This window comes from Amycolatopsis sacchari (genome assembly GCF_900114035.1).
Classification (GTDB): Bacteria; Actinomycetota; Actinomycetes; order Mycobacteriales; family Pseudonocardiaceae; genus Amycolatopsis_E; species Amycolatopsis_E sacchari.
In genome coordinates, this window is record NZ_FORP01000012.1 from 169,334 (window position 1) to 217,314 (window position 47,981).

Consider the following 47,981-nt stretch of genomic DNA (forward strand, 5'->3'; position numbering starts at 1 on the left):
CTCGCCGAGCTGGGCTTCCACGTCGTCCTCACGGCACGCGACCGGGCTGCGGCGGAGCCGCTGGCCGCCCGGTTGCGCCAGGACGGGTACGCGGCCACGGCCCTGCGCCTGGACCTGTCCGACCGGGCCGGCATGGACGAGGCCGCCGGCTACCTCACCCGGACCTTCGGCCACCTCGACGTCCTGATCAACAACGCCGCGGCCATGCCCGACTTCCAAACCCTGACCGTGCTGGATGCCGACATGGACGCGGTGCGTTCCGCCATGGAGGTCTCCCTGATCGGGCCGTGGGCACTGACCCAGGCGCTGTTCCCGCTGCTGACCGCCGCACCCGCGGCCCGGATCGTGAACGTCTCCAGCCTGGCCGCCCTCCAGATCGCCACCGGACTGGACCTCGGCGCGCCGCTGCGCTCCCCGGCGTATTCGATGGCCAAGTTCATGCTCAACACCCTGACCGCCGTGTTCGCCCGCGCCCTGGCCGGCACCCCGATCCTGGTCAACGCCGTCGAGCCCGGCAACACCGCCACCCACCCCGAACGCGGCGACGACGACAACGACCGGCCCGCTGCGGAAAGCGCGCGAGGCGTGGTCTGGGCCGCCACCCTGGGCCCCGACGGGCCCAGCGGCGGGCTCTTCCGCGACGGGAAGCCGTTGTCTTGACCCGGCCCGCACACCGCTGGTGGATCCTGGCCGTCATCTGCCTGGCCCAGCTGATGGACGTGCTCGATGTCACGATCGTGAACATCGCCCTGCCGCACGCCCAGCAGGACCTCGGCTTCTCGGTCGGCGACCGGCAGTGGATCGTGACCGCCTACTCGCTGACCTTCGGCAGCCTGCTGCTGTTGTCCGGCCGCGTCTGCGACCTGGTCGGACGGCGGGTGATGTTCCTGACCGGCCTGATCGCTTTCGCCGCCGCCTCGGCACTGGGCGGCGCCGCACCCGACTTCGAGGTCCTCGTCACCGCCCGCGCGCTGCAGGGCGCGGCAGGCGCGATGCTCGCCCCCGCCGCGCTCTCCCTGCTCTCGACGACCTTCACGCAGGCCGGGGAACGCGCCACCGCGTTCGCCGTTTTCGGCGGCGTCTCCGGCTCGGGCGCCGCGGTCGGCATGCTGCTCGGCGGCATCCTCACCGAATTCCTCGACTGGCGCTTCACGCTGTACGCCAACGTCGCCATCAGCCTCGTCGCCCTGATCGGTGCCGCCACCCTCATCCCGCGCCAGACCAGGACCGGGAACCGGCCGCGGCTGGACGTCCCCGGCACGCTCATCGCGTGCGCGGCGATGTTCGGCATCGTCTACGGCTTCGCGAGCGTCGAATCACACTCCTGGACCACCCCGGACACCTGGGGCTTCCTCGCCGGAGGCGTGGTCCTGCTCGCCGTGTTCGCCTGGTGGCAGACCCGCGCCGCGCACCCGCTGCTGCCACCGCGCGTCCTCCTCGACCGCACGCGCGGCGGCGCCAACCTGGCGATCTTCATCGGCGGCATCGGCCTGTTCGGCGCGTTCCTGTTCCTGAACTACTACCTGCAGCAGGTCCTGCGTTATTCGCCGGTGGTGACCGGCCTCGCGTTCCTGCCCATGGTCGCCACCCTCGTGCTCGCCGGAGGAGTGTGCACCACCCAGCTCTACCCCCGCCTTGGCGCGAAACTCCCGGTCACGGCCGGCATGCTCATCGCGGCGGGGGCGCTCGCCTGGCTGACCGGCATCGGCCCCGCCAGCTCCTACGCCACGAGCGTCCTGGGTCCGCTGATGCTCTTCGGCGTCGGAGTCGGTGCCACCATCGCCCCGGCCATGAACGCCGGCACCACCGGCGTCCAGCCGCAGGACGCCGGCATCGCCTCGGCCACGGTCAACGTCGCCCAGCAGATCGGCGGCTCCATCGGCACCGCGCTGCTCAACTCGCTCGCCGCCGCCGCGCTGGCCGGGTACCTGGCCGGCAAGGACGGCACCAGCCAGGCCGTCCAGGTGGACGCGGCGATCCACGGTTACACGGTGGCCTTCTGGTGTTCGAGCGCGATCTTCGCCGGTGGTGCCGTGGCCTGCGGCCTGATCCTGCGAGCCGGCAAGCCCGAACCCGCTGGGCGGACCGAATACCAGGTCAGCGCAGGGAGAGCAGGCTGACCAGGTCGTAGGCGACGTGGGACGCCGCCACCGCGGTGATCTCGGCGTGGTCGTAGGCGGGCGCCAGCTCGACCACGTCCGCGCCGACGAGCCGGCACGTCCGCAGCCCACGCAGGATCTCCAGTAGTTCCCGGCTGGTCAGGCCGCCCGCCTCGGGCGTGCCGGTGCCGGGCGCGTGCGCGGGGTCGAGCACGTCGATGTCCACGGAGACGTACAGCGGGCGGTCGCCGATCCGCTGGCGCAGCGCGTCTACGGTCTCGTCGACGCCGCGCCGCAGGACGTCGGCGGCGGTGACGATGCCGAAGCCGAGCTTCTGGTCGTCGTCGAGGTCCGCCTTGCCGTACAGCGGGCCGCGCGTGCCGATGTGGCACACCGCGCTCGTGTCGAGGACGCCCTCCTCGACGGCGCGGCGGAACGGGGTGCCGTGCGTGTACGGCTCGCCGAAGTAGGTGTCCCACGTGTCGAGGTGCGCGTCGAAGTGCAGCAGCGCCACCGGGCCGTGCTTCTTGGCCGCGGCGCGCAGCAGCGGCAGCGCGATGGTGTGGTCGCCGCCGACGGTGACCAGCTTGGTGCCGCCCGCGGAAAGCGCTTCCACTTCGTGCTGCAGGGTTTCGATCGCCTCGCCGATGTTGAACGGGTTCACCGCGATGTCCCCGGCGTCGGCGACCTGCGCGGCTTCGAACGGCGCCACGTCCAGACCGGGGTGGTACGGGCGCAGCAGGCGGCTCGCCTCACGCAGCGCGGCGGGGCCGAAGCGGGCGCCCGGCCGGTACGACACGCCGCTGTCGAACGGGACCCCGACCACGGCGACGTCGGCGTGCTCGACCTGGTCCAGCCGCGGCAGCCGGGCGAACGTGGCGAACCCGGCGAAGCGGGGGACGCGGGACGAATCGACGGGACCGACAGTCATGATGCGGCAACTCCTTCACGCTCCGGCTGAGCCGCTTTCCCGCTCAGCCGTTCTGTCCAGCGCGCCAGCACGTCCGCGGGGGTTCGCGGCGTCGCGAAGCTGACGGCGAGGTAGGCGACCAGGCTCGCGCCGAGGCCGTAGTAGATGGGCTCGTTCGCCTCGAGCCCGTCCGTGACCATGAAGACGATCACCACGATCGACCCGGTCACCATCGACGCGAGCGCGCCCGCGCGGGTGCCGCGCCTGACGAACAACGCGCCGAGGATCGCCACCAGCAGCCCGCCGACCAGCAGGTTGTAGGCCACGGTCAGCGCCGCCACCACGTCGGTCACGACCATCGCGATGCCGATGGCCACCAGCCCGAGCACGAGCGTCACCACGCGGTTCGCGTTCACCCCCAGCGGGCGGGCGCGGAAGCGCGCGAGCAGGTCGTTGGTGCTGACCGTCGAGCACGCGATGAGCGCGCCGCTCGCGGTCGACATGAGCGCCGACAGCGCCGCCGCCAGCACGAGCCCGCGCACGCCCGTGGGCAGCAGGCGCTCGGCGATGGTGGCGAACGCGTCCTGCGCGCTGGCCAGGTCCGGGTACAGCGCCTTGGCCGCGGTGCCGATGAGGGCGCCCGCGAGGCCGTAGAGCAGGCAGTAGACGCCGGAGATGATCCCGCCCGTCGTGGCGACCCGCGGGGTGCGGGCGGTGAACACGCGCTGCCAGATGTCCTGGCCGATGAGCAGGCCGAAACCGTAGATGAGCACGTAGGTGAAGATCGTGCCGCCGCCGATGCTGGTGAACGAGAAGTAGCTGCCGTCCAGCCGCTCGCGCAGCCCGTCGAACCCGCCGGCCGACGTCAGCGCGATCGGCAGCAGCAACGCGAAGATGCCGATCGTCTTCACCACGAACTGCGCGATGTCGGTGAGCGTGATCGACCACATCCCGCCGAGCACCGAGTACAGCACGACGATCGCGCCGCCGATGGCGATGCCCGCGGCGTCCGGGATGTCCAGCAGGACCTTGAAGATCGTGGCGAACGCGAGCGTCGAGGTGACGGTGAGCATGAGGGCGTAGGCCCACATCACGACGCCGGAGATGGTGCTCGTGCTGCCGCCGTAGCGCAGGTCGAGCATCTCGCCGACGGTGTAGACGCGGAGTTTGACCAGCCGCCGCGCGAACACCGCGTGCAGCACGAGGATGCCGAGCCCGATCGTGATCACGAGCCAGGCACCGGAGATGCCGTAGGTGTAGCCGAGCTTGACGCCGCCGATCGTGGACGCGCCGCCGAGCACGACGGCCGACATCGTGCCGGAGTACATGAACCAGCCGAGCCGCCTGCCCGCGACGAGGTAGTCGCTCTTGGTGCGGGCGAGGCGCAGGCCGTACCAGCCGATCCCGATCATCGCCACTATGTAGAGCCCGATCACCGCGTAGTCGCCGCCCACGCCGGCCTCCTTCCCTCGTGCCGTTCCGGTCACCGTAGGACTCCGGGCCCGGCGTGCAGGAGAGGACGAACCATCCCAATCCGGGTTAGTCTCTGGCTGAAATGGCCAAGACACCGCCGCGGATGGAACCGGATGTCACCGTCCCGTTAAGAGCCGTGGTCGACGACCCCGCTCTCGCGCTGGAGCCGGTGCGGGAGACCTTGCGTCCCGGCACGCTCGACCTGCCCGTCCGCTGGGCGCACGTGAGCGAACTGCGTGAGCCGGGGCCGTACCTGCTGGGCGAGGAACTGCTGCTGACCGCGGGCGTGAACCTGCCGGACGAGCAGCGCGAGGTCGAGCGCTACGTGCGCGGGCTGCGGGACGCCGGGATCACGGCGCTCGGTTTCGGCGTCACACCGCCGCTGCACGAGGAGCTGCCGCGGACGCTGCGCCGGGCGTGCGCCCGGTACGGCCTGCCGTTGCTCGTCGTCCCGGTGACCACGCCGTTCCTGGCGATCAGCCGGGCGGTGGCGGTCGCGCTCGCGGAGGCGAGCCAGCGGGACCAGCGGCGGATCGCGGAAGCCAGGGAAGCGCTTACCCGCGCCGCGTCCGCCGGGCCCGAGGAGGTCGCGCGCGGGCTCGCACACCGCGTGCCGGGTTGGGTCGCGCTGGTGAACGCCGACGGCACCGCGGCCGTGGAGGTGCGCGCACCCCTGCCGTTCCCGCCTGAGCTGACCGCATTGCTGGCCCGGCTGCGCGACGGCACCGGAATCCGCAGCGCGACAACGGAACTGGCTGACGGCAAGTTCGTGCTCGCGCAACCGGTGTACCCGCAGGCAACGGCGTCGCGCCTGCTCGTCGTGGGACGGCGGCAGCGGTTCGAGGCGACGGACCGGGCGGTGGTCGGCATCGGTGCGGCGTTGCTGGGGCTGGCCGACCAGCCGGGAGCGGCGGCGCTGGGCGGGACGCTGACCGCGCTGTTGCTGGGCCGTGCGGACGCGGACGGGGTGCTGGGGGAGTTGCTGCCGTCAGGGGAGTACCGGGTGGTGGCAGGCGTGCCGGAAGGGAGTGCACCCGGCATCGGCTGGCTGCGTGACCGGCTCGGCACCCCGCTCGTGGAGACCAGCGAAGGTTTCACCGCCATCGTGAGCACGGCGCCGGACCTCGGCGAACTGCGGGCACACGGCTGGCTCGCCGTCACGACCCGGCCCGTAGAACCCGGCGAACTTCCCGTCGCCGCAAGGGAAATCCCCGCACTGCTGCAACGCGCGCGGTCGACGGGCAAGCCGATCACCGCGGGAGAGGGCTTCGACGCGATCGTCCCACCAGAGGTCGCCAGGAGCTACGCCGTCCGCACGCTCGCGCCGATCGCGGACCGCCCGGAGCTGCTCGACACCCTTCGCGCGTGGCTCGCGCACCACGGCGGCTGGGACCGCACCGCGGCGGCGCTGGGCGTGCACCGCAACAGCGTCAGACACCGGATCGGACAGGCCGGACGCCTGCTGGGCGCCGACCTGTCCGATCCCGAGGTGCGTATGCGGTTGTGGTTCGCCCTCAGCAGGGCCTGATCTCACTCGACGACGGCGATGTCCCCGTCGTCGAAGTGGATCGTCTGCCGCAGCCTGCCGCCGAGCGCGCTCGCGTACTGGGAAAGCGCTTCCCGCTCCGCGATCGAACCGCGCTCGATCTCGTACACGTGGCTCTGGGTCACTCCCATCTTCTCGGCGAGGTGGTGCTGCGTCAGGCCGCGGCTGCGGCGGATCTCGGCGAGCCGGTGCCCTCGCACGGCGTTCAGCAGCTCCTCGCTCGCGGTTTCGGCCATGTCACACCCCTTGCCCCACGGTCAGCCACTCCTCTTCGGAGAAGACCGCTTCGCCGAGGTCGACGCCCTCGGGCTCCGGTGCGGGGGTGTACTCCGGCACCGGCAGGCGCCGTTCGAGTTCGGCGGTCCACTGCAGCATCGCGCGGGGCCGGTCCCAGCTCGCCGCGCCGACCAGCTGCCCGTTGCGGACGAAGCCGGTCACGCCGTCGGCCAGCTGCACGGTGTCCTCGCCGAGCGCGGGCATGCCGGCCATCTGCAGCCGGTGCTCGTAGATGCTCGACCAGGCGCGTGGCAGCGGCGTGAACGGCTTCGCGAGCCGCCTGCCCACCATGAGGTTCTCCGCCGCGGCCCGTGCGGACTCCACCGCGTTGATCCAGTGCTCGACGCGCCGGGGCGTTTCGTCGAAGCGCAGGTTGGGCCAGCGCGCGACGTCCCCGGCCACGACGACGTCCTCGGCGCCCTCGGCGAACAGGGTCGCGTCGCACAGCACGCCGTCGGTGATGTCCAGGCCCGAACCCCGCAGCCAGTCGACCGCGGGCACGCTGCCGATCGCCAGCACCACGCAGCTCGCCACGACGAGCTGGTTGTTGGTCAGGTGCAGGCCGAACGCGTCCTTCGTGCTGATCCAGTGCCGCACCTCGGAGTTCATCGCCAGCCCCGCGCGGTGCTTCTCGTGCGTCTCCGTCACCGCCTGCGCGACGCGCGGGCCGAACCGGTACAGCGGCGCCTTGGCGTGCCCGACGAGCGTGACGTCCCGGCCGAGCGTGCGCATGCTCGCGGCGAACTCGCAGCCGATGAGCCCGCTGCCGATCACGACCGCGGGCTTGTTGCTGGCGGTCAGCGCGCGGCGCAGCGACACCGCGTCCTCGACCGTCCGCAGCACCCGCACGCGCGGGTCGTGCCGGGGCGCGCCCGGCAGGTGCCGCGGCACGACACCGGTCGCGATGATCAGCCCGTCGTACCAGAGCTCCTCCTTGCCGGGCAGGTGCACGACGCGCTGGTTGGTGTCCAGGTGCGTGGCGCGGGTGCCCAGCCGCCAGTGCGCGTCCAGCTCGACGTAGGGCTTCAGGCCGGCGTCGATCGGCCGGATCTGGCCGGTCACCAGCTGCTTCGACACCATCGGCCGGTGGTAGGGCTTCCGCCGCTCGTCCCCGACGATGATGATCTCGCCGTCGAAGTTCAGCTCGCGCAGCCGTTCGGCCGCGCGCAGGCCGGCGACCCCGCCGCCGACGATGACGATCCTGTCTCCATCACTCATCAGACATCCCTCTCAGGACGATGGCCTGCATCGGGCAGCAGCGGGCCGCCGCGGCGGCCTGCTCGAAGTCCTCCTCCTGGAGCTGGCGCCGGTAGCGGAGCCTGCCGTCGCGGTCGAGCTGGAACAGGCCGGGCGCCTCCCACACGCAGATCCCGAAGACCTCGCAGCGGTCGTTGTCCACGCTGATCCGCGGGCCGCGGAAGCGGTTGAGCGTCTTCATACGAGCTCCTCCACCAGTCCGATGCGCTCGAGCGCGCGTGAGGGCAGGAACCGCAGCACCGACAGCGTGAACGTCGGCACCAGCAGCGTGATCCCGGCGAGCCACAGCACCGACAGGTGCCCGTTGGCGATCGCCCCGAAGAACGAGTGGATCGCCAGCAGCGGGATCGCCAGGTAGGCCAGCCGGTGCAGCCACAGCCAGCGGCGGTAGGCGATGAACCGGTGCGTGCTCGCGGTCAGCGCGATCGCGAGCATCAGTTCCAGCCCGATGATGCCGAACGCGTGCCTGGCGAGTCCGCCGGGCAGGAACGGCACGCTCAGCTGCACCACCGAGAACGCGCCGAGGGACAGGAAGTGGAACGCCGCCGCGTGCACGATGCCGAACGCGAGCGTGAGCGTCGCCAGCACCATGTGGCTGCCGCGCAACGCCTTGCGGCCGGTGATGTTGCGGACCCAGCCGGTGGCGGTCAGCACGCCCCAGCACAGCGTGAGGCACATGAACACGTAGGCGAGGCGTGCCGACATCTGCGCGACGCTGCGCAGCCCGGCGTCCGTCGTCGACTGAGCAAGAACGGACGTCGTCATCTGGACCGCCTTTCACCCCGCGGGCTGTTTTTCCCGCTCAGCAGTGCGGTTGGCTGCATAGTCGTCTCCTGGTCGATGTCTTCTTCTCGCGGAACTGCGGATGAGCCACAGCAGGAGCAGCGTCGCTCCGCACACCAGCAGGCCGAGCACCACGCTGGTGAGGATGTCCATGGACCCGAGGTTGAGCGCCGAGGCGGCCGAGGCCGACGCGGTCGTCCCGACGGGCGGCTGCGGCAGGGCGTCGAAATCGATGAGCCCGGTGCTCTCCAGCAGCGTGATGTGCCGCAGCACCACCTGGTTCGCGGTGTTGGCGAACGCGCGGATCTCGTCGTTGCGCGTGCCGGCGCGCACGTTGCCGATGATCGGGAAAGATCACGCCGTGCGCGGCACGCAGCCGGTTGGCGAAGACCCGCTCGAACTGCGCCGACGAAGGGGCGGTGCGCATCTCGGTGAGCCAGCTCTGCTGGTCCGGCGTCGGCTGGTCGGGCAGCACCACGCGGTACTTCGCCGCGAGGTCGCGCACGGCCACGTCGAGCCTGCCGTGGTCGACCATCAGCGTCTGCCCGACGTTGCGCACCTGCGGGGTCTGCGCCCGCACCCTGGCCATGTCGCCGGCGGGCATCTCCCACAGCCCCGCCTGCCGGACGCGGTTGAGCAGGTCCCGGTCCGAGTCGGTGAGCGTCGCGGTCTGTGCCGAGGCGATCGCGGGTACGGCCAATTGGGCCAACACCAGTACGACCACCAGTACCAGCAGTTTCCGGAGCCGGTCAGAGTCCGAACGCATCGGACCGCCCGGGGTCGGTGGCCTTGAGTACCTTCTCGCCGCGCGGCGTGATGGGGAACCACGCGCCGGCCATGCCCTGCCCCGCGGTCTCACCCGGCATCTCGTCCTTGGTGTAGCGGTAGAGCGGCCAGCCGCCGAGCGTGGCCTGGTCGGTGCCGTCGTCCCTGGTCAGCGTGCCGACGAGGGATTGGTCCAGTCCGGTCAGGTGCTCGGTGGCGACGGCGGGCACGGGTTTCCACTGCTGCGCGCACGCGCCCGTGCACGTGGATTTCGGCGGGTTGGCGCTGTCGCGGTCGTAGCGGTAGATGGTGAACCCTCCACCGTCCACGACGATCTGGCCGAGGTCGAACGCGCGCACGGCGGTCAGCGCGGGGCCGATGTCGCTCGTGCCCATGGTCGCCATGCCGCTGGGACCTGCGGCGGAGGAGTACGGGCTGGAGACGTCACAGCCCGTGGTGACCGCGAACACGGCGAGTCCCGCCACGGCGATCGGGATCGCCGATCTCGGTTTTCGTTGCATCACAAAGAGACTTCCTTCCCTGTCGGGGGCCAGGGCGGTCACGTCCACCCGCAAAAGACCTGCGTGCGGACGTGGTGAATCCACTGTGGACGGGGGAGTCCACAGTGGAGTGAAAGCGCTGTCGGGGGTCAGCGCCGTTGGGGCCTTCGCCGGGGGATACGGCGGGTGCCCGAATCCGGTTCAAAGAATGTGAAGGAATTTTTTGGTACTGGACTACTGCCCGGTTCACCGTAAAGATGTCGCCCGTGGGACGCCACAGCCGATCTTCACGAACCGTCGTCGAGCCGGAGGCCGACGCCGGTCCCGACGACCTCGCCGCCGCTCTGTACCAGGAGTTCGGGCGGCCACTGCTGTCGTTCGTGCTGACCTTGACGGCGGGCGACCGGCAGTGGGCCGAGGACGTCGTGCAGGAGACGCTGATCCGCGCGTGGCGCAACGCCGACAAGCTCGACCGCGAGCCGGAGATGCTGCGCGCGTGGCTCTACACCGTGGCCCGCCGCATCGTCATCGACGGCTGGCGCAGCAGGCAGGCCCGTCCGCAGGAGGTGGAGGAGGCCGAGCCCGACTCCGTCGGCGTGCCCGACGAGTCGGACCGCACCCTCGCCGCGATGGTCGTCTACGAGGCGCTGCGCAACCTATCGCCGGAACAGCGGGAAGCCGTGCTGCAGACCTACATCCGGGACCGGACGGTGAACGAGGTCGCGGCCTCGCTCGGCATCCCCCCGGGTACGGTCAAGTCGCGCATCTACCACGCGGTACGCGCGCTACGGCGGGCCTTACGAGATCGGGGGTGACGTGAGGTGGGAGGGGTAGCGCACACCGACATCGCCGCCTACGTCCTCGGCGTTCTCGACGAAGCCGAGAGCGCGGTCTTCGAGGCCCACCTGCTCGACTGCCCGCACTGCCAGCTCGACCTGCTCGAGTTCTACGACCTGCCGGAGATCCTCGCCGAGGTCGGCAAGTACTGGCCGGACCCGCCGATCCCGCAGCCCCGCCCGCTGGGCGGCATGTTCGACGAGCTGGCCAGGCTGCGCCGCCGGAGCCGCATCATCACGCGCATCGCCACGGTGGCCGCGGTGCTGCTCATCATCGCGGGACCGCTGCTCACCCTCGCGCTGCTGCCGTCGGACTCCCGCGGCGAGGCGGCGCCCCCGCCCGCGCCGGTCGCCGCGAGCACCCAGGCGCCGCCGGGCACGGCGAGCATGTTCGTGGGCAGTGAGACCGGGAAGTCGTTGCAGGCGCAGGTGATCGTGCAACCGACGCCGTGGGGTTCGAACGTCGACCTCGAACTCGGCGGTGCCTCCGGGCCCAAGACCTGCCAGCTGGTCGCCGTGCCGTGGGCCGGCACCGAACAGGTCGTCGCCACCTGGACCGTGCCCGCGACCGGCAGCGCTGATCCGCTGCGGATCTCCGGCGGCACCGGCATGTCGCCCGCCGAGATCGCCCGGTTCGAGATCCGCACCACTGAGGGCGAGCTGCTCGCGACCATCCCGCGCTGACCAGGGAAGATAACGGCCAGGTCGCGTTTGAACTACTTGAGCCCCCCATCCGTATCTCCCAGTGACGGGCCTCGGGGGCCTTCTCCGTCACCACTTCATTTCCCGCTGTTGCCCTGGGTGCTGCCCACGCACGCGCGCCCCGGGGTCCCGACCCGAACGAGGAGTAGTTCATGGCCCGCACTGAAGGCCGACATCGCGTCAGTCGCAGAACCAAGATCGCGACCGGGCTGCTCGGCGCCGCGCTCGCGGTCAGCGGCATCGTCGTCGCGACCACCGCAGGTGACGCCGGTTCCGCGAACGCGGACGCGGTGGACAAGGCGTTCTTCGTGGACATCACCACCGTGGCGCCCAACGTGAAGACGCCGAGACCGCAGCGCGGCGCGTCCACCGGGACGTTCACGGTGGACTGCGGCAAGAACGAGAACCAGCACTTCAACCCGGACAACTTCATCGCCCAGCCCGGCGTCCGCAACGGCGCCCAACACCTGCACGACTACGTCGGCAACCTGACCACCAACGCGGACTCCAACAACAAGAGCCTCCTGGCGGGCGGCACCACCTGCAAGAACGGCGACAAGTCCGCCTACTTCTGGCCGGTCGTGCGCATCGACACCGAGGACGAGGAGACCAACGCGCCCGAGTCGGCCGAGGAAGCCGACGTGCAGGCCGAGCGCGACCAGGCCGCCCAGGACGCGGTGACCCCGCGCGTGGACTGCCCCGACGTCGCGAGCCAGCTGGACAACGTGCCGGACCAGGCGATGGCCACGGTCGACAGCGAGCTGGGCAACCTCGACCAGCAGGCCGCGGCCGCCGACCAGCAGCTGGCGGACAAGCAGGACGCGCAGGCGCAGGCGCAGGTGCTCGAACCGCTGAAGGCCCAGCGCAAGGCCAGCATCGACAAGATCAGCCAGGCCACCGGGCAGCAGGTGGACGCGGGTGCGGACCTCGCCACGTGCGGGGTCAAGGACGCCACCAGCAACGGCATCGACAACGGCGACCAGAACAGCGACGGCGCCGGCACGCTCGCCGCGGCGGACAACCAGCGCAAGCGGGGCCGCGGCGGCAACGGCGGCAACGGCGGCAATGGCGGCGGCACGACGGCGCCGTCGTCGAGCGCGGCCGCTTCCACGAGCGCGAGCCAGCTGCCCGGCCCGGACGAGAACAACGAACTGTCCGGCAACGACGGGGAGATCCAGCGCCCCGCCACCGTTTCGCTCACGTTCCGCGGCAGCCCGGTGACCCGGGTGCGGGCGATGCCGAAGTTCCTGCGCGTGCTCACCGGTGACGCCAAGCAGAGCACCAACGGCACCGCCAACGCGCGTGCGGCGTGGACCTGCACCGGCATGGAGGACCGGATCCTCGACAAGTACCCGATCTGCCCCGAGGGCAGCAAGGTCGAGCGGATCCACGACTTCCCCAGCTGCTGGGACGGCAAGAACATCGACAGCGCCAACCACCGCACGCACATCGTGTTCCCCGACGCGAACGGGCGCTGCAAGCGCGGGTTCGTCGCGGTGCCGCAGCTGCGGGTCACGCTGACCTACGACATCCCGCGGGCGGTCCAGCTGGCCGGTCAGTACAAAGTGGACTCCTTCCCCGAGGAGCACCACAACCCGCTGTCCGACCACGACGACTTCGCCAACGTGATGTCGCAGCGCATCATGTGGCGCCTGGTCAACTGCATCAACACCGGCCGTACCTGCAAGGAGTGACGGGTTTCCCGGTGCGGTCCGGAAAGCGCTTCCAACGCTGAACCGGACCGCACCGGGAGCCGTGTGCTGGGTGCCGGTTCCTCCCGGAACCCCGCCCCAGCGAAGGAGAAGCAGACATGACCGCGCGCCCTGTCCTCTCGATCGTGGCCGTCGCCGGCCTCGGCCTGCTCGGCGCCTGCAGCGCCACCACCGGTTCCGGCGCGGCGCCCGCGGGCCCCGCCCCGACCTCCGTCGTCGTGCAGCGCCAGGCGGTCGCCCAGAACACGACCAAGCTGGTCGCCGCCGAGGTGGCCGGGCTCGGCCAGGTGCTCACCGACGAGAACGGCAGGACCCTCTACCGGTTCGACAAGGACACCGCGAACCCGCCGGCGTCCACTTGCGACGGTGACTGCGCCACGGCGTGGCCGCCGGTGATGGCCACCGGCTCGGTCGACGTGCAGGGCGTGGACCCCGCGCTCGTCGGCACGGTGACCCGCAGCGACGGCAGCAAGCAGGTCACCGTCAAGGGCTGGCCGGTCTACCGCTACGCCAAGGACTCCGCGGCGGGCCAGGCCAAAGGCCAGGACGTCGGCGGCCTGTGGCACGCGCTCACCCCGGGCGGCGGCAAGGCCGCGAGCGCCGAACGGCAGACCGCGATCAACACCACGAACATCCCCGGGCTGGACACGGTGCTCACCGACCAGAACGGCATGACGCTCTACCTCTACACGAAGGACACCAAGAAGCCGTCGAAGTCCAACTGCGACGGCGCGTGCGCGACCGCGTGGCCCCCGCTGCTGGCGAACGGCGAGGTCGCCGTCAACGGCGTCGACCCGAAGCTCGTCGGCAAGGTCACCCGCAGCGACGGCAGCGTGCAGGTGACCGTGGGCGGCTGGCCCGTCTACCGGTACGCCAAGGACACCGCACCGGGACAGGCCAACGGCCACGGCGTCAACGGCGTCTGGTTCGAGGTCGAACCGGCCGGCTGCAAGGTCGCCGAAGGCAAGAAACCACTGACCAGCTCCTCCTCGGGTGCCGCGGGCGCGGATCCGGGGAGCGCGAGCTACTGAGAGAACGAGGAGTGACCGGATGCCGGCTCTCTGGGCCCGCAAACGAGCGGCGGTCGCCGACGAGGCACTGATCCGATCGCTCTACGAGGAGCACGGGCGGGCGCTGCTCGCCTACGCGACCCGGCTGACGAACGACAGGGCCGCCGCCGAGGACGTCGTCCAGGAGACACTGGTGCGTGCCTGGCGGCACCCCGACTCGCTCGTCAACGGCAAGGGGTCGGTGCGCGGCTGGCTGTTGACGGTGACGCGCAACATCGTCACCGACCGCTACCGCGCGAAGGCCGCCCGCCTGGCGGAGGTCGCCGAGACCCCGGTGACCACGGCGGTGCAGGCCGACCACGCCGATTCGGTGGTGAACTCGATGCTCGTGCTGGACGCACTCGAACGGCTGTCGCCGGAGCACCGGGACGTGCTGACCGAGATCTACTTCCGCGGCCGCAGCGTCGCGGAGGCGGCGGAGACCCTCGGCGTGCCACCCGGCACGGTCAAGTCGCGGTCGTACTACGCCCTCAGAGCGATGCGGCAGACTTTCGGCGGGAGCAGGCAAGTGGCTTTTTCGGAGGTGACTGTGTGATTCCCGAGCACGAATCCCGCGCATTGGGTGCTTACGTGCTCGGCGCACTGGACCTGCAGGAGATGCGTGCGATGGAGCAGCACCTGGCTTCGTGCCGGCGCTGCCAGGCGGAACTGGCGGAGTTGCGGATGGCCCACGCCGCGTTGGCGGACCTGCCGCCGGAGGCGTTGCTCGACGGCCCGCCCGAGGGCGGGGACCTGGTGCTGCAGCGGACGCTGCGGCGCGTCCGGGAGGAGAGCGGCGCCCAGCTGCGCAAGCGGCGCACGGTCGTCGGCGTCGCCGCGGTCGCGGTCGCCGTGGCGCTCGCCGGAGGTGGGGTGGCGCTCGGCCGGACCACCGCGCCCAATGGTGCCGCGCAGGCCGCCGCGCCCGCGGGCACGAAGACCGCGTCGGCCACCGACGCCGCGACGGGGGCGAAGATGAGCGTGTCCGTCCAGCCCGCCGCGGGCTGGGTCCGGCTCGACGCGTCGGTAGCCGGGATCCCGCGTGGCCAGAAGTGCCGCCTGTTCGTCGTGTCCCGTGACGGCACGCGCGAAGAGGCGGGCAGCTGGCTGGTGTCGGAGGCCGGTGAGCACGACGGCACGAAGCTGTCGGGCGCCGCGCTCGTCGCGCCCGCCGACGTGACCGCAGTCGAAGTGGAGAACTTCGCGGGCCAGCGCTACGTCACAGTGGGCCTGTGAACCGCCCACAGACATCTCTCAGGAATCTGTGGCACGGTGGTTGACGTGCGAGTTCTGGTAGTCGAGGACGAAGAGCCGCTCGCGGACGCCATCGCCCGCGGGCTCCGCCGCGAAGGCATGGCGGTGGACGTCGCGCTCAACGGCGACGACGGGCACGAGAAGGCCACCGTCACGCGTTACGACGTGGTGCTGCTGGACCGCGACCTGCCCGGCATGTCCGGGGACGACCTGTGCAAGGAGATCGTCGCCTCGGGAGAGCTGACCCGCGTCCTGATGCTGACCGCCAGCGGCACGGTGTCCGACCGCGTCGAGGGGCTGTCCCTCGGTGCCGACGACTACCTGGCCAAGCCGTTCGCCTTCCCCGAGCTGGTCGCCCGCGTGCGGGCGCTCGGCAGGCGGGCCACCCCGGCCGCGCCGCCGCTGCTCACCGCGGGGGACGTGGAGCTGGACCCGGCCCGCCGCACCGTGCGCCGCGCCAGCGGGCCCGTCGAGCTGACGCGCAAGGAGTTCGGCGTGCTCGAGGTCCTGATGGCGGCCAAGGGCGCGGTCGTCAGCAGCGAGGAGCTGCTGGAGCGGGTGTGGGACGAGAACGCCGACCCGTTCACCACCACCGTGCGCGTGACGGTGATGACCCTGCGCAAGAAGCTGGGGGAGCCTGGCATCATCGAGACCGTGGTGGGGTCGGGATACCGGGTGCCGGACGCCGGTTCGACGAAGGGGTGAGCCCGCGCGGCGGGCTGCTGCCGGTGAACAGCCTGCGGGCGCGGATCACGCTGCTCGCGACCGGGCTGGCCGCCGGCGTGAGCCTCGTGCTGCTCTGGCTCGCCTGGACGCTGGTCGGGGACGCCGTCGCGGCGGTCCCGCAGCTGCCGCCGGGCACGGCCGTGCGCGTGGACGGCGTGGACGTGGACGCCACCGCGCTGGCCGCGCACATGCGGGACCACGCGCGGGACAAGGTGCTGCTGTTCGGCTCGATCGCGTTCTTCTGCGTCGTCGCGGCCACCGCGATCCTCGCGTGGACCTTCACCTCGCGGGTGCTGCGCCCGCTGCGGGAGATCACCGGCACCGCGCGGCGGCTGTCCGTCGAGTCGCTCGGCGAACGCATCGGCGACGTGGACTCCAAGGGTGAGCTGGCGGAGCTGGCGCACACCTTCGACGCGATGCTCGACCGGCTGCAGGCCGCGTTCGAGGCCCAGCGCCACTTCGTCGCGAACGCCAGCCACGAGCTGCGCACGCCGCTGTCGGTCATCCGCACCGAACTGGACGTCACGCTGTCCGATCCGGACGCCGATCCCGCCGAGCTGCGCCGGATGGCGGGCGTCGTCCGCGACGCGACCGAACGCGCCGGGCAGCTGGTGAACTCGCTCCTGCTGCTCGCTCGCACCGACGGCGCCGGGCTGGCGGTGAACGAACCCACGGACCTGGTGACGCTCGTGTCGAGCGCCTGGCGCGCGGTGCGCGGGGAGGCCGACCAGCGCGGGATTTCCGCCCGCTTCGCGACGGAACCCGCGCCGGTGCACGGTGATCCGGCGCTCCTGGAACGGATCGCGGGCAACCTGCTGGAGAACGCCGTGCGGCACAACGTCGAACACGGCTGGATCGAGGTCACCACCGGTACCGGGCCGCGCTGGTCCACCCTGCGGGTGCGGTCCTCCGGCGGGCTCGTCGACCCCGCGACGGTCGCCGAGTTGTTCGAGCCGTTCCGGCGGGCGGGCGTCGCCCGCACCGCGCGGTCGGGTGCCGGGCTCGGCTTGTCGATCGTGCGCGCGGCCGTCGAGGCCCACGGCGGCCACGTTTCGGCGGAACCCGTTGTGGGAGGCGGGTTGTCGGTGACTGTCTTGCTGCCGGCAGGGACTTAGGTCACCGATTTCCCGGTATCGCCCTTTCGGAGGTGTGCCCGCCCCGCGCGTGGGAGCAGCGTGGCCCGCACCCGGACTGGAGGAGGCGAGATGCGACGCCACACGCAGAAGACCTACTACATCGTCAACGAGGGCGAGTTCGGTCTCGACCGCAACGGCGAGCCGCACCACTGGTGGCCCGCACCGGAAGCCGAACCGCGGCGGTTCCGGTTCTCCCGCATCGATCCCACCCGCAAGGGGCCGCGGCTGGACTCCGCGTTGCTGCAGGAGCTGGCGAAGGCGATGACGGCCCGCAGCGACTCCCCGGACGGGGACATCCCCGCCGGGTTCACCTACCTCGGCCAGTTCGTCGACCACGACCTCACCATGGACCGCACCGCCGCCTCGCTCGGCGAGGACGTCACCGTGGACGAGCTCGTGCAGGGCCGCACCCCGGCGTTCGACCTCGACTCGCTCTACGGCCGCGGCCCGCGGCACCCCGAGGACAAGCGGTTCTACCAGCCCGACGGCATCAAGCTGCGCATCGGCACCACCGCGCTCGTGCCGGGCGACGACGCCGGGGTGAACGTCAACCGCACCGGGTTCGACCTGCCGCGCGCCGGCAGCGGCCCGACCAAGCGGGACGAGCGCGCGGCGCTGATCCCCGACGCCCGCAACGACGAGAACCTCGCGGTCGCCCAGACCCACGTGGCGTTCATCAACTTCCACAACCGCGTGGTGGACCGGCTGGCGGCGCAGAGCGTGCCGAGTGCGCTGCTGTTCGACCGGGCGCGTGAGGAGGTCGTGCGGCACTACCAGTGGGTGCTGCGCCACGACTACCTGCCCAAGATCGTCAAGCCCGTTGTGGTGGAGGACGTGTACGCGCACGGCAGGAAGTTCTTCGAGCCGACGACCGCCGGCGGGCCCGCGACCATGCCGGTGGAGTTCTCGGTCGCCGCGTTCCGCCTGGGGCACAGCATGATCCGCGACGCCTACCTGTGGAACCGCGTGTTCGACTCGCCGCCGAACCTGCAGGGCACGTTGTTCCTGCTGTTCGTGTTCAGCGGCACGTCCGGCACGCTCAGCTTCACGAACGACCCGGCCGACCTCGACGAGCCGAACTTCGGGGACAACCTGCGCCTGCCGACGAACTGGATCGTGGACTGGCGGCGGTTGTTCGACTTCTCGGAGTTCGACGAGCCCTTCCACGGGCCGGGCGTGAACATGGCGCGCCGCATCGACACGCTGCTGGCCAACCCGCTCCACGCGCTGCCGGCGGGGTCCTTCGCGGGGATCGAGCAGGGGCTCGCGCAGGACGACGTGCAGCGCAACCTCGCGTACCGGAACCTGTTGCGCGCCAACATGGTCGAGCTCGCGACCGGGCAGCAGATGGCCGAGCTGATGGGGGAGCAGCCGCTGACCGCCGACCAGGTCCGCACCGGCAAGGGCGGCGCGGACCTCGGGCAGCTGCCCCGGGAGCTGATGAACCAGCTCGTCGAGAACACCCCGCTGTGGTTCTACGTGCTGCGGGAGGCGGAGGTGAACGACGGGCACCTCAACGGCGTCGGCGGGCGCATCGTCGCCGAGGTGTTCCACCGCTGCATGGAGGCCAGCCGGTATTCGATCGTGCGTGACCCGGAGTGGCGGCCGTGGCTGGGCCGCGGGGAGAAGTTCACGATGGCGGACCTGCTGCTCGTGGCGGCCGACGGGAAGCTGGAGAACCTGAACCCCCTCGGCGACAAGCCCTGATCGTCCAGGGGAGTTATCGTGCAGTAATGGTTCCTGCGAAGCGGTTGAACAACGACGTCGAGATGCCCAGCCTCGGTTTCGGGGTGTACAAGATCCCGGACGACGAGGTCGAACAGGCGGTGCACACCGCGATCGAGGCCGGGTACCGCAGCATCGACACCGCGACGCTGTACCACAACGAGCGCGGCGTCGGCGCTGCCGTGAAGTCCAGCGGGCTGCCGCGCGAGGAGCTGTTCGTCACCACGAAGCTGTGGAACACCGAGCACGGCTACGAGCGGGCGCTGAAGGCGTTCGACGGGAGCCTGCGGCAGCTGGGCCTGGACTACGTGGACCTGTACCTGATCCACTGGCCGGTGCCCAGCCAGGACCTCTACGTCGAGACGTGGCGTGCGCTGGAGAAGATCCTCGCCGACGGCCGGGCGCGGGCGATCGGCGTGTCGAACTTCGCGATCCCGCACCTGCGGCGGCTGCTCGACGAGGCGGAGGTCGTGCCCGCGGTCAACCAGGTCGAGCTGCACCCGCACCTGCAGCAGGCGCAGCTGCGCGGGTTCCACGCCGAGCACGGCATCGTGACCGAGTCGTGGAGCCCGCTGGCGCGGGGCCGGATGCTGGAGCACGACATCCTCACCACGATCGCCCGCAAGCACGGCCGGACGCCGGCGCAGGTCGTGCTGCGGTGGCACATCGAGATGGACCTCGTGGCGATCCCGAAGTCCGTGAACCCCCAGCGCATCCGCGAGAACATCGACATCTTCGACTTCGAGCTGGACGCGCAGGACATCGCCGCGATCGCCACCCTGGAGTCCGGCGGCCGCACGGGCGCCGACCCGGAGGACACGTAGGGCGTATTACTATACCGGCGAGGTGCTAGGCTGGCGGTATAACTATACCGACCATCCTGCGACGCGAGGTATTCGTGATTGAACTGAAGACGCCCGCCGAGATCGAGCGCATGCACGTGACGGGGCGTTTCGTCGCCGAGGTGCTCACCGAGGTCGGCAGGCTCGCCGACGTGGGCGTCAACCTGCTGGACCTGGAGCACCACGTGCGCGGCATGATCAAGCGGCGCGGGGCCGAGTCGTGCTACTGGGACTACGCGCCCTCGTTCGGCAAGGGCCCGTTCCGCAACGTCATCTGCCTTTCGGTCAACGACGCGGTGCTGCACGGCCTGCCCCACGACTACACGCTGCGCGACGGCGACGTGCTCACCGCGGACCTCGCGGTCACGATCGACGGCTGGGCCGCGGACTCGGCCCGGACGGTCATCGTCGGCACCCCCGCGGAGGAGGACCTGCGGCTCATCCGCGCGACCGAGGAGGCACTGGAGGCCGGCATCGAGGCGGCGCGGCCGGGCAACCGCATCGGGGACATCTCGGCGGCGATCTGGACGGTCGCCCACGACTACGGCTACCCGGTCAACACGGAGTTCGGCGGGCACGGCATCGGCCGCACCATGCACGAGGACCTGCACGTGTCGAACAAGGGGCAGCCGGGCCGCGGGATGAAGCTCCGCCCGGGGCTGACGCTCGCGCTGGAACCGTGGTTCGCCCGCACGACGGACCGCATCGTCTACGACCCGGACGGCTGGACGATCCGCTCGGCGGACGGCTCGCGCACGGCCCACTCGGAGCACACGGTCGCCATCACCGAGGACGGTCCGCTGGTGCTCACCCGCCGGTCCACAGAGGACAGTTGATCCGGTGCGGCGGAGGGCCTGGGGTGGCCCTCCGCCGCCAGGAACCTACGCCGGCACCGAGGCGACGCCGGGCGCCAGGAACGGCTTGCCGTTGACCTTCGTCGAGATGCCCGTCCGGTCCAGGTACGGCGTGATGCCGCCGAGCCAGAACGGCCAGCCCGCCCCGAGGATCAGGCACAGGTCGATGTCCTGCGCCTCCGCGACCACGCCCTCGTCGAGCATGATGCGGATCTCCTCGGCGATCGCCGACAGCGCGCGCTCGCGCACCTCCTCGGCGGTCGACGGCTTGTCGCCTTGCTGCCACAGCGCGGCGACCTCCGGGTCGACGGTCTGCTTGCCCGACGAATCCCACTGCCACACCGCGGTCTTGCCGGAGTCGACGAACCGCTTGAGGTTCTCGCTGACGCCGAACCGGTCGGGGAACGCCGCGTGCAGCGTCTCGCCCACGTGCAGCGCGATCGCCGGGCCGACGAGCTGCGTGAGCACCAGCGGCGACATCGGCAGGCCCAGCGGGTCGAGCGCGTGGTCGGCCACGTCGAACGGCGTGCCCTCGTCGATCGCCGTCAGCACCTCGCCGAGGAAGCGCAGCAGCAGCCGGTTCACCACGAACGCCGGCGCGTCCTTGACCAGCACGCTGGACTTCTTCAGCTGCTTGCCCAGCGCGAACGCCGTCGCGAGCGACGCGTCGTCGGTCTTCTCGCCACGCACGATCTCCAGCAGCGGCAGCACCGCGACCGGGTTGAAGAAGTGGAAGCCGACGACCCGCTCGGGGTGCTGCAGCTTCGACGCCATCTCGCTCACCGACAGCGACGAGGTGTTGGTCGCGAGGATGGCCTCCGGCGAGACGTAGGACTCCAGCTCGCCGAACACCTGCTGCTTGACGCCCATCTCCTCGAACACGGCCTCGATCACGAAGTCCGCGTCGGCGAAGGCCGCCTTGTCCAGCGAGCCGGACACCAGAGCCTTCAGCCGGTTCGCCTCGTCCGGCGAAATACGAAGCTTGGCTTGAAGCTTATCCACCTCACCGTGCACATAGGACACACCCTTGTCGATGCGCGCCTGGTCCACGTCGGTGAGCACGACCGGCACCTTCAGCCGTCGCACGAACAGCAGCGCCAGCTGCGAGGCCATCAGACCGGCACCGACGACGCCGACCTTGCCCACCTTGCGCGCCAGCGACTTGTCCGGCGCCCCGGCCGGCCGCTTCGCGCGCTTGTTGACCAGGTTGAACGAGTACAGCCCCGCCCGCAGCGTGTCGTCGAGCAGCAGCTCGGCGAGCGCGTCGGTCTCGGCGGCGTAGCCCGCGTCGAGGTCGTTGTTCCGCGCCAGCTCCAGCAGCTCCACGGCCTTCGCCGCACCCGGCGACGCGCCGTGCGTCTTGCCGTCCACAATGGACCGTGCGCGGGCGATCGCGTTGTCCCAGGCCTCGCCGCGGTCGATCTCGCGGCGCTGCACGGTGACCTCGCCGTTGACGACCTCGGCCAGCCACGCCAGCGACTGCTCGAGGAAGTCCGCCGAGCCCAGCACCTCGTCCACAATGCCCAGCTCCGCGGCCTTGGCCACGTTGAGCATCTTGTTCTGGTTCAGGGCGTTCTCGATGATCACCGTGACCGCGGCGTCGGGTCCGACGAGGTTCGGCAGCAGCTGCGTGCCGCCCCAGCCCGGGAACAGGCCGAGGAACACCTCGGGGAACGAGATGGCCGCGGTGTTCTCCGACAGCGTGCGGTAGTGGCAGGACAGCGCCAGCTCCAGGCCACCGCCCATGACCGCGCCGTTGACGAAGGCGAACGTCGGGATCTTCGAGTCCGTCAGGCGGCGGAACACGGTGTGCCCGGTCTCGGCGATCTCCCGCGCCAGCGCCGGGTCGGAAACCGCTTCCACGCCGGACAGGTCCGCGCCGACGGCGAAGATGAACGGCTTGCCGGTGACCGCGATCGCGGCGGGCTCGGCGGCGAACGCCTCGTCCAGCGCGGCGTTCAGGCTCGCCAGGCCCTGCGGCCCGAAGGTGGACGGCCGCGTGTGGTCGTGGCCGTTGTCGAGGGTGATCAGCGCGACGGGCTTGTCCAACCCCGGTACGCGCACCAGCCGCGTGACGGCCTTCGTCACGACCTCGTCGGGGAACGCGGCTTTCGCTTGTTCTGCCGTGAAAGTCACTTGTCGCTCCCGTCGTAGTTCGGGTTCTCCCAGAGCACGGAACCGCCCATGCCGATACCGATGCACATCGTGGTCAGGCCGTAGCGGACCTCGGGGTGCTCGGCGAACTGGCGCGAGAGCTGCGTCATCAGCCGGACGCCGGAGGACGCGAGCGGGTGGCCGCACGCGATGGCGCCGCCCCACGGGTTGACGCGGGTGTCGGTCTGGTCGATGCCGAAGTGGTCGAGGAAGGCGAGCACCTGCACGGCGAAGGCCTCGTTGATCTCGAACAGGCCGATGTCTGAAATGGACAGACCAGTGCGGGCGAGCAGCTTCTCGGTGGCGGGCACCGGGCCGATGCCCATCACCTCGGGCTCGACCCCGGCGAAGGAGTAGCCGACCAGCCGCATGCCGACGGGCAGGCCCAGCTCGCGGGCGGTGTCCTCGTCGGCGAGGATGGCACCGGTCGCGCCGTCGTTGAGGCCCGCGGCGTTGCCCGCGGTGACGCGGCCGTGCGGGCGGAACGGGGTCTTGAGCTTCGCCAGCTGTTCCACGGTGGTGCCGGGGCGGGGCGGCTCGTCCTCGGTGGCCAGGCCCCAGCCGAGCTCCGGGTTGCGGATCGCGACCGGCACCAGCTCGGGGCCGATCTTGCCGGTCTTGACGGCTTCGGCGTAGCGCTCCTGGCTCTGCGCGGCGTACTCGTCGGCGCGCTGCTTGGTGATCGCCGGGAAGCGGTCGTGCACGTTCTCGGCGGTCTGGCCCATCACGAGTGCGGTGGGGTCGACCAGCTTGTCGGCGATGATGCGCGGGTTGGGGTCCACGCCCTCGCCCATCGGGTGGCGGCCCATGTGCTCGACGCCGCCCGCGATGGCGATGTCGTAGGCGCCGAAGCCGATGCCGCCCGCGACGGAGGTGACCGCGGTCATCGCGCCGGCGCACATGCGGTCGATCGCGAAGCCGGGGACGGACTTGGGCAGGCCGGCCAGCAGCGCGGCGGTGCGGCCGATCGTCAGGCCCTGGTCACCGGTCTGGGTGGTGGCGGCGATGGCGACGTCGTCGACGCGTTCGGGCGGCAGCTCGGGGTGCCGGCGCAGCAGCTCGCGGATGACCTTGACCACGAGGTCATCGGCCCGGGTGTTGGCGTAGATGCCCTTTTCGCCCGCCTTGCCGAACGGGGTGCGGACCCCGTCGACGAAGGCCACGGTGCGCACCGCCCGCGCGGTCGGCGCCAGGGGTGTTGCGGCCACGGTTGCTCCTCACGGAAAGAGGTGAAGGATGTACATCCGCACCATAGCCCTTGTTACCCACGGGTAACCAGGGGCGTGGTCCGGTCGAGTGGGACACACCACTCCCGGGGACGCGGCGGCTGGCGGCGGGGCGCTGGCGGGAGGGTGGCTGGCGGCGAGGGCGCTGGGGGCGGGGGCGCTGGCGGGAGGGCAGCTGCGATGGGCGGGGCGGCTGGCGGCGGGGCGCTGACGGCGGGGCGGCTCCGATGGGCAGGGCGGCGGCGATGGGCGGGAGGGCAGCGGGTGACAGGGGCGGCGGGACGGCTGCGATAGGCGGGGCGGCTGCGCACGGCTCCGGGAGCCACTCGCGGCCTCGCGAATGCCACCTCTCGCGCCCGCGCGAGGCACGGCGCCTGGCCATGGAGCGCCGCCAACGGCGGCGGTCACCTGAGCGGCGCCCCGTGCTGGGCCTTCGCCACGCCCCTCGGGAACGCGGCCTCTCGCCGCGCGGTCCACCGCTTCGCATGTGCCGGTTGTGGCGTCGGCATGGCGCCACCGCCCTCGCGAATCTGGCCTCTCGCCGGGTCGCGCTCGGCGCTGGAATGGCTCACTGCTTGGCGCATGCCGGGTGGCCGCAGCTTCCCAGCGGCGCCTCGCGCTGCCACGGCACGCGCCTCGCGCGTGCCGTGGCAGCGGCCGCGCGAAATCGGGATCCGGAAGGCCCACCGCCCCCCGGCGACCCCCAACGGCCCCGAAAGCCGCCCAGCGACCCCCGCTACTTCGCCTTCACCTGGAGGGCTTGCGAGAGTTCCCCGGCGGTCAGCTCGACCTGCCACGGGCGGGCACCTCCGGCCCGCAGCGCCTCGGCCACGCCCTCGGGCGAGCGGTCCTCCGGCGGCCGCCAGCAGGTGCGGCGCAGCAGGTCGGGCAGCAGGAGGTTCTCGACGGGCAGCTGATGGTGCTCCGCGATGCGGTTCAGCGCCGTCCGCGCCGCGGCGAGGCGGGCGGCGGCGTCCGGGTCCTTGTCGGCCCAGCGGTTGGCCGGCGGCGGGCCGTCGTTCGGCTGGGACGGGTTCGGCAGCTCCTCGCGGGGCAGCGCACGCGCCGCCTGCAGGTGACGGAACCAGTTCCCCGTGTAGCGCCGCTGCACGCGTCCGCCGAACACCGGCAGCGCCTGCAGCTCCGCCACGTTCTTGGGCTCCGACAGCACCGCGTTGATGATCGCGCTGTCCGGTAGCACCCGGCTCGGCGCGCGATCGCGCTTGCGGGCCAGCTCGTCACGCGCCTCCCACAGGGCGCGCACCGCCGCGAGACCCCGCGCGCTGCGCACCTTGTGGATGCCCGACACGCGACGCCACGGCTCGGCGCGCGGGGCGGGCGGGGCAGCCGTGCGGACGGCTTCGAACTCCTGCCGCGCCCACTCCAGCTTGCCCTGCGCGGCCAGCTCGGCCTCGAGCTTCTCCCGCAGCGGCACGAGCAGTTCGACGTCGAGCGCCGCGTAGTTCAGCCAGTCGACGGGAAGCGGCCGCTTCGACCAGTCGGCCGCGCTGTGCCCCTTTTCGAGGCGGTACCCCAGCAGCAGCTCGACGAGCGTCCCGAGCGCGACGCGCTCGTAGCCCGCCAGCCGCCCGGCCAGCTCGGTGTCGAACAGGCTCGCCGGGGCGAGGTCGAGTTCGGCCAGGCACGGCAGGTCCTGCGAGGCGGCGTGCAGCACCCACTCCTCGCCGTTGATGGCCTGCCGCAGCGGCTCCAGCTCACCGTCCAGCGCGATCGGGTCCACCAGCAACGTGCCCGCGCCCTCCCGGCGCAGCTGCACGAGGTAGGCCTTGGGCCAGTACCGGTACCCCGAAGCGCGTTCGGTGTCGACCGCGATCGCGCCGGTGCCCGCGGCGAGCTTCTCGCTCGCCCTGGCCAGCTCGACCGGGTCGGAGATCACGGGAGGCGTCCCGTCCGCCGGTTCCCTCAACAGGATCGGTTCAGGAGCCTCGGGGCCGTGATCTGCGGTTTCCACAGCTTTCCACCCTACGGGACGGGCCGACCGCGCCTGGTGGACCCGTCCCGCAGAGCGGTTCGCCTCGGTCAGCGGATGACGCCCGCGCGCATCGCCAGTGCCACCATCTGCGCCCGGTCGCCGGTGCCGAGCTTGCGCCCGATCCGGGACAGGTGCGACTTGACGGTGAGCGCGGAGAGGCTGAGCTCCTCGCCGATCTCCTTGTTGGACTGGCCGTCCGCCACGAGCTGGAGAACCTCCACCTCACGTGCGGACAGTTCGCGCGGGGTGTTGTCCGTGCCCGGGACCCGCGTGCCGGTGGCCAGCACCGGTGCCACGCTCGGGTCCGCGTACACGCCGCCCTCGAGCACCCGCCGCACGCCGTCCGTCACCACCATGGGCGAGGCCGACTTGAGCAGGTACGCCTGGGCGCCCGCCTGGAACGCCGACCGCACGGCGTACGGGTCGTCCGAGGACGCCAGTACGACGATGCGGGGCCAGCCGTGGTTGCGGAGCTCCGTCACCAGCTCGATGCCGGAGCCGTCGGGCAGCCCCAGGTCGAGGATCGCCAGGTCGCAAGGACCTGTCGCACTCGCCCTGGCACGTGCCTCGGCGACCGTGGCAGCTTCGTGAACGGTGCCCGCTCCCATCTGAGCGAGTCGTGCGGCTATAGCCTCCCTGAGCAGCGGGTGGTCATCGACCACCAGTACGGAAAACAGCTCTTCCCGCGGGTGCGGAACCATGCTCGCCGGCAAAGCACCGGCTGGCGTGGATCTGACGGCCTGAGATAAGCCGACGGCAGCCACGTCACTACCTCCCTGGAGTCGGTCGTGCCCCCCGACCGGCACCGGGACTTTCGGCCAATTAGCCGCGCCAGCTCTAGACCGAAAGTGGTGTCGTCGAAGGAGCACTCGAGCCGTCTCCGGGCGTCCGCGGGGGGATCGAACGGGTATCTATCCCGATCGAGTAGTTACTAACTGGTGTCTTTGTAACACGAATGGGTTAATACACGACCAGTGGCTAACGGCTTGCGGAGCGAACACGATAGAGCAAGATTGAGCTGCTGCGGATGCTCGTGCATACGGCCCGTGCATCTGCTCGGGCACCAACCTAGCCCGCGTCAAGCCCTACGGGGAGAGTGTTCACCAGAACGCACTAAAGGTTGCCCTCACCGTTCGCGAGGGCCGTAACCGCCCCCATCGAGGGAACGGGACCGGAAGTCGGCTCCGGGGTTCAGGCCTGCCGGTGCCCGAAGAGGGTGACCCCGACCGGGGGGAGTCCGGCGACGCTCGACATGAGTTGCAGGAACGCCTCGCCGTGGGGTTCGAGGTGCTCGTCCAGCGGCGTCCAGGACGCGCGCAGCTCGAGGTCGTCGGTGCGGGCGGGGCCGGAGATCTCGCCGAACCGCGCGGACGAGGTCTCGGTGACGGTGCCGCCCAGCGCGGTCCAGGTGGCGCCGGAGTGCTCCAGCGCGTCGGTCAGCCAGGACCAGCCGACGGTGGGCAGGAACGGGTCGGTGGCCAGCTCGCGGTCCAGCTCGGCCCGCACGAAGACCACCATCCGCAGCACCCCGTGCCACGCCTCCTGGCCCTCCGGGTCGTGCAGCAGCACCAGCCGCCCGGACGCGGGGACGTCGGCGGGGTCGGTGGTCTCGCAGCTGAGCGCGTAGGCCCACGGAGCCAGCCGCTGCGGCGCGCGGACGGCTTCGAGGGTCATCTCCGGCCGGGGACGGACGGTCTGCAGCGCCGCGACAGCTTTGCGGAAGAGGTCTGGCGCCTGCGTCATCGCGGTCACCCGGCCGACTCTAGGACCGATCTTCGCGGTGGGGGCGTAGACGCGCCGAAGGAAGGCGGCGCCCGGGCGCGTGGCACGATGAACGCGATGTCTACTTCTGCCCCGTCGCGCCGGCGGGCTCAGCGCGATCTGTCCACGGCACCCCTGCTGGTCGCCGCCCGCGGCGGCCGCCCGTCCCGGGTGCCGGTGTGGTTCATGCGCCAGGCGGGCCGGTCGCTGCCCGAGTACCGCGCGCTGCGCGAGGGCGTGCCGATGCTCCAGTCCTGCTTCGACCCCGAGATGCTCGCCGAGATCACGCTGCAGCCGGTCCGCAGGCACGGCGTGGACGCGGCGATCCTCTACAGCGACATCGTCGTCCCGCCCTACGCGGCGGGCGTCGGCATCGAGATCGTGCCGGGCACCGGGCCGGTCATCGCGGAGCCGGTGCGGGACGCGGCGGCCGTCGCGGCGCTGCCCGAGCTGGCGCCGGAGCAGGTCGCCCCCGTGGCCGAGGGCGTCCGGCTGCTGGTCGAGCGGCTGGGCGACACGCCGCTGATCGGGTTCGCCGGCGCGCCGTTCACGCTCGCCTCGTACCTCATCGAGGGCGGCCCGAGCCGCCACTTCGAGCACACGAAGGCGCTCATGCGCTCCGAGCCGGAGCTGTGGCACACGCTGGCCGACCGGCTGGCGACCATGGCGCTGACCTTCCTGAAGGTCCAGCTGGACGCCGGGGCGGACGCGGTGCAGCTGTTCGACTCGTGGGCCGGTGCGCTGTCGCTGCGCGAGTACCGCGAGTTCGTGCTGCCGCACTCGGCGAAGGTGCTGCGCGGGCTCGCGGAGTACGACGTGCCGCGCATCCACTTCGGCGTGGGCACGGGCGAACTGCTGACCGCGATGCGCGAGGCCGGTGCCGACGTGGTCGGCGTGGACTGGCGGATCCCGCTGGACGAGGCCGTGCGGCGGCTGACCGCGGACGGCTCGCCCGCACCCGCCGTGCAGGGCAACCTCGACCCGGCGCTGCTCGGCGCCTCCTGGCCGGTGATCGAGGCGGAGGTCCGCCGGATCGTCGCCGAGGGCCGCGCCGCGGCGGGCCACATCTTCAACCTGGGGCACGGGGTGCCGCCCGGGACCGATCCGGCCGTGCTGACCAGGGTCGCCGAGCTGGTGCACAGCCTGGAGCCGTGATGCGTGTCGCGGTCGTCGGTGGGGGGATCTCGGGGGCCACGGCGGCGTACCGGCTGCGGCAGCGGCTGGGCGACGCGGCCGAGCTCACGCTGTTCGAGTCGGACGGCCGGCTCGGTGGCAAGCTGCGGACGATCGAGCTGGCCGGCACGCCCTACGACGTGGGCGCCGAGGCGTTCCTCGCGCGGCGCCCGGAGGCGCTGGCCCTCGTCGAGGAGACCGGGCTGGGTGACCGGCTGACGCATCCCACCCGTGCTCGCTCGACGGTGCGTGCCGGCGGGCGACAGGTCGGCATGCCCGGCGGAACCGTGATGGGAGTGCCGGGTTCGGTGGACGCCGTCGCCGATGTCTTGTCCGAGGACGGCCGTCGCCGGGTCGCGGCGGAAGCTGAGCTGCCTCCCGTCCGGCTGGACGGGGACGTGTCGCTGGGCGCGTTGCTGCGTGAGCGGTTCGGTGACGAGCTGGTCGACCGGCTCGTCGACCCGCTGCTGGGCGGCGTCTACGCGGGTGGCGCCGACGGTCTCGGCCTGCGGGCCACCCTCCCCGCGCTGGCGAACGCGCTCGACCGGCAGCCCGCCCCGCTCACCGCGGTCGCCGCGTCGCTGCTGCCGAAGTCCGCGAACCCCGCGCCGGTGTTCGGCACGCTCGTCGGCGGGCTCGGCACGCTCATCGACCGGCTGGTGGAGCTGGCCAAGCCGGACGTGCGGTTGCGCACGCTCGTGAGAGGGCTGCGACGGCTGCCCGAGGGTTTTCGGGTCGACCTGGGGGACGAGGCCGAGGACTTCGACGCGGTGCTGCTCGCGGTGCCCGCGCCCGCGGCCCGGCGGCTGCTGGGCGAGGTCGCGCCCGCGGCGTCCGCCGCGCTGGGCGAGGTCGAGGTCGCGTCGATGGCCGTGGTCGCGCTCGCGCTGCCGCCGGACGCGCCGGTGCCGGACGCCTCCGGCGTGCTCATCGGCGCGCGGGAAGGCTTCTCGGCCAAGGCGTTCACGTTCTCCAGCCGCAAGTGGGCGCACGTGGGCGACGACGCGCTGTTCGTGCGCGGGTCCGTGGGGCGCTTCGGCGAACCGGGCGCGCTGCGCGCGGACGACGACGAGCTGGTGCGGCTGGTGCGGGCCGACCTCGCCGAGCTGACCGGCGTCAGGGCCGAGCCGATCGCTACGCACGTGACGCGCTGGGGCGGCGGGCTGCCGCAGTACGGCGTGGGGCACCTGGACGTCGTCGAGCGGGTGGAGCGGGCCGTGGGGGAGGTACCGGGGCTGGCCGTGGCGGGAGCGGCGCTGCATGGCGTCGGCATCCCCGCGTGCATCGCCACGGCGGCTGCGGCCGCGAGCCGCATCACCTCTCAGACCACGGGAAACGCGGCGGTGCCATCATGAAGACATGGCGCGCCTGAACTACAGCGAACTCAACGACACCATCCGCTACACCGCCTGGTCGGTGTTCCGGGCCGAGCCGGGCAAGCTCCCCGAGGACCGGGGCGCGGCCGCCCGCGAGACCACGGAGTACCTGGACGCGCTGGAGAGCAAGGGCGTGGTCGTGCGCGGCGTGTACGACGTGTCCGGTCTGCGCGCCGACGCCGACTACATGATCTGGTGGCACGCCGAGGAGCCGGAGCAGGTGCAGGCCGCGTACACCGGCTTCCGCCGCACGCCGCTGGGCCGGGCCTCGACGCCGGTGTGGAGCCAGTTCGCGCTGCACCGGCCCGCGGAGTTCAACAAGAGCCACATCCCGGCGTTCCTGGCCGGTGAAGAGGCCCGGAAGTACATCTGCGTGTACCCGTTCGTCCGCTCGTACGAGTGGTACCTGCTGCCCGACGAGGAGCGCCGCCGGATGCTCGCCGAGCACGGCAAGATGGCGCGCGACTACCCGGACGTGCGGGCCAACACCGTGGCGTCGTTCGCGCTCGGCGACTACGAGTGGATCCTCGCCTTCGAGGCCGACGAGCTGCACCGCATCGTGGACCTCATGCGCCACCTGCGCGGCAGCGACGCGCGGCGGCACGTGCGCGAGGAGATCCCGTTCTACACCGGCACGCGCGTGCCGCCCGCCGAGCTGATCGCCGCCCTGCCGTAGCGAGCGGGGCGCGTGTTCACCGGGCCGGAGTCGGTGCTGCCGGGGCCGTTCCGGGTGACCGAGGCGGCCGCGAGGGCGGTCGCCGCCGCGACGGTGGAGGCCGCGGAGTTGTTGCGGCTCAAGGGGATCGACCCGGGTCCGGTGTCGGTGGACCGGCGGCACGCGGCGGCCGCGTTCCGGAGTGAGCGCTACCTGCGCCTGGACGGTGAGCCGCTGCCCGGGTTGTGGGACCCGTTGACGGGGGACTACCGGGCGGCGGACGGCTGGGTCCGGCTGCACTGCAACTACCCGCACCACGCGGAGGCGGCCTGCCGGGCGCTCGGGACGGAGGACCTGGCGGCGGCGGTCGCGAAGCGGGGCGCGGAGGACGTGCAGGAGGCCGTGCTCGCGGAGGGTGGCGCCGCCGCCGCGATGCGCACTCGCGAAGAGTGGCTCGCGCATCCCCAGGGGCAGGTGCTGGCGAATCCCCCTTGGTGGCTTGGGATTCCCTCGGCTCGGCGCCGGTCGCCGGACTGTCCACTTCGGAGCGTCCGCTCGGCGGCGTGCGGGTGCTGGAGCTGACGCACGTGATCGCCGGACCGGTGGCGGGGCGCGTGCTCGCCGCGCACGGTGCGGAGGTGCTGCACGTCGGCGCGGCGCACCTGCCCGCGCTGCCCGGGTTGTGGGCGGACACGGGGCTGGGCAAGCGGTCCGCGCACGTGGACCTGCGCACGCAGGCAGGGCGCGACACGCTGTGGCGGTTGATCGGCCAGGCGGACGTGTTCCTGCAGTCCTACCGGCCGGGTGCGCTCGCGGGGCTGGGTTTCACGGCGGAGAGGCTGGCGGAGGCGCGGCCGGGGATCGTGGTGGCGGAGCTGAACGCGTACGGCTGGGACGGGCCGTGGGCGGGGCGGCGCGGGTTCGACAGCCTGGTGCAGCTGGCGTCGGGCATCGCGGCGGAGGCGGCGGTGGACGGCCCGCGGCCGTTGCCCGCGCAGTCGCTCGACCACGGCACGGGCTGGCTGACCGCGGCGGCGATCATGACGGCCTTGCGGCGACGTGCGCTGGAGGGCGGGAGCCACCGCGTGCGGTTGTCGTTGGCGCGCACGGGATTGTGGCTGGACTCGCTGGGGCGCGAGGAGGGTTCGGCCGGGGAGCTGGACGTTTCGGGGCTGCTGACCCGCACCGGGCGGACCACGCACGTGCGCGTGCCGGGGGAGCTGCCGGGAGCGCCGCCGTACTGGGCGTCGGCGGCGCCGGAGCCGGGCGGGGACGAGGCGCGGTTCGGCGGGTGAGGCCGGGTTGGGCGGCGGCGTGACTCGGCGGGGCGGTGCCGGAGCCGGGCCGCGCGCACGCGGCCCGGCGAACGGTCACGCCTGCGGCACGAGCCGCAGCGAGATGGAGTTGATGCAGTACCGCTGGTCGGTCGGCGTGGGGTAGCCCTCGCCCTCGAAGACGTGGCCCAGGTGGCTGTGGCAGGACGCGCACAGCACCTCCTTGCGCACCATGCCGAGCGAGCGGTCCTCGCGGATGAGGACGGCGTCGGAGTCGGCGGGGTCGAAGAACGACGGCCAGCCGCAGTGGCTTTCGAACTTCGTGTCGCTGCGGAACAGCTCGGCTCCGCAGGCACGGCACTCGTAGACGCCTTCGGTCTTCGTGTCGGTGTACTCGCCGGTGAACGGGCGCTCCGTGGCGGCCTGGCGGAGCACGGCGTACTCCTCCGGGCTCAGCTGCGCCCGCCATTCCTGCTCCGACTTGACCACGCGGGGGGTGGTTCCGGTGACAGGCTTCATGCCTCCCAGGTTACCCGGCGGAAAGCCACGCGATCGCCCGCACGACGATGTCCCACGAGGCCACGATCACACCCAGCACGATCAACACCACGATCGTCGCGGCGACCCACCACCGCAGGCCACCGGCCCGCGACGACGACTCCGCGAAGTCCTCCACGCGGCTCAGCGAAGCCTCGATCGTGAAGCCCGGCTCGCAGCGCTGCATCCGGTCCAGGTGCGCGGCGAACGCCTGCGCCTCGGGATCCTCCGGGTCCAGCCCGACCAGGTCGTCCTCGAAACGCGGGTTGCGCTCGCTCTCGGCCATGCCGTCAACGGTAGGCCATCAGCCCAGCTGGGTGTTCGCGTCGATGCGCAAGCCGGCCGGGGTGTTCACCACCCGCCAGTGGATGCGGCTGCCGTTGACGGTGACGTACATGTCGACCGAGCCGTCCGGGTTCGTGCCGCCCTCGGCGCGGATCTGGTTGTACGACTGCACCTTGTGCTCGGCCCAGTAGGACTGGAAGCCCTGCACCGAACCGAACACCGCCTGCGCGCCCGGCGTCAGCAGGTTCCACGCGGTCTCGGTGCCGATCTGGTCCAGGTACTGGTCCACCACCTGGCCGGCCTGGCTGTAGTTCACGGCACCGGCGTTCCCGCTCTGGCCCACCGGCGAGGCCGGGGCCGAGCTGGACGGGCTCGACGGCGGTGCCGACGTCGCCGTGCGGGGGCCGTTGCCCACGCCCTGCGCGCTCTTGCCGCCGTCATCGGAGCCGGCGGAGTTGAGCACGAAGAACAACACGACCCCGACCACCACGACGGCGGCCGCGATCGAACCGATGAGCACGTTGCGGCGCTTCGCCGCCACGCGTGCGGAGCTGTTCTGCCCGGCGGGACGCTCGGGCGGGATGAAGGCGGCCGTCGGGTTGCGCGGGGAGCGCTGGGGCGGAGCCGCGGCGACGGCACCGGTGCGCTGCCACGGCAGGCGTTCGCCCGGCGGGGGCGGCAGGGGCGGGGCTTCGGCCGCGGGAACCGCGGCCGGCTGTCTGCCCGCCGAGTACAGCGGCGGCGAGACCAGCGTGCCCGCCTTCACGTCCGGCTCGCCCGCGGCGAGCGCGGCCAGCCGGTCACGAGCCTCGGCCATGCTCGGCCGCTCCTCCGGCTCGACGCGCAGCAGGCTCATCAGCAGCGCGGTCGCCTTGCCGGACTGGCGCGGCGGGATGACCTGCCCGTTCGCGGCCGTGTAGAGCAGCGCGAGCTGGTTGCTGCTGTTGCCGTACGGCGGCTGGCCCTCCAGCGCGTGGTACAGGGTCGCGCCGAGGGAGAACACGTCGGACGCGGGCGAGGGGTCGGAGCCGCGGGCCAGCTCGGGCGCGAGGTACGCGGGCGTGCCGCCGATGAGGCCCGTCTGGGTCAGCGTGAGGTCACCGGCCGCGCGGGAGATGCCGAAGTCGGTGATCTTGGCGGTGCCGTGCTCGTCGATGAGGATGTTGGCGGGCTTGATGTCCCGGTGCACGATGCCGGCGCGGTGCGCGGCCACGATCGCCGACGCGACCTGCTGGCCGATCTTCGCGACCTCGCCGAGCGCCAGCGTGCCCTGCTCGGCGATCACCGCGGACAGGCTCTTCGACGGCAGGTACTCCATGACCAGGCACGGGTCGCCGTCCTGCTCCGCGACGTCGAACACGACGATGGCGTTGGGGTGCTGGAAGCGGGCGGCGTTCTTCGCCTCGCGCATCGCCCGCTGCCGCATGCTGCTGCGTTCGGCCTCGGACATCCCCGGCTGCGCGAGGATCTGCTTCACCGCCACCGCCCGTTCGAGGCGCTCGTCGACCGCGCGCCACACGACGCCCATGGCGCCGCTGCCGATGTGTTCGACGAGGCGATAGTGCCCTGCGATCAGCTGACCGGTGTCGATGGCGGCTACTCCTCGGAAACTGCCTGCACTTCTTGGTGGAATCGAGCGCGCACACCCTCCCCGCGCACCGCGTCGAGTGTAGCGGGCTGCTCCGTGCGGCTTCCGTAAGCTGCCCCGCGCAGGACCTTGATCATTCCGAGGGCTCCGACCAGGGCGAACCCGAGGTAGCAAGCGAGCAACGCCGGCGGCGTGCCGCCCGTGAGCGCGTCACCGAGCACGACGACCGCGACCGTGCCGGGCAGGCTGCCGAGCACCGTGCCGGCGAGGTAGGGCAGGGGGCGCACCGACAGGATCCCGCAGCAGTACGACAGCGGGGCGAACGGCACCACGGGGATCAGGCGCAGCGACGTGACCGCGAGTACGCCGCCGCCCGCGAGCCGCTCGTCCACCGTGTGCACCGCTTTCCGCCGCAGGTGCCGGGAAACCAGGTCGCGGCCGAGCAGCCGGGCCAGCCCGAAGCCGAGCAGGCCGGAGATCCCGGTGGCGGTCAGCGCGACCGCGATGCCCGCGACCGGCCCGAGGAGCAGCCCGGCGGCGAGGTTGAACACGGTGCGCGGGATCGGGGCGACGGTGAGCAGGGAGTACGCCGCGAGGAACAGCAGCGCGGTGGCCGGGCCCGCGCCCGCGGCCCAGTCGCGCAGGTGCGCCGGACTCGGCACGGGCAGCACGAAAGCCGCGGCGACGAGCACGGCGAGCACGACGACCGCGACGATCAGCTTGGTCCGGCGGGGCATGGCTTCCACGGTATTGCACGCTCTCGGCGGCTACGGTGGGGCCGTGCCCAAGAACGGTGAACCGGTCGAGTACCAGGTGGGGGAGCGGACCGTCCGCGTGTCCAGTCCCGACAAGGTGTACTTCCCCGAGCGCGGGATCACCAAGCGGCAGGTGGCCGAGTACTACCTGGCCGTCGCGGAACCGTTGCTGGCGGCGGTGGGCGAGCGGCCGACGACGCTCAAGCGCTACCCGGACGGCGTTACCGGCGAGTACTTCTACGCCAAGCGGCTGCCCAAGGGGGCGCCGCCGTGGGTGGAGACCGCGCGGATCACGTTCCCGTCCGGGCGGACCGCCGACGAGGTGTGCCCGACCGAACCCGCGGTGCTGCTCTGGGCGGCGAACCTGGGCACGTTCGACTTCCACCCGTGGCCCGTGCGCCGCTCGGACGTCGACCGGCCCGACGAACTGCGCGTGGACGTGGACCCGTCGGACGAGACCGGTTTCGACGACGCGGTGCGGGTCGCGCAGACGGTGCGCGAGGTGCTCGCCGACGCGGGGCTGACGGGATACCCGAAGACGTCCGGCGGGCGCGGCGTGCACGTCCGGGTGCGGATCCGGCCCGAGTGGGACTTCATCGCCGTGCGGCACGCCGTGATCGCGCTGGGCCGCGAGGTGGAGCGGCGGCTGCCGAAGCTCGCGACGATCGCGTGGTGGAAGGAAGAGCGCCAGGGCCGGGTGTTCCTGGACTACAACCAGGCGGCTCGTGACCGCACGATCGCCTCGGCGTGGTCGGTGCGCGGCACGCCCCGGGCGACGGTCTCGACGCCCGTGACGTGGGAGCAGCTGGCGGAGGTCCACCCGGACGACTTCGACGTGTTCACGGTGCCGCAGTGGTACGCCGAACACGGCGACCCGCACGCGGCGCTGGAGTCGGAGGCGTTCGGGCTGGAGACCCTGCTGGAGTGGTACGCCCGCGACGAGCGGGACCACGGGCTGGGGGAGATGCCGTACCCGCCCGACTATCCCAAGATGCCCGGGGAGCCCAAGCGCGTGCAGCCGAGCAAGGCACGGCCGGAGTGAAAGCGCTTTCAGGGGTTGATCAGCTGGTGCACGCGCATCAGCTTCGCGCAGGACCGCGGAGGCCCGCGCGAAGCTCGAACGGCGGAGAACCGGACGGCACTGCCCCGATGGAGACAGCCCCTCACCCCACCTGGGGCAGCACCTCCGCGGCGAGGCGTTCCATCTGCTCCGCCTGGTCGTACACCGTGGTGAGCAGGATGAGTTCCGCGCCCGCCTCCGCGACCTCCTGCACGCCGCGCACGCACTCCGCCGGCGTCCCCGCCACGGCGACGGCCTCCAGGCCCCGCTTGCCGTAGATCGCCTCGAGACCGTCGGCCATGCGGCTGCGGGCGCGGTCACCGTCGTCCTCGACGGCGACGTAGATGCGTTTCGCGATGGGGAAATCCGGGTTCTCCGCGCGCACGATCCGCACCTGCTCGGCGAACTTCTCGGTCGTCGTGGAGCCCGCGCCGAAGAAGCCGTCGCCGTGCCGGACGGCGCGGCGCAACGCGTTCGGGTGGCTGCCGCCGAACCACACGGGCGGCCCGGGCTTCTGGAACGGCTTCGGCTCCATCGGCGCCCCCGACAGCTGCCAGAACCGGCCCTCGAACGTCACCTCCGGCCGCGTCCACAGCGCCCGCATCACCTCCAGCCCCTCCAGGAACCGCGCCACCAGCGCCTCCCCGTCGACGCCGAACGCCGCGAACGGGCGCGCGCGGCCGCCCGTGCCGATGCCGACCTCCAGCCGGCCGCGGCTGAGCTGGTCCAGCGACGCGAGGCTCTTCGCCAGGTGCACCGGGTTGTGCAGCGGCGTCACGAACACCGCGCAGCCCAGCCGCAGCGTCTCGGTGCACGCGGCCGCGTAGGTCATGGTCTCCAGCGGCGACAGGTGCGGCATCGTGCCGAGGATCTGTTCCTGCGTCCACCCGCTGTGGAAGCCCAGCTCCTCGGCTCGGCGGACGTAGGCGCGGAACGTGTCGGGGTCGAACTCGCCGTCGGCGGCGAACTGGGGGATGGAGATCGCGAAGCGCATACCCGGAAATGTAGTCGCCGCGCCCGCTGTTGATCCCGGTATGAGGCTTTCCGTGCTGGACCGGTCGCGCACGCGCGAGGGGGCGAGCCACGCGGACGCGTTGCGCGACACCGTCGAGTTCGCGAAGCAGGCCGAAGCGCTGGGCTACCACCGGTTCTGGGTGTCCGAGCACCACAGCGTGCCCGGCGTGGCGGGATCCGCGCCGACCGTCCTCGCGGCCGCCGTCGCCGCCGCCACCGAGCAGATCCGGGTCGGGACCGGCGGCGTGATGCTGCCCAACCACCGCCCGCTCGTCGTCGCCGAGCAGTTCGGCGTGCTGGAGTCGCTGTTCCCCGGGCGCATCGACATGGGGCTCGGCCGCTCGGTCGGGTTCACCGGCGGGGTCCGCCGCGCGCTCGGCCACGACAAGGACGACGCCGACCGGTTCGGCGAGCAGGTCCGGGAACTGCTGGGCTTCCTCGACGGGACCCAGCGCGCCTTCCCCGGCGTGCACGCGTTCCCGGCCGAGGGGCTCCGCGTGCCGCCGTTCCTGCTGGCCACCGGCTCCGGCGCGGACCTCGCCGCCGAGCTGGGCCTGCCGCTGGTGATCGGGGCCGTGCGCGGCGAGCAGCGGATGCTGGACGCCATCGGCCGGTACCGGGAGAACTTCCGCCCGTCGTCCTGGTCGCCGTACCCGTACGTCGTCGTGTCGGTCACGGCGGCCGCCGCGGAGACCGCCGAGCAGGCCGAACGGCTGCTGGTGCCGGAGGCGTGGTCGGCCGCCTACTCCCGCACGCACGGGGTGTTCCCGCCGCTGCTGCCGGCCGAGGAGGTCCTCGCGCTGGACATGTCCGAGCGCGAACGCCGCCTGTTCACCGAGGCGATGCGCGGGCAGATCCGGGGCACCGCCGAGGAAGCCGCGCGCGAGCTGCGCGCGCTGGCCGAGCGGTCGGGCGCCGACGAGATCCTGCTGACCACCAGCACCTACGACCGGGCCGAGATGCTCGACTCCTACTCGCGGCTCGCGGACAGCTTCCTGAGCCGGACCGCCACCACGGCGAACACCACGATCGTCAGCCAGATGTAGGCGTTGTGGTAGAGGAAGCCGAGGCCGTGCCAGTCGGGGAAGTCGAGCACGGTGCCGTGCTCGACGCCGAGTAGCGGCAGCACGTTGCCGGACACGAGGAACGCCGTGACGACGAGCGCGAGCCACGCCCCCCACGCCCGCGGCCGCAGCGAGGCGTCGAGCAGGCACACCAGCAGCGCGCCGAGCCACACCCAGTGGTGCACCCAGCTGTAGGGCGAGACGAGCGTCGTCGCCAGGCCGCACAGCACCACCGCGAGCAGCTCCTGGCGGCCGAACGACAGGCGCCGCGCGAGCCACAGGCACAGCAGCGCGAGCGCCACCGCCGCGAGGAACCACACGACCTTCCAGCCGCCGCCCAGTCCGATGTCCCGGGCGAACATGCCGCGCAGCGACTCGTTCGAGGGGTTCTCCGGCACGCCCACGCGCGTGGGGTCGGCGAAGGCGCCGGACCAGTACGTCTTCGAGTCGTGCGGGAGCACCAGGAACCCGAGCACGACGGTGCCGACGAGCGACGCGGCCGACACCGCCGCCGCCCGGTACCGCCGCGTGAACAGGAAGTACCCGATGAAGAAGGCCGGGGTCAGCTTGATGCCGGCCGCGATGCCGGTGAGCACGCCCTTGCCGCGGAACGAGTCCGGCAGCAGCGCGTCGACCAGCACCAGCGCCATCAGCGCGAGGTTGACCTGCCCGAACGCCATCGTCTCGCGCACCGGCTCGCACCACAGCAGCAGGGCCGAGACGGGCAGGCTGAACACGACGAGCCGCAGGTCGCGGCGGTAGTTCAGCAGCGCGAGCGCGGCCCACACGGCGACCGCCAGCACGAGGAAGTTCCCGATGCCGCCCACGTAGGAGAAGGCGACCCCGGTGATCTTCGCCAGCGGCGCGAACAGCAGCGCCGAGAACGGGGTGTAGACGAACTCCCACTCGCCGCGGGTGTGGCCGAGCAGCGGCGTGTCGTACACCGACGTGCCGTCGAGCACGCGTTCCCCGGCGATGCGGTACACGCCGAGGTCGAGCAGGTGCAGGTGGCTGCCCACGTCCTCGAGCAGCTCCTTGAGGAACCAGCCCCCGGCGAGCACGCCCAGCACGAGGATCGCCCAGAAGGCCGGTGCGGGCAGCACTCGCCTCTCCGGGGCCGAGGGCGACGGCGCGGCTGCCGGAGCCTCGACGGCGGATGACGACACGGCTTACCCCCAGTGTGGGACTTGACCAATGGCGACTGCCAAGCGTAACGGCAGACGGCGACCGCTCCTAGGCGGGGCAGAGCGTGCCGTTCGCGGGCACCCTTCCGTCCACGAGGAATGCCCGCACGACCTCGCCCACGCAGGGGGAACCCAGCGCCCCGTGCCCCGCGCCCTGCCACGAGACCCGCACCGCGCTCGTCATCTGCTGGGCCGCGCGCGTCGTGCCGGTTTCCGGCGTGACCGGGTCGGCCTTCGTGCTCGTCACCAGAACGGGTGGCAGCCCGGCGACTCCGAGTGACGGCAGCGCTTCGGTGCGTCCCGGCCACGGCAGGCACCACAGGAGGCGTTGCGTGACGAGCCCGCCGAACAGCGGGGAGCGCTGCCGGAGGGTCTCGGTCAGCGTGCTGACCTGGTTCACCGGGAGCCGGGTGGTGCTGTCGTTGCACAGGGTCGCGAGCGCCGCGTCGAGCCTGGACGGCGCCAGCGGTGAGCCGTTGAGCAGCGGCGCGACGAACGCGGCCAGCGGGGTGGCGTTGCCGGTGCGGGCGGACTGGATTGCGTTCGCCAGCTCCGGCCAGCGCGTCCGGTCCGCGAGCCCGGCGAGGACCGCGTTGAGCGCGACACCCGGCCCGAACTGCACCCCGTTCGCGAGCGTCGGCGGCGCCGCGCGCACCTGGTTCAGCAGTGCGGTGACGACGCCTGCGGCGTCCTTGCCCAGGGGGCAGCCGCGCGCCGCGCAGTCGGCGCCGAACGCTTCGAGCGCGGCCTGCTGCGCCGCCGCGAGTTCACCCAGGACGGTGCCGGGATCGCTGGACGGGTCGGGCATGCCGTCCAGCACCACGCGGCCGACCCGGCCGGGGTAACGGTCGGCGTACGCGGTCACCACGTCGGCGGCTTCCCCGCGGGCGAGCACGTTCAGCTTGGGCACGCCCAGGTCCTCGCGGACGCGGTCGAGGTCGCCGGCCGTGCGCCAGCTGTCCAGCGCCTGCTGGGTGCTGCCCAGCTCGATCGCGCACTGCTGCCCCGCCCGGCGCGCCGCGTCGAGCACGGTCTCCAGCTCGCCGCCCGCCGGGTCCTGGGAGAGCAGCGCGCCCCGCACGTCGCTCGGCACGCAGCCGACCGGGTCGGACTCGCCCGTGCCGCGGCGGTCGACGCCGACGAGGGAGAACCGCTGCAGCAGCGCGGGGGGCACGAGCGCCGCCAGGTGCGCGGCGTAGAGCGTGCCGCTCTCGCCGTCGATGTCGTTGAGCACCACCAGCGGGATCGGGCCGTCGCCCGCCTTGAGCACCGCGATGCGGGTCTGCACGCGGCCGGGCAGGTCGGGCGCGTCGAGCACCGACTGCACCTCGCCGCAGCTGAACCGGAGCGAGGCGGGCACCGCGGGGGGTTCCAGGCGGGCGCGCACCTGGGCGTCGCAGTCCGCCCAGTCGATCGACGGGGCCTGCGGGTCGGTCAGCGGTGGCAGCGGCACGGCCTGCGTCGTGCTCACCGGGCTCGACGCGGCGGGCTCGTCGTTCTCCACCACCGCCGGGCGCTGCGAGGGCCCCGCCGTGCACCCGGCGACCAGACCGGGCACCAGTACGGCGAGCAGCAGCAGGAAAGGCCGGCGGAGCAAGACGGATCCCCTCATCCTTCGTCGCGTTCTGCTCCGACCTTCGCACGCCGCCGGTGAGCGGCGGGTAAGCGGGTCAGGGTAGCCGGACCTCGCCCTTGAACACCGCGTCGAGGTCGTAGCGGACGGGTTCGTCGAGCTGCGCGTAACCACACGAGGCGGGCTCGCGGTCGGGGCGCCAGCGGACGAACTGCGCGGTGTGCCGGAAGCGCGCGGGATGACCGCCTTCGGTGTGCTCGTAGGCCACCTCGACCACCCGTTCCGGGCGCAACGGCACCCACGCCGCTTCGGTGCTCCGCCAGCGCGTGATGCCACCGGGCAGCCGCTGCCCCTCCACCGGGCGGTCGCCGAGCCACGGGTGCTCGCCCTCGGTGATCAGGTCGGCGAGCTCCCCGGCGAGTTCGCGGCGGCGGGCGACGGGGAACGAGCCGACTACGCCGACGTGGTGCAGCACGCCGTTGTCGTCGTAGAGCCCGAGCAGGAGGGAGCCGACGGCCTGTCCCGGCTCCGAATCCTTGTGCCACCGCAGGCCCGCCACGACGCAGTCCGCGGTGCGGGTGTGCTTGTACTTGGCCATCACGCGTTTGCCCGGCGCGTACGGCTCGTCGAGCGGCTTGCCGATGACGCCGTCCAGCCCGGCCCCCTCGAACAGCGTGAACCAGTCGCGCGCCACGGCGGCGTCCGTCGTCGCGGGCGTGATGCCGAGGCCGCCACCCACCAGTTCCTCCAGCCGGGGCCTGCGGGCGCTCGTCGGTTCGTCCACAAAGGACTCACTGCCGAGCGCGAGCAGGTCGAAGGCGACGAACGTGGCGGGGGTCTGCTCGGCGAGCAGCGTGATCCGGCTGGCCGCCGGGTGGATGCGCTCGGTGAGCGCGTCGAAGTCCAGCCTGCCCCCTCGGGCGACGACGAGTTCGCCGTCCAGCACGACCTGCTCCGGCAGTACCGCCGTCAGCTGCGTCAGCATCTCGGGGAAGTAGCGGTTGAGCGGTTTCCCGGCCCGTGACTGGAGCGTCAGCTCGTCCCCGTCGCGGAAGACGAGGCAGCGGAACCCGTCCCACTTGGGCTCGAACAGCCACCCGGCCTCGTCGGGGATCTGCTTCGCCGGACGGGCGAGCATCGGCTGGATCGGCGGCGACAGCGGCAGCATGCCGGCCATTCTGCCTCAGCGCGGCAGCGGGAGCGTGCGTTCGAAGAACACCAGCGGGCCCTGCAGCGGGTCCTCGTAGAGTTCCTGGAAGCGGAACCCGAGCGCGCGGACCAGGCCGATCGAGGCCGCGTTGTCCGCGGCGATGGTCGCGTAGACGCTGGAGGCGTCGCCGGTCGAATACGCCCAGTCGGTGAGGGCGCGGATCGCCTCGGTGGCGTAGCCGCGGCGCCGGTGGGCGGGCAGGACCTCGTAACCCAGCTCGACCACGCCGAGTTCGTCGGGCGGGTGGTGGAACCCGGCTTCGCCGACCAGTTCACGGGTTTCGCGCAGCACGAGCGCGCGGGAGAGCCACGGCGAGGCGGCCGGGTCCTCGCGGACGGCGGCGAGGTTCTCCTCCGCGGGGAGGATGTCGAGCCAGTCGTCGCTCACGGCCGCCTGGAGCTCCGCGGCGAGCCCGGCGGTGTCCCGCCCGACGGCGAGCCGCAGCGCGTGCTCGGACAACTCCACCAGGTCCAGGCGCGCGGACCGGAGAGCGGGCATGCCTTGAGCGTAAGCGGGCTTCCCGCGAACGCCGCCGCCGGCTGCTCTTGATCTCCAGTCCGCTGGAGGTTTTACGGTCGGCGCATGGCACTGAGGGAGTATTCGCAGGAGGAGCTGGCCGCGCAGCCGATCGGCGCGTGGACGGGGGAGGCGTACCGGCGCGTGGTGGGTGCGCTGCGCGCGCAGCTGGCCGTCGAGGACCTCACCCAGCCGCACTGGTGGACGCTCAACCACGTCGCGGGCGCTCCCGGCCGGTGGACCCGCGCGACGCTGGTCGAACGGCTGGCGAAGTACGAGGACCTCGGGATCGACTTCGACGACGTGTTCGACGACCTCGTGGCGCGGGGCTGGCTGGTCGAAACCCCGGAGGGCATGACGTTGACGGAGGCGGGAGAAGCGGGACGGCGGCGGGCCGAGGAGCGCAACCTGCGGGTGCACCGGCAGATGCACGAGGGCATCGACACCGCCGACTTCGTGACCACCGTCAACGTCCTGCGCCGCCTGGTCGCGAACCTCGGCGGGGACGGCGACCTGCCCGGCTGAGCCTAGGCGGCCTTCCGGTACCGCAGCATGGAAAAGCCGTCCTCGTAGAGGATCGACTCCAGCTGGAGGCGGTGGGGCTCGCTCGCCGTGCGGCCCATCGCGATGCGGGGGCCTGCCGCCCCGGCCAGCACCGGGGCGACGGTGAGGCACAGCTGGTCCACCAGGTCCTCCGCGATCAGCTCGCCGAACAGGTGCGGCCCGCCTTCGCAGTCGATCCGCCGCAGGCCGCGGGCGGACAGTTCCTTCAGCGCGGCCGTGAGGTCGATCATCTGCTCGCCCGCGATCAGCACGTCCGCCCCGGCCTCGGCGAGCGCGGCCCGGCGGTCCTCCGGCGCGGCGGCGGTCGTGATGACGATCGGCGGCACCTTGGTGTCGGTGAACAGCGCCGAGGACGGGTCGATCCGCGCGCTGCCGCTGACGACGGCGATCGGCGGCAGGTCGGACAGCCCGAGGCGGCGGCGCCGGGCCTGCCGCTCGGGGTTGGTGCGCGCGCCCCGGTACCCCTCGGCACGCGCCGTGCCCGCGCCGACGAGCACCACGTCGGCGAGGTCGCGGCCGAGCAGGAAGATCCGCTTGTCCGCGGGGGAGGACAGGCCCTCGGACGCGTCGTCGAGGGTGGCGGCGCCGTCGGCGGAGGCGACGAAGTTCACCTGCACCCACGGCCGGTCGAGGTCCCGCGGGTAGCCGTAGAGCCGCTCCAGGTCGTCGTCGGTCACGTCGTCGAGTGGGGTCGGCCACAGCATGCGCATGCCCGGAATCCTAGTGACCGCCCAGCACTACCCTCGGGCTATGCACCTGACCGACCGCCGTCCCGAGATCAGCCCCGACGAGCTGATCTCGGCGCTCGTGCCGCCGCCGCGGTTCGACGCCGTCCGGTTCTCGACCTACATCCCGAACCCGGACGAGCCGAGCCAGGCGCAGGCGGTCGAGTCGTGCGAGGCCTTCGCCGCGCGGATCTCCGCGCGGTCGGGCAGGAAGTCCCGGTTCTTCGGGTTGTTCGGCGGCGGCGAGGACGACGGCGGCAAGCAGGGGCTCTACCTCGACGGCGGGTTCGGTGTCGGCAAGACGCACCTGCTGGCTTCGACCTGGCATGCGGCGCCCGGGCCCAAGGCGTACGGCACGTTCGTGGAGCTGACGAACCTGGTCGGCGCGGTCGGGTTCGCCGAGGCGGTGCGGCGGCTGTCGGAGCACAAGCTGCTCGCGATCGACGAGTTCGAGCTGGACGACCCCGGTGACACGACGCTGGTGAGCCGCCTGCTGCGGGAGCTGACCGACGCGGGCGTGTACGTCGCGGCGACGTCGAACACGCTGCCCGACAAGCTGGGCGAGGGCCGGTTCGCGGCCGAGGACTTCCTGCGGGAGATCCAGTCCCTGTCCGCGCGGTTCTCCGTGACCCGCGTCGACGGCCCCGACTACCGCCACCGCGGCCTGCCCGAACCGCCCCCGCCCGCCGACGACGCGGCGCTGGAGGAGTCCGCGGCCGCGCACGAGGGTTCGACGATCGACGACTTCGACGCGTTGTGCGAGCACCTGGCGAGCCTGCACCCGTCCAAGTACGGGCGGCTCGTCGACGGCGTTTCGCTCGTGCACCTGCGGGGGGTGCACGCGGCGCCGGACCAGAACGTCGCGCTGCGCCTGGTCGCGTTCGCCGACCGGCTCTACGACCGGGCGATCCCGGTGCTCGCCTCGGGGCAGCCGCTTTCGCAGCTGTTCACCGAGGAGATGCTGCAGGGGGGCTACCGGAAGAAGTACCTGCGCGCGGTGAGCCGGCTGATGGCGCTCGCGCGGGATGCGTCGCCAGCGACAGCGTGAGCACGCACGCCACCGCGAAGCAGGTGCCGCCGACGACGTCGAGCGGGTAGTGGTAGCCGGAGCCGACGAGCCCGAACCCGGCCGCGACGGTCACGACGGCGGCGGCGGACACGGTGACCGCACGCGCGGTGCCCGGCCTGGCGAGCAGCACCAGCACGGTCAGCACCGAGACGAGGCCGACCGTGTGCCCGCTCGGGTAGGCGAGGTAGCTGCCGATGTGGTGGTCGAACAGCGGTTTGAGCAGCCACGTGTTGAGCGCCAGCGGCACGGTCGGCCCGGCGAGGCAGAGCAGGACCGCGGCCCGGTCGCGGCGCAGCGCCGACACGGCCACGGCGAGCGCGACGAGCGGGATCAGCACGTACGGTTCGGTCGGGCGCAGGAACAACGACAACAACTCAGGCAGCGCGCTCCCGTCGCCGCGGCCGCGCATGAGCGGTTCCGGTGACCAGACCCCGAGCACGACCACGACGGCCAGTGCCGTTGCCGCCGCGCCGATCCGTGCCTTCACCGCCGCCAGGATACTGACGCCGTGCACGTGGAAACCCTCGCGACGCGGCCGGACCTGCTCGACGCGGCGCTGCGGATCGGTGACATCGGCTTCGAGTTCCTGCAGCACGACGAGATCGGCACGCTGACGAGGGCGGCCCGGCTCGCGCGCCGCTGGCCGGAGCACTTCCTGGTCCTCCTCGACGGCGGCGAGCCGGTGGCGCGCGCGGTGGGGGTGCCGGTGGCGTTTCCCGCGCCGGGCCGGGAGGAACTGCCCGACACCGGCTGGGACGGCGCGATCCTGTGGGCCGCCGAGGACGCGCTCGACGGCCGCCGCCCGACCGCGCTCGCGGCGCTCGACGTGCAGGTGGCGCTGGGGCGGCGCGGGGAAGGGATCGCGGCGGAGGCGTTGCGCGTGCTGGAGGAGTCCGCACGCGGGCTGTCCCGCCTGGTGGTGCCGGTGCGCCCGACGACCAAGGCCCTGGAACCGCACGTGCCGATGGCGGAGTTCGTGGCGCGTTCGGCCCATCGGACAACGGCTTTCGGTCCATTCGTCCACCGTCGAAGGTGCGCTGGTGCCCGTGCTCGCCTCGGTGGCGCACGACTTCGCCGTGTACGTCGAGCCCAACGTGTGGGTGGAGTACTAGCCCGTCGGCGTCCCGATCCGGTCCCGCTCCAGTGCGGCGCGCAGCAGTGAGAGGGCCCGGGCGGCGGCCGACAGCTGGGCTTCGGTCAGCGGGCCGCCGAGCAGTTCCGACAGGCGCTCCGTGACGGTCCGCTCGGCGGCCTCGGCCAGCTGCGCTCCCTCGTCGGTCAGCACCAGCAACGACGACCGCCGGTCGGCCGGGTTCGGCTGCCGCGCGATCCAGCCGCGCTGCTCCAGGCGGTCCATCCCCTTGCTGGTCGCCCCGATGCCGATGACGAACTCGGCCGCCAGTTCCGCGACTCGTGCGCCGGGGTGTTCGCGCAGGTAGCGCAGGAACTCGTACTGCGACGTGACGATGCCGTGCCGCTCCCGCAGGCGGTCGTTGAGCGCGTTGTACAGACGCGTCTCGCAGCGGACCAGGTCGGCGAACAACGACTTATATTCCACGGCATATACTGTAGCGGCATGTACTTTTGGAAGGAGCGGGGATGAGCAAGGCGCAACGGGAAAAGATCGACGCGATGCTGCGTGCGCCGCGGCCGGCGGGGCCGCGTTCGGTCGAGGCGATCCGGGCGGGCTTCGCGGAGCTGATGGCGACCATGATCGTGCCGGACGGGATCCGCACCACGGAGACGGAACTCGGCGGCCACCGGACGCTGCTGGTCGAACCGGAGGGCGAGGCGCGCCCGGGCACGATCCTGTACTTCCACGGCGGTTCCTTCGTGTTCGGCTCGCCGGAGACCGCGCTGTCGCTGACCGGGAACCTGGTGGCCAGAACCGGTTTCAGGGCGTTGTCGGTGGACTACCGGCTCGCGCCGGAACACCCGTTCCCCGCCGCGATCGAGGACACGGTCAGCGCCTACCGCGCCCTCCTCGAAGGTGGTGCGGACCCCGCGACTGTCGCCTTCGCCGGGGACTCGGCCGGCGGCGGCCTCACCGTCACGACGTGCCTCGCGGCCCGCGCCGCCGGCCTGCCGCTGCCCGCCGCGATCGTGGCGTTCTCGCCGGGGCTCGACGCCACCAGGACGGGCGAGAGCATGGACAGCAAGGCGGGCATCGACCCGCTGTTCACGCGCGAGGGCCTGGAGTACACGGGATCGATGTACCTCGCGGGGGCGGACCCGGCCCAGGAGCTGCTGAGCCCCGCGGTGTTCGCCGACCTGACGGGGTTCCCGCCGATGCTGCTCCAGGTGGGCACGAACGAAATCCTGCTGGACGACTCGACGCGCCTGGCGGCGCGCGCGAGGGACGCCGGGGTCGACGTGATCCTCGACGTCGTCGCCGGCGTGCCGCACGTGTTCCAGTCGTTCGCGGGCGTGCTCGACGAGGCCGACGAGGCACTCGACCGCGCCGCGCTGTTCCTCACCCAGCGGCTCTAGATGTGATGTCCAGGGAGGTTGGTCAGCCGGGTGATGGGGGGTTTGCCGCCGGTTGAGCTGTGGGGTCGGTGGTGATTGTAGAAGTGCAGCCAGCCTGGTAGCGCGGCCCGGCGCAGTGTTTCGGATGGGTAGAAGCGGGCGTAGGCCCAGCCCTCGGCCAGGGTGCGGTGGAACCGTTCGAGCTTGCCGTTGGTTTGCGGCCGGTAGGGCCGGGTCCGTTTCGGGGTGATTCCCAGCTCGGTGCACGTGTCGCGCCAAGCGTGGGACCGGTAGGCCGACCCGTTGTCCGA

49 protein-coding genes and 2 pseudogenes (1 of these 51 cut by a window edge) are annotated in these 47,981 nt (G+C 72.1%); 24 read left to right on the forward strand and 27 right to left on the reverse strand.

The annotated features are described in order from the left end of the window. Both BMZ92_RS20920 and BMZ92_RS20925 read left to right on the forward strand, forming a co-directional pair. On the forward strand, positions 1-660 hold the 3' portion of the coding sequence (locus tag BMZ92_RS20920) for an SDR family NAD(P)-dependent oxidoreductase (RefSeq protein WP_091510242.1). The gene continues 72 nt to the left of window position 1, outside the view; 660 of the gene's 732 nt are visible here — the last part of the coding sequence; its start codon lies off the left edge, out of view; it ends in the stop codon at positions 658-660. Continuing rightward, a complete protein-coding gene (locus BMZ92_RS20925; protein WP_218153512.1) occupies positions 657-2,120 on the forward strand; it encodes an MFS transporter in 1,464 nt (487 codons plus the stop codon). The genes BMZ92_RS20920 and BMZ92_RS20925 overlap by 4 nt, the downstream gene beginning before the upstream one ends. Here the strand turns inward: BMZ92_RS20925 and speB are convergent. Together speB and BMZ92_RS20935 are read right to left on the reverse strand one after the other, a co-directional pair. Further along, the gene (gene speB, locus BMZ92_RS20930; protein ID WP_177228793.1) at positions 2,098-3,030 is read right to left on the reverse strand and encodes an agmatinase; all 933 of its coding nucleotides are present in this window, start codon (positions 3,028-3,030) and stop codon (positions 2,098-2,100) included. The genes BMZ92_RS20925 and speB overlap by 23 nt on opposite strands. After that, complete coding sequence (locus BMZ92_RS20935) at positions 3,027-4,463, reverse strand: sodium:solute symporter family protein (protein ID WP_091510246.1); 1,437 nt, start codon at positions 4,461-4,463, stop codon at positions 3,027-3,029. Before BMZ92_RS20935 ends, speB begins: the two co-directional genes overlap by 4 nt. A 101-nt stretch (positions 4,464-4,564) precedes the next feature. Here BMZ92_RS20935 and BMZ92_RS37460 point away from each other — a divergent pair, with 101 nt between their 5' ends. Further along, positions 4,565-6,010: a PucR family transcriptional regulator gene (locus BMZ92_RS37460; protein ID WP_177228794.1), complete on the forward strand. Its 1,446-nt coding sequence runs from the start codon at positions 4,565-4,567 to the stop codon at positions 6,008-6,010. A gap of 2 nt (positions 6,011-6,012) precedes the next feature. Here BMZ92_RS37460 and BMZ92_RS20950 read toward each other — a convergent pair whose 3' ends face one another. The 7 genes and pseudogenes from BMZ92_RS20950 to BMZ92_RS20970 form a co-directional block, all read right to left on the reverse strand. After that, positions 6,013-6,264, reverse strand: coding sequence for a helix-turn-helix domain-containing protein (locus BMZ92_RS20950; RefSeq protein ID WP_091510248.1), 252 nt, complete (start codon positions 6,262-6,264; stop codon positions 6,013-6,015). Between the two features lies 1 nt (position 6,265). Beyond that, complete coding sequence (locus tag BMZ92_RS20955; RefSeq protein ID WP_091510263.1) at positions 6,266-7,522, reverse strand: NAD(P)/FAD-dependent oxidoreductase; 1,257 nt, start codon at positions 7,520-7,522, stop codon at positions 6,266-6,268. Further along, positions 7,515-7,742 carry a ferredoxin gene (locus BMZ92_RS37465; protein ID WP_177228795.1) on the reverse strand — a complete coding sequence of 76 codons (228 nt, stop codon included), beginning with the start codon at positions 7,740-7,742 and terminating at the stop codon, positions 7,515-7,517. Before BMZ92_RS37465 ends, BMZ92_RS20955 begins: the two co-directional genes overlap by 8 nt. Beyond that, positions 7,739-8,326 (reverse strand): ferric reductase-like transmembrane domain-containing protein, encoded by a 588-nt coding sequence (locus BMZ92_RS20960; RefSeq protein ID WP_177228796.1) that lies wholly within the window; start codon positions 8,324-8,326, stop codon positions 7,739-7,741. The genes BMZ92_RS37465 and BMZ92_RS20960 overlap by 4 nt, the downstream gene beginning before the upstream one ends. A gap of 12 nt (positions 8,327-8,338) precedes the next feature. Beyond that, positions 8,339-8,677: a hypothetical protein gene (locus tag BMZ92_RS38230; protein WP_245783176.1), complete on the reverse strand. Its 339-nt coding sequence runs from the start codon at positions 8,675-8,677 to the stop codon at positions 8,339-8,341. A gap of 76 nt (positions 8,678-8,753) precedes the next feature. Further along, a pseudogene (locus BMZ92_RS38705) lies at positions 8,754-9,110 on the reverse strand (DUF4142 domain-containing protein); the annotation flags it as partial. Continuing rightward, positions 9,094-9,630 (reverse strand): hypothetical protein, encoded by a 537-nt coding sequence (locus tag BMZ92_RS20970; protein WP_091510265.1) that lies wholly within the window; start codon positions 9,628-9,630, stop codon positions 9,094-9,096. The pseudogene BMZ92_RS38705 and the gene BMZ92_RS20970, both read right to left, overlap by 17 nt. A 245-nt stretch (positions 9,631-9,875) precedes the next feature. On the opposite strand from BMZ92_RS20970, the gene BMZ92_RS20975 reads away from it, so the two are divergent. The 11 genes from BMZ92_RS20975 (at position 9,876) to map (ending at position 20,427) form a co-directional block, all read left to right on the forward strand. After that, entirely contained in the window at positions 9,876-10,424 is a 549-nt protein-coding gene (locus BMZ92_RS20975) for a sigma-70 family RNA polymerase sigma factor (RefSeq protein ID WP_091510267.1), read from the forward strand. A gap of 6 nt (positions 10,425-10,430) precedes the next feature. Continuing rightward, the gene (locus tag BMZ92_RS20980) at positions 10,431-11,129 is read left to right on the forward strand and encodes a zf-HC2 domain-containing protein (protein ID WP_091510269.1); all 699 of its coding nucleotides are present in this window, start codon (positions 10,431-10,433) and stop codon (positions 11,127-11,129) included. A 170-nt stretch (positions 11,130-11,299) separates the two neighbouring features. Continuing rightward, positions 11,300-12,841 (forward strand): DUF1996 domain-containing protein, encoded by a 1,542-nt coding sequence (locus tag BMZ92_RS20985; protein WP_091510272.1) that lies wholly within the window; start codon positions 11,300-11,302, stop codon positions 12,839-12,841. Positions 12,842-12,957: 116 nt separating this feature from the next. Further along, complete coding sequence (locus tag BMZ92_RS20990; protein WP_091510274.1) at positions 12,958-13,890, forward strand: hypothetical protein; 933 nt, start codon at positions 12,958-12,960, stop codon at positions 13,888-13,890. 19 nt (positions 13,891-13,909) lie between these two features. Then, positions 13,910-14,464: a sigma-70 family RNA polymerase sigma factor gene (locus BMZ92_RS20995; protein WP_091510277.1), complete on the forward strand. Its 555-nt coding sequence runs from the start codon at positions 13,910-13,912 to the stop codon at positions 14,462-14,464. Then, positions 14,461-15,144 carry an anti-sigma factor family protein gene (locus BMZ92_RS21000; protein ID WP_245783169.1) on the forward strand — a complete coding sequence of 228 codons (684 nt, stop codon included), beginning with the start codon at positions 14,461-14,463 and terminating at the stop codon, positions 15,142-15,144. Before BMZ92_RS20995 ends, BMZ92_RS21000 begins: the two co-directional genes overlap by 4 nt. 45 nt (positions 15,145-15,189) lie before the next feature. Next, positions 15,190-15,867, forward strand: coding sequence for a response regulator transcription factor (locus BMZ92_RS21005; RefSeq protein ID WP_177228797.1), 678 nt, complete (start codon positions 15,190-15,192; stop codon positions 15,865-15,867). Continuing rightward, positions 15,864-17,003: a sensor histidine kinase gene (locus BMZ92_RS21010; protein WP_245783170.1), complete on the forward strand. Its 1,140-nt coding sequence runs from the start codon at positions 15,864-15,866 to the stop codon at positions 17,001-17,003. The genes BMZ92_RS21005 and BMZ92_RS21010 overlap by 4 nt, the downstream gene beginning before the upstream one ends. A gap of 90 nt (positions 17,004-17,093) precedes the next feature. After that, positions 17,094-18,731 carry a peroxidase family protein gene (locus BMZ92_RS21015; RefSeq protein WP_091510278.1) on the forward strand — a complete coding sequence of 546 codons (1,638 nt, stop codon included), beginning with the start codon at positions 17,094-17,096 and terminating at the stop codon, positions 18,729-18,731. A gap of 26 nt (positions 18,732-18,757) precedes the next feature. Further along, positions 18,758-19,573 (forward strand): aldo/keto reductase, encoded by an 816-nt coding sequence (locus BMZ92_RS21020; protein ID WP_091510281.1) that lies wholly within the window; start codon positions 18,758-18,760, stop codon positions 19,571-19,573. Positions 19,574-19,647: 74 nt separating this feature from the next. Continuing rightward, positions 19,648-20,427: a type I methionyl aminopeptidase gene (gene map, locus BMZ92_RS21025; RefSeq protein WP_091510284.1), complete on the forward strand. Its 780-nt coding sequence runs from the start codon at positions 19,648-19,650 to the stop codon at positions 20,425-20,427. A gap of 45 nt (positions 20,428-20,472) precedes the next feature. Here map and BMZ92_RS21030 read toward each other — a convergent pair whose 3' ends face one another. The 5 genes from BMZ92_RS21030 to BMZ92_RS21050 form a co-directional block, all read right to left on the reverse strand. Beyond that, a complete protein-coding gene (locus tag BMZ92_RS21030) occupies positions 20,473-22,581 on the reverse strand; it encodes a 3-hydroxyacyl-CoA dehydrogenase NAD-binding domain-containing protein (RefSeq protein ID WP_091510285.1) in 2,109 nt (702 codons plus the stop codon). Next, positions 22,578-23,771, reverse strand: a complete 1,194-nt coding sequence (locus BMZ92_RS21035; RefSeq protein WP_091510376.1) for a thiolase family protein — start codon at positions 23,769-23,771, stop codon at positions 22,578-22,580. Before BMZ92_RS21035 ends, BMZ92_RS21030 begins: the two co-directional genes overlap by 4 nt. Before the next feature lie 790 nt (positions 23,772-24,561). Beyond that, positions 24,562-25,797: a ribonuclease D gene (locus tag BMZ92_RS21040; protein WP_091510288.1), complete on the reverse strand. Its 1,236-nt coding sequence runs from the start codon at positions 25,795-25,797 to the stop codon at positions 24,562-24,564. 68 nt (positions 25,798-25,865) lie between these two features. Continuing rightward, on the reverse strand, positions 25,866-26,582 hold the full coding sequence (locus BMZ92_RS21045; protein WP_091510303.1) for a response regulator: 717 nt from the start codon (positions 26,580-26,582) through the stop codon (positions 25,866-25,868). A gap of 427 nt (positions 26,583-27,009) precedes the next feature. Continuing rightward, positions 27,010-27,570, reverse strand: coding sequence for a DUF3000 domain-containing protein (locus BMZ92_RS21050; protein ID WP_177228798.1), 561 nt, complete (start codon positions 27,568-27,570; stop codon positions 27,010-27,012). Between the two features lie 87 nt (positions 27,571-27,657). On the opposite strand from BMZ92_RS21050, the gene hemE reads away from it, so the two are divergent. The 4 genes and pseudogenes from hemE to BMZ92_RS21070 all read left to right on the forward strand — a co-directional run bounded on the left by hemE (position 27,658) and on the right by BMZ92_RS21070 (position 32,078). Then, the gene (gene hemE / locus BMZ92_RS21055; protein ID WP_091510382.1) at positions 27,658-28,734 is read left to right on the forward strand and encodes a uroporphyrinogen decarboxylase; all 1,077 of its coding nucleotides are present in this window, start codon (positions 27,658-27,660) and stop codon (positions 28,732-28,734) included. Beyond that, entirely contained in the window at positions 28,734-30,107 is a 1,374-nt protein-coding gene (gene hemG, locus BMZ92_RS21060; protein WP_177228802.1) for a protoporphyrinogen oxidase, read from the forward strand. The genes hemE and hemG overlap by 1 nt, the downstream gene beginning before the upstream one ends. 4 nt (positions 30,108-30,111) lie before the next feature. Beyond that, positions 30,112-30,804 carry a hydrogen peroxide-dependent heme synthase gene (gene hemQ / locus BMZ92_RS21065; protein ID WP_091510307.1) on the forward strand — a complete coding sequence of 231 codons (693 nt, stop codon included), beginning with the start codon at positions 30,112-30,114 and terminating at the stop codon, positions 30,802-30,804. Positions 30,805-30,816: 12 nt separating this feature from the next. Then, positions 30,817-32,078, forward strand: a pseudogene (locus BMZ92_RS21070) (CoA transferase). Positions 32,079-32,153: 75 nt separating this feature from the next. Here the strand turns inward: BMZ92_RS21070 and msrB are convergent. The 4 genes from msrB to BMZ92_RS21090 form a co-directional block, all read right to left on the reverse strand. Beyond that, positions 32,154-32,576 (reverse strand): peptide-methionine (R)-S-oxide reductase MsrB, encoded by a 423-nt coding sequence (msrB, locus tag BMZ92_RS21075; protein ID WP_091510310.1) that lies wholly within the window; start codon positions 32,574-32,576, stop codon positions 32,154-32,156. A 10-nt stretch (positions 32,577-32,586) separates the two neighbouring features. Then, on the reverse strand, positions 32,587-32,880 hold the full coding sequence (locus tag BMZ92_RS21080) for a hypothetical protein (RefSeq protein WP_091510314.1): 294 nt from the start codon (positions 32,878-32,880) through the stop codon (positions 32,587-32,589). An 18-nt stretch (positions 32,881-32,898) separates the two neighbouring features. Further along, positions 32,899-34,407, reverse strand: a complete 1,509-nt coding sequence (locus BMZ92_RS21085) for a serine/threonine-protein kinase (RefSeq protein WP_245783171.1) — start codon at positions 34,405-34,407, stop codon at positions 32,899-32,901. A 68-nt stretch (positions 34,408-34,475) separates the two neighbouring features. Next, on the reverse strand, positions 34,476-35,204 hold the full coding sequence (locus BMZ92_RS21090; RefSeq protein ID WP_091510317.1) for a TVP38/TMEM64 family protein: 729 nt from the start codon (positions 35,202-35,204) through the stop codon (positions 34,476-34,478). A 43-nt stretch (positions 35,205-35,247) separates the two neighbouring features. Here BMZ92_RS21090 and ligD point away from each other — a divergent pair, with 43 nt between their 5' ends. After that, positions 35,248-36,264: a non-homologous end-joining DNA ligase gene (gene ligD, locus BMZ92_RS21095; RefSeq protein WP_091510319.1), complete on the forward strand. Its 1,017-nt coding sequence runs from the start codon at positions 35,248-35,250 to the stop codon at positions 36,262-36,264. A 121-nt stretch (positions 36,265-36,385) separates the two neighbouring features. Here the strand turns inward: ligD and BMZ92_RS21100 are convergent, their stop codons facing one another. After that, a complete protein-coding gene (locus tag BMZ92_RS21100; protein ID WP_091510321.1) occupies positions 36,386-37,276 on the reverse strand; it encodes an LLM class flavin-dependent oxidoreductase in 891 nt (296 codons plus the stop codon). A gap of 40 nt (positions 37,277-37,316) precedes the next feature. On the opposite strand from BMZ92_RS21100, the gene BMZ92_RS21105 reads away from it, so the two are divergent. Continuing rightward, positions 37,317-38,342 carry an MsnO8 family LLM class oxidoreductase gene (locus BMZ92_RS21105; RefSeq protein WP_091510323.1) on the forward strand — a complete coding sequence of 342 codons (1,026 nt, stop codon included), beginning with the start codon at positions 37,317-37,319 and terminating at the stop codon, positions 38,340-38,342. Here the strand turns inward: BMZ92_RS21105 and BMZ92_RS21110 are convergent. From BMZ92_RS21110 to BMZ92_RS21125, 4 genes are all read right to left on the reverse strand, one after another. Then, entirely contained in the window at positions 38,267-39,463 is a 1,197-nt protein-coding gene (locus tag BMZ92_RS21110) for a glycosyltransferase 87 family protein (RefSeq protein ID WP_245783172.1), read from the reverse strand. The two genes, BMZ92_RS21105 and BMZ92_RS21110, sit on opposite strands and share 76 nt — an antisense overlap. 130 nt (positions 39,464-39,593) lie before the next feature. After that, positions 39,594-41,156 (reverse strand): alpha/beta hydrolase, encoded by a 1,563-nt coding sequence (locus BMZ92_RS21115; RefSeq protein ID WP_091510326.1) that lies wholly within the window; start codon positions 41,154-41,156, stop codon positions 39,594-39,596. Positions 41,157-41,214: 58 nt separating this feature from the next. Continuing rightward, positions 41,215-42,285 carry an ATP-dependent DNA ligase gene (locus BMZ92_RS21120; protein WP_091510390.1) on the reverse strand — a complete coding sequence of 357 codons (1,071 nt, stop codon included), beginning with the start codon at positions 42,283-42,285 and terminating at the stop codon, positions 41,215-41,217. Between the two features lie 15 nt (positions 42,286-42,300). Continuing rightward, positions 42,301-42,825 carry a GNAT family N-acetyltransferase gene (locus BMZ92_RS21125; RefSeq protein ID WP_091510328.1) on the reverse strand — a complete coding sequence of 175 codons (525 nt, stop codon included), beginning with the start codon at positions 42,823-42,825 and terminating at the stop codon, positions 42,301-42,303. Between the two features lie 84 nt (positions 42,826-42,909). Between BMZ92_RS21125 and BMZ92_RS21130 the strand changes: the two genes are divergently transcribed. Continuing rightward, entirely contained in the window at positions 42,910-43,368 is a 459-nt protein-coding gene (locus tag BMZ92_RS21130; protein WP_091510330.1) for a MarR family transcriptional regulator, read from the forward strand. A 2-nt stretch (positions 43,369-43,370) separates the two neighbouring features. On the opposite strand, the gene BMZ92_RS21135 is transcribed toward BMZ92_RS21130, so the two are convergent. Then, positions 43,371-44,117, reverse strand: a complete 747-nt coding sequence (locus BMZ92_RS21135; RefSeq protein WP_091510333.1) for a pyrimidine reductase family protein — start codon at positions 44,115-44,117, stop codon at positions 43,371-43,373. Positions 44,118-44,157: 40 nt separating this feature from the next. Here BMZ92_RS21135 and zapE point away from each other — a divergent pair, with 40 nt between their 5' ends. Next, on the forward strand, positions 44,158-45,180 hold the full coding sequence (gene zapE, locus BMZ92_RS21140) for a cell division protein ZapE (protein WP_091510335.1): 1,023 nt from the start codon (positions 44,158-44,160) through the stop codon (positions 45,178-45,180). Here the strand turns inward: zapE and BMZ92_RS36930 are convergent. Next, entirely contained in the window at positions 45,080-45,688 is a 609-nt protein-coding gene (locus BMZ92_RS36930) for a phosphatase PAP2 family protein (RefSeq protein ID WP_143249905.1), read from the reverse strand. The genes zapE and BMZ92_RS36930 overlap by 101 nt on opposite strands. 21 nt (positions 45,689-45,709) lie before the next feature. Here BMZ92_RS36930 and BMZ92_RS21145 point away from each other — a divergent pair, with 21 nt between their 5' ends. Next, complete coding sequence (locus tag BMZ92_RS21145; RefSeq protein ID WP_245783173.1) at positions 45,710-46,363, forward strand: Long-chain-fatty-acid--CoA ligase; 654 nt, start codon at positions 45,710-45,712, stop codon at positions 46,361-46,363. Here BMZ92_RS21145 and BMZ92_RS21150 read toward each other — a convergent pair. Beyond that, positions 46,310-46,759: a MarR family winged helix-turn-helix transcriptional regulator gene (locus BMZ92_RS21150; protein ID WP_091510337.1), complete on the reverse strand. Its 450-nt coding sequence runs from the start codon at positions 46,757-46,759 to the stop codon at positions 46,310-46,312. The two genes, BMZ92_RS21145 and BMZ92_RS21150, sit on opposite strands and share 54 nt — an antisense overlap. A 41-nt stretch (positions 46,760-46,800) precedes the next feature. Between BMZ92_RS21150 and BMZ92_RS21155 the strand changes: the two genes are divergently transcribed. Further along, on the forward strand, positions 46,801-47,691 hold the full coding sequence (locus BMZ92_RS21155) for an alpha/beta hydrolase (protein ID WP_091510339.1): 891 nt from the start codon (positions 46,801-46,803) through the stop codon (positions 47,689-47,691). Here the strand turns inward: BMZ92_RS21155 and BMZ92_RS21160 are convergent. Continuing rightward, the coding region (locus tag BMZ92_RS21160; RefSeq protein WP_143249906.1) for an integrase core domain-containing protein at positions 47,688-47,981 on the reverse strand (294 nt) is incomplete at its 5' end. The two genes, BMZ92_RS21155 and BMZ92_RS21160, sit on opposite strands and share 4 nt — an antisense overlap.

What these genes read in the sequence shown, in the direction of transcription:
- BMZ92_RS21120 (WP_091510390.1), bottom strand. Translation starts at nt 42,285, where the DNA reads ATGCTGCCGCTGTCGCCGCCGATCCAGCCGATGCTCGCCCGTCCGGCG.
- BMZ92_RS21100 (WP_091510321.1), bottom strand. Translation starts at nt 37,276, where the DNA reads ATGCGCTTCGCGATCTCCATCCCCCAGTTCGCCGCCGACGGCGAGTTC.
- BMZ92_RS21015 (WP_091510278.1), top strand. Translation starts at nt 17,094, where the DNA reads ATGCGACGCCACACGCAGAAGACCTACTACATCGTCAACGAGGGCGAG.
- BMZ92_RS21080 (WP_091510314.1), bottom strand. Translation starts at nt 32,880, where the DNA reads ATGGCCGAGAGCGAGCGCAACCCGCGTTTCGAGGACGACCTGGTCGGG.
- BMZ92_RS21115 (WP_091510326.1), bottom strand. Translation starts at nt 41,156, where the DNA reads ATGAGGGGATCCGTCTTGCTCCGCCGGCCTTTCCTGCTGCTGCTCGCC.
- BMZ92_RS20950 (WP_091510248.1), bottom strand. Translation starts at nt 6,264, where the DNA reads ATGGCCGAAACCGCGAGCGAGGAGCTGCTGAACGCCGTGCGAGGGCAC.
- hemE (WP_091510382.1), top strand. Translation starts at nt 27,658, where the DNA reads ATGTCTACTTCTGCCCCGTCGCGCCGGCGGGCTCAGCGCGATCTGTCC.
- zapE (WP_091510335.1), top strand. Translation starts at nt 44,158, where the DNA reads ATGCACCTGACCGACCGCCGTCCCGAGATCAGCCCCGACGAGCTGATC.
- BMZ92_RS37460 (WP_177228794.1), top strand. Translation starts at nt 4,565, where the DNA reads ATGGCCAAGACACCGCCGCGGATGGAACCGGATGTCACCGTCCCGTTA.
- BMZ92_RS21130 (WP_091510330.1), top strand. Translation starts at nt 42,910, where the DNA reads ATGGCACTGAGGGAGTATTCGCAGGAGGAGCTGGCCGCGCAGCCGATC.
- BMZ92_RS20970 (WP_091510265.1), bottom strand. Translation starts at nt 9,630, where the DNA reads ATGCAACGAAAACCGAGATCGGCGATCCCGATCGCCGTGGCGGGACTC.
- BMZ92_RS20990 (WP_091510274.1), top strand. Translation starts at nt 12,958, where the DNA reads ATGACCGCGCGCCCTGTCCTCTCGATCGTGGCCGTCGCCGGCCTCGGC.
- BMZ92_RS21085 (WP_245783171.1), bottom strand. Translation starts at nt 34,407, where the DNA reads ATGGGCGTCGTGTGGCGCGCGGTCGACGAGCGCCTCGAACGGGCGGTG.
- BMZ92_RS20960 (WP_177228796.1), bottom strand. Translation starts at nt 8,326, where the DNA reads ATGACGACGTCCGTTCTTGCTCAGTCGACGACGGACGCCGGGCTGCGC.
- BMZ92_RS21020 (WP_091510281.1), top strand. Translation starts at nt 18,758, where the DNA reads ATGGTTCCTGCGAAGCGGTTGAACAACGACGTCGAGATGCCCAGCCTC.
- BMZ92_RS21155 (WP_091510339.1), top strand. Translation starts at nt 46,801, where the DNA reads ATGAGCAAGGCGCAACGGGAAAAGATCGACGCGATGCTGCGTGCGCCG.
- BMZ92_RS20985 (WP_091510272.1), top strand. Translation starts at nt 11,300, where the DNA reads ATGGCCCGCACTGAAGGCCGACATCGCGTCAGTCGCAGAACCAAGATC.
- hemG (WP_177228802.1), top strand. Translation starts at nt 28,734, where the DNA reads ATGCGTGTCGCGGTCGTCGGTGGGGGGATCTCGGGGGCCACGGCGGCG.
- speB (WP_177228793.1), bottom strand. Translation starts at nt 3,030, where the DNA reads ATGACTGTCGGTCCCGTCGATTCGTCCCGCGTCCCCCGCTTCGCCGGG.
- BMZ92_RS21090 (WP_091510317.1), bottom strand. Translation starts at nt 35,204, where the DNA reads ATGCCCCGCCGGACCAAGCTGATCGTCGCGGTCGTCGTGCTCGCCGTG.
- BMZ92_RS21105 (WP_091510323.1), top strand. Translation starts at nt 37,317, where the DNA reads ATGAGGCTTTCCGTGCTGGACCGGTCGCGCACGCGCGAGGGGGCGAGC.
- BMZ92_RS20995 (WP_091510277.1), top strand. Translation starts at nt 13,910, where the DNA reads ATGCCGGCTCTCTGGGCCCGCAAACGAGCGGCGGTCGCCGACGAGGCA.
- BMZ92_RS37465 (WP_177228795.1), bottom strand. Translation starts at nt 7,742, where the DNA reads ATGAAGACGCTCAACCGCTTCCGCGGCCCGCGGATCAGCGTGGACAAC.
- BMZ92_RS21135 (WP_091510333.1), bottom strand. Translation starts at nt 44,117, where the DNA reads ATGCGCATGCTGTGGCCGACCCCACTCGACGACGTGACCGACGACGAC.
- BMZ92_RS20955 (WP_091510263.1), bottom strand. Translation starts at nt 7,522, where the DNA reads ATGAGTGATGGAGACAGGATCGTCATCGTCGGCGGCGGGGTCGCCGGC.
- hemQ (WP_091510307.1), top strand. Translation starts at nt 30,112, where the DNA reads ATGGCGCGCCTGAACTACAGCGAACTCAACGACACCATCCGCTACACC.
- BMZ92_RS21125 (WP_091510328.1), bottom strand. Translation starts at nt 42,825, where the DNA reads ATGCCCGCTCTCCGGTCCGCGCGCCTGGACCTGGTGGAGTTGTCCGAG.
- msrB (WP_091510310.1), bottom strand. Translation starts at nt 32,576, where the DNA reads ATGAAGCCTGTCACCGGAACCACCCCCCGCGTGGTCAAGTCGGAGCAG.